Below are 56,275 nucleotides of genomic sequence, written 5' to 3'. Positions count from 1 at the left end.
GGTGAAGTCCTGCTCCGGAAGCGACCGCCAGGAGCCCGTCGAGGACACCCCGCCGGTCTGCGCGACCTTCAGCTCGACGGTGAGCGAGGTGAGCCGCTCGCTGGTCTTCAGGGTCAGGTTGCTCTGTGCCCAGAAATCGTTGCTGTGCGGGTCCACCGAGCCGTCCGACCACAGCGGACCGTCCTGGACGCCGGAGGCGGCCGGCGGGGTGGTCGCGGTCGTGGGGGCCTTCGGGGAGGCCGACGCCGAAGGGCTCTGCCTGCCCGGGGCGTGGGACGCGCCCTTGCCCGGGGTCGGCCCCGCCGGGCCCACCGGTGCGCGGCTCGTCGCGGCCGGGGACGGGGTCGGCGTGGGCGAGACGGCGACCGTCTGCTGGGCGGGGGTGTCGTCCTTCACCGCCGAGGCGACCGCGTAGCCGCCCACCGCGAGGACGCCCGCGACCCCGGCCGTGGCGCCCATGACCCGCACCCAGCCCCACAGCGGCGGACGCGTGGCCCGGCGGCTCGGACGGAACGGCGCGGCCATGCCGCGCTCGACGCGGGCCAGGATGCGCGCGCGGTCGGGCTCATGCGCCTCGGCCGCCGCGTGCAGCCTGGCGCGCAGCTCGTCGTGCACGTCCCGCGGCGTAGTCATCGGTCCCTCCCTCCAGTGCGCACCACCGCGGCGTGAACGCGCCGAGGCGCCTCGACGGTGCCCAGGAGCCGCTGCAATTCGGCCATCCCCTTCGACGTCTGGCTCTTCACCGTACCCACCGAGATGCCGAGCGCGAGCGCCGTGTCCTTCTCGGAGAGGTCGAAGGCGTGCCTCAGCACCACGCACGCCCGTTTGCGGAACGGCAGGCGGCGCAGGGCCTCCTGGACGTCCACGACCGCCGGGACGTCCGGGTTCTCGGTCTTCTCCTCGCGCTGCGACCAGAAGAGGGTGATCCGGCGGCGTTCGCGCACCGCGCTGCGGATCCGGGTGCGGGCCAGGTTGGCGACCACCCCGCGCGCGTACGCCACCGGGTGGTCGGCGGCGCGCACCCGGTCCCAGCGGTGCCACAGCGCGAGCAGCGCGTCGGCCGCCAGATCGTCCGCGGCGTCCGCCTCACCGGTCAGCAGATGGGCGAGCCGGGCGAGTTCGGCGTAGTGCCGCTCGAAGAAGGCGTGGAACTCCACGGAGGCGGCGTCGTCGACGACAGTGCCCACGGGCGACCTCTCCTCGCTGCGGCTCCGGCACCTCTGCGGGCACCTGTGGATGTGATGTAAGTGCCATGTGGACGTCCGGAGTGCGGTCCGGGACGAGATCCGGAAGCGTAGCAGCGTTAGTACGAAGCTTCGAACGTCGTATGGCGGGCCGAATTCTCCGATTTCGTAACACGGTGAAAACCTGAAACGGGTTCACCACGGGAACAATCCAGCCAGCATCCCGCACCGGTTCAACAGGCAACAAGGAGTACTGCCATGCCCGACACACAGAAGGTGGCCGACCGGCCAAGTGCCGCGCCCCCGGCGGCCAACGGCCTCGACCGGTTCTTCCGGATCTCCGAACGGGGCTCCACCTTCGGTCGTGAGATACGCGGCGGCTTCGCCACGTTCTTCACGATGGCCTACATCCTTGTCCTGAATCCGATCATCCTGGGCAGCGCCAAGGACAAGTTCGGTCACCAGCTGGACACCGGCCAACTGGTCACGGCCACCGCGCTGGTGGCCTGTGTGATGACGATCATCATGGGTGTCGGCGGCAACCTGCCGCTCGCCATCGCCGCCGGCCTCGGCCTCAACGCCGTCGTCGCCTTCCAACTCGCTCCCCTGATGAGCTGGGCCGACGCCATGGGCCTCGTCGTCATCGAAGGCGTCCTGATCTGCGTCCTGGTGCTCACCGGACTGCGCGAAGCGATCATGAACGCGATCCCGCAGCAGCTGAAGCAGGCCATCGGCGTCGGCATCGGTCTGTTCATCGCGTTCATCGGCTTCGTCGACGCCGGGTTCGTCAGCCGCATCCCGGACGCCGCGAACACCACCGTGCCGGTGCAACTGGGCGCCGTGGGGCGCCTGACCGGCTGGCCCGTCCTGGTCTTCTGCCTCGGCGTGCTGCTCACCATCGCGCTGCTCGCGCGCAGGGTGAAGGGCGCCATCCTGATCAGCATCGTGACCATGACGGTCGTCGCGATCGCCATCAACGCAAGCGCCGACATCAAGAGCTGGGGCCTGACCACCCCGAAGCTCCCCGAGAAGGTCGTGGCGGCCCCCGACTTCGGGCTCGTCGGTCACTTCAGCCTGTTCGGCGCCTTCGGCGAAACGAGCGCCATCACCGTCGTCCTGCTGATCTTCACGCTGATCCTGTCGGACTTCTTCGACGCCATGGGCACCATCGTCGGCATCAGCGCGGAGGCCGGGCTGCTCGACGAGCAGGGCCAGGTGCCGGGCATCGGCCGGGTGCTGTTCATCGACGGCGCCGCCGCGATCGCCGGCGGCGTGGGCTCCGCCTCCTCCAACACCGCGTACATCGAGTCCGCCGCCGGCGTCGGCGAGGGCGCGCGCACCGGGTTCGCCAACCTGGTCACCGGCGGCCTGTTCGGCCTCGCGCTGTTCCTCACGCCGCTGCTGACCATCGTGCCGCTCCAGGCGGCGGCGCCCGCCCTCATCGCGGTCGGCTTCCTGATGATGACGCACGTCAAGCACATCGACTGGGACCGGTACGAGATCGCCATCCCGGCGTTCCTCACCATCGCCGCGATGCCGTTCACGTACTCGATCACCGACGGCATCGGTGCCGGCTTCCTGTCGTACGTCGTCATCAAGACGGTCCTCGGCAAGGCCAAGGAGGTCAACTGGCTGCTGTGGGGCGTCTCGGCGCTGTTCCTGGTGTACTTCGCGATCGATCCGGTGGAGCAGATCCTCGGCGTGCGGTAGTTCCCGCGGGACGCCGCATTCGACTGCGGCCCGGCCGCGGGCCGGGCCCCCGGCCGGGGTATCACCGGCCGGGGGCCTCCAGTGCTCAACTCTTGAGCGCCGCCTGCATCATGGCCTTGGCCACCGGAGCCGCCAGCCCGTTGCCGCTCACCTCGGAACGCGCCGCGTCCGACTGCTCGACCACCACCGCGACCGCGACCTCCTCGCCCGTCGCGTCGGACTTGCCGTACGCCGTGAACCAGGCGTACGGCACCTGGCTGTTGTTCTCGCCGTGCTGCGCGGTACCGGTCTTGCCGCCCACGGTGACACCCGGGATCTGCGCGTTCGTACCCGTGCCCTTCTCGACGACCGTCTGCATGGCGGACTCCAGCTGGGCCGCGGTCGAGGAGCTGACGATCCGCTTCGGTGACGTGTCGTTGTCGTAGTTCTTCAGCACATCGCCGCCGCTGTCGGTGATCTGCGACACCATGTGCGGGCTGACCAGCTCACCGCCGTTGGCCAGAGCGGCGGACACCATGGCCATCTGGAGCGGGGTCGCGGTCACGTCGAACTGGCCGATACCGGACAGGGCCGTCTGCGCCCGGTCCATCTTCGAGGGGTACACGCTCGCGTACGCCCGCACCGGCACGTCCAGCTGGTCGTCGTTGAAGCCGAACTTCTCGGCCATCGCCTTCACCTTGTCCTGACCGAGGTCGACGGCCATCTTCGCGAAGACGTTGTTGCACGAGTACTCCAGGGCCACCCGGATCGAGGCGTTCTCGCAGGGCGCGGAGGGGTTCTCGTTGGACAGGTCGTCGGTCGACAGCGGCAGCCGGTACGGGTTCGGGCTGACCGTCTTCTGGTCCACCGACGAATAGAGCCCGTCCTCCAGCGCGGCCGCCGCCACCACCAGCTTGAACGTCGATCCCGGTGGCAGGGGCTGGCGCAGCGCGCGGTTGGTGAGCGGTTTGTCCGGATCGGCGTTGAGCTGCCTCCAGGCGGCCCCGGCGGTGTTGGCGTCGGTCAGCGACGACGGGTCGTAGGACGGGGTCGACACGACAGCGAGGATGCGGCCGGTCTTCGGGTCGATCGCGACGGCGGCGCCCTTCTTGTCGCCGAGGGCGTCGTACGCCGCCTTCTGCACGTCCGGGTCGATCGTCGTCACCACGTTGCCCGGTTCGGCCCGCTGGGTGGTGATCGTGTCCATGACGGTCTTCAGACGGGGATCAGTGCCGTCGAGCAGGTCCTGGTAGATGCCTTCGAGTTGGGTGGGCGCATAGCTCTGCGAGGCGTAGCCCGTCACCGCGGCGTACAGCTTGCCGTCGGTGTAGGTGCGCTTGTACGCGAGGTCGCCGCCGGTCGTCCGGGCCGAGCCGGTGACCGACCTTCCGGCCACGATGATGTTCCCCAGCGGCTGCGCGTACGTCTCGATCGCGCCTCGCCGGTTGTCCTTGTCGTCCGCGAGCGCCTTGCCGTCGTAGAACTGCACCCAGGTGGCCCTGACCAGCAGAGCGAACACCAGGGCCAGCACGAAGACGGAGGCGCGTCTGATCGTCTTGTTCATCGCGCCAGGAAGACGAACGGGACGGGCCGGACCGTTCCCGAACGCCCCATTTCTCATCCCGCGCTCATGAACGGCTCAGGCGTCCGGCGTCAGCACGACCTCGACGGTTCACAGCCTCCGGGTGGCGAGCGTCAGACGGTCCCTCGCGTCGAACAGGGCGTCCTTGATCATCTGTTCGTGGGCCGGGGTCAGGCGGGCCACCGGGACCGAGCAGCTGATCGCGTCGCGGGCCGGGGTGCGGTAGGGGATCGCGACCCCGAAGCAGCGCAGCCCCAGCGTGTTCTCCTCCCGGTCCACGGCGAAGCCCTGCTCGCGGACCTGGTGCAGCTCCTCGATCAGCTTCTCACGGTCGGTGATGGTGTGTTCGGTCAGCGCCGGGAGCGTCTCCGGGAGCATCTTGCGGACCTGCTCGTCCGTGTACGTGCTCAGCAGCGCCTTGCCCAGCGACGTCGAGTGCGCGGGCAGCCGGCGCCCCACCCGCGTGAAGGGCCGCAGGTAGTGCTGCGACTGGCGGGTCGCCAGGTACACCACGTTCGTGCCGTCGAGGCGCGCCAGGTGGATCGTCTCCGTCGTGTCGTCCGACAGCCGGTCCAGGGTCGGGCGGGCCGCCGCCACCACCTCGTCGCCGTCGATGTACGACGTGCCGACCAGCAGCGCCCGCACCCCGATGCCGTACCGCGTGCCCGTCGCGTCCGTCTCCACCCAGCCCAGCTCCACGAGCGTGCGCAGCAGCATGTACAGACTGGACTTGGGGTATCCGACGGCCTCCTGCACGGAGGCCAGCGAGTGCATGCCGGGGCGGCCGGCGAAGTACTCGAGCAATTCGACCGTCCGCACCGCGGACTTGACCTGCGCCCCGCCGCCTGTCTCGCCTGCCGACATCGCCCTTGACCCCTTCGTTCGCCGGGAAATAGTCTCCGAGCAGCATATTCATCATCAGAGACAGCGTTCAGTATATCGAACGACTCTGATGGATGGCGTACGAACTGCGGCATGACATCTGGAGGGACCCGCGGTGGCAGCAGCACCAGTCTGGAGTGTCGACCCCCGAACCGGGAAGCAGCGTGAACAGGTTGCGGTGGAGGCCACAGCCGAGGAGGTGGACGCCGCAGTCCGGGCCGCCCACGACGCCCGTGGTTCCCTCGCGGACCGCACGGTCCGCTCGGCGTTCCTGCGTGCCGCCGCCGACGAGCTGGAGGCGGTCAAGGACCACCTCGTCGAGGCGGCGGACGCGGAGACCGCCCTCGGTCCGGTCCGGCTGAGCGGCGAGCTCGCCCGCACCTGCTACCAGTTGCGCGCCTTCGCGGACATCGTCGACGAGGGCGCCTTCCTCGACGTCGTGATCAACCACCCCGACGACACGGCGACCCCGCCGATCCCCGACCTGCGCCGCTACAAGGTTCCGCTGGGCGTCGTCGCCGTGTACTCGGCCTCCAACTTCCCCTTCGCCTTCTCCGTGGCCGGCGGCGACACCGCGAGCGCGCTCGCCGCGGGCTGCCCCGTCGTCGTCAAGGCCCACCCCGACCACCCGGCCCTGTCCGAACTGGTCGCGGCGGCCCTGCGCCGCGCCGCCGAGCGGCACGACATCCCGAAGGGCGTGCTCGGTCTCGTCCACGGTTTCCAGGCGGGCATCGAGCTGATCAAGCACCCGCTGGTCGCCGCCGCCGGGTTCACCGGCTCCGTTCGCGGCGGCCGTGCCCTCTTCGACGCGGCGGCCGCCCGCCCCGTCCCGATCCCGTTCCACGGTGAACTCGGCTCGCTCAACCCGGTGGTCGTCACCGAGGCCGCCGCCGCCGAGCGCGCCGAGACGATCGGCGCGGGTCTCGCGGGCTCCATGACGCTGGGCGTCGGCCAGTTCTGCGTCAAGCCCGGCCTGGTCCTGGCCCCCGCGGGGGCGGCGGGCGACCGTCTGGTGAAGTCCCTGACCGAGGCGGTCAGCGACACCGACGCCGGCGTCCTGCTCGACCACCGCATGCGCGACAACTTCGTCGCCGGGGTCGCCGAGCGCGCGGCCCTCCCCGATGTGGAGTCCCCGGTCACCGCAGGCCCGGGCGGCGAGCACACCGTGAGCGCGGGCTTCCTCACCGTCCCGGCCGAGAAGCTCACCACGGAGGGCGAGTACGACCTGCTTCTCGAGGAGTGCTTCGGCCCGATCACGGTCGTCGCCCGCTACGAGGACGAGGACGAGGCCAAGCGCGTCCTGGGCCGGCTCCCCGGCAACCTCACCGCGACGGTGCACCTGTCGAGCGAGGAGGCGGCGGGGGAGGGCCGTGGCGCGGAGATCCTTCAGGAGCTGACCCCGCTGGCAGGGCGCGTACTTGTCAACGGCTGGCCCACCGGGGTGGCGGTGGCGCCCGCTCAGCACCACGGTGGTCCGTACCCGGCGACCACGTCCACGTCCACATCGGTCGGCGGTACGGCGATCGAGCGGTGGCTGCGGCCCGTGGCGTACCAGAACGCTCCGGAGGCCCTGCTCCCGCCGGAGCTGCGGGACGACAACCCGCTGGGTCTGCCGCGGCGGTTCAACGGCCGTCTGGAGCGGTGACCGTTTCATCGCGGTTCATGCCGTAGGGGTGTTGCGGGGTGCGGCGCCTCCGCGGTCGGTCAGCGCCCGCGCGACCAAGCCGCGCGAGGCGTCACATCCCCGCACCCCCGAAAAACACTGCCCCCTACCTCGGCACCTGGGACACTCTGGCAATGGACCTCGAACTTCCCGAACTCCCTTTCCTCCTTCGTACGTACGGGCCTGAAGGCCACTGGTCGTACGAGGACGGGGTGCTCACCGGCTGGGCCGGGGCCCGGCAGGATCGTTTCGTGCCGCCCACCGGTGAGTCCCTGGACGCCGCCTCCGACGCGCCCCGGCTGCTCGGGGCGCCGGAAGGGGACTTCCAGCTGATCGCCCGCGTCACCGTCGGCTTCGCCGCGGCCTTCGACGCAGGTGTGCTCTACGTCCACGTCGGCGAGCGGGCGTGGGCGAAGCTGTGCCTGGAGTACTCGCCGGACGTGCCCACCGTGTGCACCGTGGTGACGCGGGGGCACTCCGACGACGCCAACTCCTTCACCGTGGAGGGAAGTTCGGTCTGGCTCCGGATCAGCCGGACCGGCCGCGCCTTCGCCTTCCACGCCTCCCGGGACGGGGAGCGGTGGACGTTCGTCCGGCTGTTCACCCTGGCCGACGAGAAGGAGACGGACGCGGCGCTGGTCGGCTTCATGGCCCAGTCCCCGATGGGCGAGGGCTGCGTGGTGACGTACGACGGGATCGAGTTCCGCCCGCACTGGCCGCAGGACCTGCGGGACGGTTCATGACGAATCGGCCGGGCGCCGCAGGCGCAGCGTGGCCACGGCCGTCGTGGTGAACAGCACCGCCGACACCGCGAGCCCCCACCGCATCCCGGCCTCGAAGCCCCCGCCCACCAGCGCACCGAACACGGCGATGGCCAGGCCCCCGGCCACCTGACGGGCCGAGTTCAGTACGCCCGCCGCCAGGCCCGCGCGGTCCGGGGGAACCGCCTCCATCATCGTCGCCGTCAGTGGCGGCACCGTGAGGGCGCATCCCAGGGCCGTCGGGACCAGCAGGACGGCCACCGCGGCGGACGGCGTCGACGTGTCGACACACAGCAGGAGCAGCAGCCCCGCCACCGCCAGCCATTGCCCCAGCAGCATCGGCAGCCGGGCGCCGTACCGCCCCGCCAGCTTGCCCGACGCGATGTTGGTCACCGAGATCAGCCCCGTCATCGGAAGGAACATCAGCCCGGCGGACAGCGCGGAGCGCCCCTGTACCTGCTGGAAGAACAAGGAGAAGAGGAACACCACACCGTAGAACGCCACGCTGCACGCCGCCCCCGCCGCGACGGCCACGCGGACGTACCGGCTGCGGAAGAGCCCGAGTGGTACCACGGGGTGTGCCTGCCGGGTCTCGATCCGTACGAACGCCGCACCCGCGACGACGGCGACCGCGAGCGCCACCAGGCCCGTCGTGCCGCCCTCGATCACCGCGAACGTCAGCGCGGCGAGGGCCACGACCGCCGTGAGCTGACCGGGGACGTCCAAGGGTGCCGGCCGTGGCTGCGAGCGCGGTGTGCGGAGCAGCGACAGCAGCGCCAGTGCGCCCACCGGCAGATTGATGAAGAAGATCCAGCGCCAGTCCCACGCCGTGGTCAGCGCCCCGCCGGCCACTGGGCCCAGGGCGACCGCCACCGAACCGCCCGCCGCCCACACGGCCACGGCGCGCGCCCGCCGCGCCGCGTCCGGGTACGCCTGCCGCACGAGCGCGAGGGAGGCAGGCAGGACCACGGCCGCCGCCGCGCCCTGCGCCACCCGTGCCCCGATCAGCAGCGCCAGGTTCGGTGCTCCTCCGCATGCCGCCGACGCCAGAGTGAACACGGCGATGCCTGCCCCGAAGGCCCGGCTCGCCCCGGCCCGGTCCGCGAAGGCCCCCGTCGACAGCATCAGCGCCGCGAACGCCAGCGTGTAGGCGTCGACGACCCACTGGAGCCCCGACAGACCGGACTTCAGCTCGGTCCCGATCGCCGGGAGCGCCACGTTCACGACGGAGGCATCGAGCGTGATGATCGCGAAGCCGAGAAGGGCGGCGGTCAGGGTGAGCGCGGCCGAGGTTGATCGCAACTGCCGCTCGGTACCGCCTGGGGACTGCGTCTTCGTCATCGGGTGGTTGGTCGACATGTTTTCACTGTGCGGATCTCCGGCGACGTACAGTAGTGGCCCGAATGCCAGACGTCCGGAGGTTTTGGCCATGGCCGAGGAGCGAGGGGTCCGCCGAGTCGCCGTCATCGCGGCGTCCCCGGTCTCGATGTTCAACCTTGCCATCCCCGAGCTGCTGTTCACGAGGACCGAGGTCGACGGACGCCCGGGCTACGAGGTGGTCATCTGCGCCCCGGAGCCCGGTCCCGTCCCCACCACCGGCGGCCTTGACCTGTACGTGCGTCACGGCCTCGAGGCCCTACGAGAGGCTGACACGGTGGTGGTCGCGGGCACCGGGTCGGCTCACGCGCCGGACGCGCGGGTCGTGGCCGCCCTGCGCGAGGCGGCCGCCGCGAACAAGCGCATCGCCTCCATCTGCACCGGTGCCTTCCTGCTGGCCGAGGCGGGCCTGCTCGCGGGCCGCCGCGCCACGACGTACTGGGAGCACGCCGATGAACTGCGCAGGCGGTACCCGGAGGTGGACCTCAAGGGAGACGTTCTGTACGTCCAGGACGGCCAGGTCGTGACGTCGTCCGGATACGCCGCCGGAATCGACCTGTGCCTGCACATCATCCGCACCGACTACGGCGCCGCCGTCGCCAACCGGGTCGCCCGGCTGGCCCTGGTCGCCCCCGTGCGCCCCGGCGGCCAGACCCAGTTCACCCAGACGCCGCTGCCACCCGAACGGGGCAACGCCTGTTCCGACACCCGCGGCTGGGCCATGCGCAACCTCGACAAGCCGCTCACACTCACCGACCTGGCCCGGCACGCGGGCGTCAGCGTGCGCACCCTCACCCGCCGCTTCCACGCCGAGAGCGGGGTCAGCCCACTGCAGTGGCTGCTCCACCAGCGCATCGAGCGGGCCAAGGAACTGCTGGAGACGACCACTCTGCCCATGGACCGGATCGCCCAGGCCTCGGGCCTCGGCACCGCCGACTCGCTGCGCGCTCATCTCGTCCGCCGGACGGGCCTGACGCCGAGCGCCTACCGCGCCCAGTTCAGCCGCCTCGGAACCGCCCCGGCCGCTGCCACGTCCTCCGTTGCATGATCCAAGAGCGTGTGACCGGAAGCCGGGTGATCCGCACCGCCCTGCCCGCCGAGGCGCCGGCCGTGGCCGATCTGCACGTGCGGGCCAGGGCGACGTACTACCCCGAGGGGCTGCCGCAGGACGGCACCGACTGGCTCGCCGCCTGGCGGGCCGCCATCCAACGGCCTGACGGACATGTGCTGTGCGTCGTCGAACACGGGCACCTCGTCGGCGTCGCCTCCTTCCGCACCCCCGAGGGAGCCCCCGCCGACACGGTCAAGCTCTTCCAGTTCCACGTCGACCCCGGTCACTGGCGCCGCGGCATCGGCTCGCAACTCCACGCGGCCTGCGTGGAGGAGTGGCAGGCCGACGGCATGCGGACGGCCGTCCTCGACGTGCACGCGGACAACCGGCGCGCCCAGGTCTTCTACGCCCGCCACGGCTGGGTCCCCGACCTCGAGAACCCGCCCGCCGAGGGCGACCACCACGTCCACCTCCGGTACGCCGTCCCCGGTGTCGCGGGGGAATGAAACGGAGCGCTTGAACGTTCACACAGCCTGCGGAGGGAGGCTCCGTACCCGTACGACCTGGAGAGAAGCCGAAGACATGCGCGTGGAGATCTGGTCCGACATCGCCTGCCCCTGGTGCTATGTCGGAAAAGCCCGCTTCGAGAAGGCGCTCCAGGCCTTCCCGCACCGGGACGAGGTCGAGGTGGTGCACCGCTCCTTCGAGCTGGACCCGCACCGCGCCAAGGACGACGTGCAGCCGGTCCTCACGATGCTCGCCAAGAAGTACGGGATGAGCGAGGCGCAGGCCCAGGCCGGTGAGAACAACCTGGGCGCCCAGGCCGCCGCCGAGGGCCTCGAGTACCGCACCACGGGACGCGACCACGGCAACACCTTCGACATGCACCGCCTGCTGCACTTCGCCAAGGAGCAGGGCAGGCAGGACGAGCTGATCCAGATCCTGTACCGGGCGAACTTCGCCGAGGAACGGTCCCTGTTCACCGAGGGCGACGAGCGGCTGGTGGAGCTGGCCGTGGAGGCCGGACTCGCCGCCGAGGACGTCCGCAAGGTCCTCGCCGACCCCACCGCCTACGCCGACGCCGTGCGCGCCGACGAGCGCGAGGCCGCCGAGCTGGGTGCGAACGGTGTCCCCTTCTTCGTCCTCGACCGGAAGTACGGCGTCTCCGGCGCCCAGCCCGCGGAGGTCTTCACGCAGGCGCTGACCCAGGCCTGGGGCGAACGCTCGCCGCTCAGGCTGATCGACGAGGGCGACGCGGACGCCTGCGGCCCGGATGGCTGCGCGGTGCCGCAGCACTGAGAACCCGCAGGTCAGACGGATGTATAAGGGTTCCTTGATGGAACCACGCACAAACAGGCGATGGACTGAGACTTCCACGGGCCGCACAGTGGTCCCATGGAGACCTTCGAGACCCTCGTCCGCGCCGAGTTCGCCCCGAAGAACACCTACCTGAACACCGCGAGCACCGGGTTGCTGCCGACCCGCACGGTGGAGGCCCTGCGGACCGCCGTGGAGTCGGCCGCCGTCGGGCAGCCCACCGACATGTTCGCCGACGTGGAGGCCGCACGCGCCTCCTTCGCCCGGCTGACCGGGGTTCCCGACCGCCGGGTGGCGGCGGGGGCCTCGGTCGCCGTCTACACCGGGCTGATCGCCGCCTCACTGCCCGAGGGAGCCGAAGTCGTCACCGCCGAGGGCGACTTCAGCTCGGTGGTGAACCCCTTCCACATGCGTCGCGACCTGAGGGTCCGCACCGTGCCGCTGGAGCGGATCGCCGAGTCCGTACGGCCCGGCACCGCGCTCGTCGCGGTCAGCGCGGCGCAGTCCGCCGACGGCCGGATCGCCGACCTGTCCGCCATCGGCGCGGCGGCCCGGGAGCACGGCGCCCGTACGTATGTGGACGCGTCCCAGGCCGTCGGCTGGCTGGACCTCGACGCGGACGCGTACGACTATGTCGCCGCCGTCGCCTTCAAGTGGCTCTTCTGCCCGCGCGGCGTGGCCTTCCTCGTGGTCCCGGAGGACCTGGGCTCCCTCCCCCCGCTCTTCGCCGGCTGGGTCGCGGGGGAGGAGCCCTGGGACAGCTGCTACGGACCGGTCGCCGAACTCGCCCGGTCCGCACGGAGGTTCGACGAGAGCCCGGCACTGTTCTCGTACGCGGGCGCCCGCCGCTCCCTGGAGCTGCTGGAGGAGGTGGGTGTGGCGCGGGTACGGGCCCACGACCTCGCCCTCGCCGACCGGTTCCTCAAGGGCCTCGGCGCACTCGGCCACGAACCGGTCCCCGCACCGGGCTCACCGATCGTGTCCGTGCCCGGACTCGGCCACCGGCAGGGCGAGTTGAGCCGGGCGGGGGTCGAGGTCTCGAACCGCGCGGGCAACCTGCGGGCGGCCTTCCACCTCTACAACACGCCCGCCGACGTCGATCGCCTGCTGGACGTGCTGTCCGACTGACCCCCGGCGCCTGGAGCCCCTCGCACGAAGGGTCCAGGCACCCGGCGGTCACTTCACGGGGGGGCGAAGTCCGGCGCCCCGATGCTGTGATCTCCGGGGGCGCCCCCGCACCCCCGGCCGGGCTCCGGCTCACCTCACCGGGGTGAAGTCCCGCGCCCCGATGCCGTGATCTCCGGAGGCGACCCCCGGACCCCCGGCCGGGCTCCGGCTCACCTCACCGGGGTGAAGTCCCGCGCCCCGATGAACTCGGGACGCCGGACCGGAGCCGCGAAGGGCTCCACCGCCGCGTTCTCCACGCTGTTGAACACGATGAACACGTTGCTGCGCGGGAACGGGGTGATGTTGGCACCGTGCCGTGCACGGCTCACGGTGGAGCCCCCGCGCGCTAAGCCGCAGGTCAGGCGGCTTCGGCCTGGGTTCCCGCTTCCCTTCTGCTGGTCGGCGTCGCCCGCTGGCCCGTGTATAGCCCGCGCTGGCCTCACGGGGGTGAAGTCCCGGGCGCCGATGAACTCCGGTCGGCGTACCGGCGCCGCGAACGGCTCGACCGCGGGGTTGTCGACGCTGTTGAACACGATGAAGACGTTGCTCCGTGGGAATGGCGATATGTTGACGCCGAACCGCGAAAGGGCCGCAGAAACCGTTGCCTGCGGCGACGCAAAGCCGCTGGTAAGGCAGCTTCAACCCCAATTCCCGCCGCCTGGTTTTTGATTGCACGTAAATCGTCGCCCGCGTATAGCCCGCGCCCGTGCATGGCCTGTTCTCGCGCCCGTGTACGGGCCGTCCCGTATGTCCCGCTGTCCCTGCGCGCTCCATACCGAGTGGCCAGGCCGCTCCCTGACTGCCGGCAGGCCCTTTCTCTCAGCGGCTCTGCCGCTGGCTGAAACATCGCGGGCGGGACAGCCGGGACAGCTGGCTTACCGCCCGTCCCGCCTGTTCCCGCAGGTCAACGCACGGTCAGGACAGCAGGACAGGGGAGACACCCCCCATGGCACGAAACTTGTCGTCGGGGATGGCCGGCGCCTTCTTCACCCGGTTCCGTTTGTTCCAGCTCTTGGCGTACTCCTTGATCAGGCCGTTGACCACGGCCGTGCCCGGCTTGGCGTCCTCGGGCTGAATGGAGCGGCCGCGCTCTTGTGGGCCTTGAGGGTGTTCGGGCTGTACTTCCCTCGGGCGATGAGCGCGGCGATGTACTCGATGTACGTCGCGGTCGTGCACGGGACGGCGACCCGGCCCATCTCCGCGCACCAGCGCTCGAACATGCCGCGCTGGGAGCGGTAGTTACTGTCGGTGCTCTCCGGCCTCGACTGCTCGTCGATGGCCCGGGCGGTCTCCTCGGAGACGTAGAAGTCGGCGGCGGTGTAGCCGGCCGCTGTGTGGTGGGCAGCTCCCCCGGGGCTCCCCCGGGCGCAGCACCGTGTGCTGCGTGAGGACCGGCCGGGCGAGCGCGCCTGCCAGGACGCGGCCTGGATCGGCGAGCACGGCCGGCAGGGCGTCCTCGTCGACCAGCTCGGCGTCGACGAACTCCACCTCATCATCCACGGTGTCAGCCTGCGAGCTGTCGACGAATCTCCGCGCGCTTGGCGTTCTCCCAGCGGGGGAGGTAGTCGGGGTGTTCCCTCCACTCCTCGCCGGCGGCCGTCAGGTGGTCCCAGGCGAGCGCGGCCTGCTCGTTGTCGTCGCCTCGCTTGAGGAGGTCGACGATGTACGCGGTGAGGCCCGCGAGCCCGAGCTTGTTGGAGTTTGAGATCCGGTAGAAGCGGGCCGCGGCGTCCGGGTCCAGGGTGTCGTCGCCGTTGATGGCCGCCCACTCCTCGTTGGCGCGCTCCATGATGAAGTCGTAGAGCGCCTGGGCGTCGTCGGCAGTGGGCATGATGATGGCCATCGGGCGTATTCCCCTCACTGGGCCGCTCAGCGAGGCAGCCTCGTATAACGGAAATTATACGGGGCTGACAGAGCAGGCGCCCGGTACGATAGGCGGCTTGACGATCCGTCGGACGGCGGCAACGGCCCGAGCCTTCCCGCTCCCTCTCTTAGCATCAAGAGGTTTCCTTGAGCACCCTCTCTCCTGATGTCCTCACGGCCGAGCGGCGGGCCGAGATCAGCAACTTCCTCACCGTAATTGCCGGGCCTTGGCTTGCGACGGGCGAGTGGCCGCTGTGGGGTAATGTTCAGCACCACTTCGACCGGTACAACGTGGACGTCGACGATCTCCTCCAACTTCTGCCACGCGTCGGGGAGGGTCCAGGCGCCCCGTTCGCCGCCGGGTACGGCTACACCACCGCGATGCGCTCGCCGATCGGCGAGGAGGACGTGGTACGGCTGACCGTCGCCGCCTCCCTCGTGCTGCCCGAGATGCGGATGGTGGTCGGCGATCCGTTCGTCCGCGTCCTGAACCACATGATCAAGCTGCACGCCGACAAGCCGGTCTCACCCAGCGAGGTCACCCGCGCCAAGCTGCGCTCCCGCGAACTGGCGGACGCGATGCCGTACCTCAAGCCCTGTTTCATCCAGGTACTGTCCGGCCTGTTGGCATACGAGCCGGCCATCAGCACCAATCGCATGGTCACTTTCAATGACAGCTCCTGGGAGTTGGACATCACGCGGAGCGTGCTGAAGTTCCGCGGTGTGACGACCGTGGAAGAGTACGTGGACAAGACTTGCGAGATCGTCGAGGCGAATGTCATCCAATTCCTGCCTTCAAACGTCTTGCACGTGAAGGCGCGGAACAGTGACGTCGCTGTACTCACGCACGCCGATGCGCCGGACCAGGCCCAGTCCGTCGCCGAGCGCGGACCGTACATCGACCTCGTCCTCCTAGACGAACTGGAGGAAGCAGGCCAGAAGAGCACGTGGAAGCACCACAAGCTCCTAGCCCTGTGCCGGGAACTGAACGACAACTACACGACCGGCAACCCCTATGCCTGCGCTGCCCTGATCCGGGCCGTCCTGGACCACATCCCGCCGGTCTTCGGACACAAGGACTTCAAGCAGGTGACGGCCCAGCACACGTTCGCCGTGAAACGGACTGACAAGGCGCACGCCCAGAGGCTCGCGGCCTTCAAGGACATCGCCGACGACGTAATGCACCGGCCCATCAGCGCCAACGTGCCGGTCATCGGCATGAACGACCTCCCGGAGCCGGCCCGTCTCAACGCGGTACTTCAGGAACTGTTGTCCATCCTCCGGTGACGGCGGACGGTCAACTCGGGCCGCCCCGCGTCTCGCGGGGCGGCCACAGAGGTCGAAAACGCCGGGCGCGTCGGGTGGTCGGGCCATCACCATGGCTCCATGGACGATGCGCTTGTGGATGATGTGGACGCCGCGGGGGATGACCCGCTTGATTTGACCCGGCTGCCTCCGCGCCGGTCGGAGTGGAACAGCATCGCTGTTCTCGGAGGTGCCCACGAGGACGATCTCGACCTGGCCCTCGGTTACCTGGAGGCGGGTGCCATCCTGGCGAGCCACTGGATCCGGACCGGCACGAACAACGCTCTGCCCGTGCCGATCTACTACCAGTACCGGCACGCCATCGAACTCGCCTTGAAGTGGAACATCCGGTCCGCTGCGGTGTGTCTGCGCCGAGACGGAGTGTCGGTGCCGCCCGACGAGCTCGACAACTTCTTGACGAGGTCCCACGTGATCGCGCACCTGGTGGACCGGCTGAACCAGTACCTCGGTCGGCTGATGCCGGCCCCGAACGACCGGATCGATCCGCCCACTCAAGACACCCTGGACTGGCTGCACCAGCTAGACGAGAACGGGCAGACCTTTCGGTACAGCACCGTGAAGGGCGGCAAGGGGCAGGGGTTGGTGCGGGCGCGGCCGAACCAGCAGAGGGTCGACCCGGCTGGCGGAGGTTGAGGGCGGGCAGCCCAGGCGGGCGACCGAGTGGGGCAAGGCCGCGCTGGCTTGGGCGGATCTTCATGTCTGCTGGGCCGTCACCGAGAGCGGCACGGCGGCCAAGGCTCTGGAGAAGAAGGTGCTGGCGCTGAATGCTACGGGAGTGGTGGAACCGCGCCCGCTGACTGCGGCGGGCTCGCCATGGTAAGCGTTGCGCCAGGGCGGGGCGCGGTACGGGGCGCCATGCAGCGGACCGACAAGGCGCACGCCGTGAGCTCGCGGCCTGCCTCCAAGGACGACTCTACTGACGGTTACGCCGTCACTCCGTTGCCCAGGACCTGACGCAAATCGTCCGCCAAGACAGAGCATCGAAATCCGGTGTCGTCGTCAAGCATCTCCGCGGAGGCGTCGTTGAAGGTCGCGGGCGTCACCCGGGAGAACGGACTTGTCCAGGCCCCCGCCTTGAGTTCGTACCGGCCTGGCTCCGAGAGCGTCGAAGTCCACTCCCATGTATTTCCGCACATGTCGTAGACCCCGTAGGGGCTTACTCCGCTGTGATAACGGGTGACCGGCGTGGTCGATCCGATACCGCTCTCGCGGGTGTTGCATTTCGCCGGAGTCTGCTGACTACCCCAGGGGTAGGTCTCGCCCCTGGGGCCTCGGGCCGCCTTCTCCCACTGCTGCGAGCTCGGCAGTTCCTTGCCGGCCCAGGATGCGTAGGCAGCGGCGTCATGCCAGGTGACGAACACTACGGGGTGGTCGAGAATGCTTTCCGGACACCTACCCTTGGGCCAGTGCTGCGGAGCCGTGTGTCCGGTGGCTGCGACGAATCGCTCATAGTCCGAGTTCGTCACTGGGTAGAGGTCGATGTAGAAGGCTGGGAGCCAGACGGGGTTGTTCCCGGCTCCCGACAAGTACACGCCCGCGTCGACGAGAGCCATCTTCTTGCCGTCATGTGGGTGTCGGACCTGATGTTGCTTGGGAAGGGCCGGGCCTTCCTCCGCCCTCTGGTCGGGCAGCACCGATCCTAAAGAGCTCGTGAGTTTCACGAACCGTGCGTGGACCTCCGGCGAGGATGTCGCCAGGGCTGTGTCCAGGGCCGCTTGATTCACAGGGCGGATCTTGATCGTCTCACCGCGGGCCTCCCACTTGGAGACCATGCGATCACTCACTCCGAGCTTCGCGGCGAACGCCTCAATGCTCATCCGCTGTGCCTCACGCAGCGCCCGGACCTCCAGCCCGGTCCACCTCTCAACTGTGGCCACCCGAGACTCCTTTGAGTGAATCAACGGAGCCCAGCGTAGTCACATGATCGTCAGCGCGTGTCGTTACAGCGGATCTGCTGGGACCTCCATGTACGCCTTGCGAAGAGTGTCGATGATTGGGTGGTCGTCAGTCAGGGCGATGTCGTCGACTCCACTGACCACACGAACCCCGATCGCGGAGTTGGTCGCGAAGACGGCCTCCATACCTGCGATGTCCGCGAGTCGGACTGGCCGCTCGTCGTACTCGTGTGCTGCCTTGAGGAGCTGCATCGTCACGCCTACGAGGATGTCCGCCTCTGGCCAGATCACCCGGTCTCCATCGAAGAAACCGATGTTCCACGTGCCACCCTCCGAGATGAGCGACTGCTCGTCTACGAACAGCGCATCGCCGAAACCGTCGAGCTGAGCGGCTCGCCGATGCAGAAGCTGCCCGAACAAGCCGACACTCTTCACGGTCGGCAGGTCCCGGACGTACGTCCTGGTCTGCACCCGCATCGGTGACAACGGGAGATTCGTTGCCGGCCTCATCGTGACCAGCACTTCAGGATCCGCCTTGGCGGCGGGGTGGCCCATATCGAAGTTCGGGTCGAAGACTGTTACTCGCACGACGCACGTTCCCGCAGTGGAGGCTACGCGTCGCGCCAGCTCCCGCACGCGCTCCGGGTCCAGCTCGGCGTCGAAGAGAGCCTTGCAGTCCCTCACGAGTCGGTCCAGGTGGAGCGACAGCCCACGCACCCGGCCCTCCTCGACACGCATGGACGTGAAGTGTCCATACCCGGTAAGGGCGAGGGTCTTGAGCTGATCCACGCTGATTGGTTCGCCATTCAATTCCGCCATGCCGCCAGCATGGCACCGCCACCGCGCGAGCAGACGACAAAGTCCCTGGTAGAGGCCCCAAGTTCGGTGAAAGTTCGGTGCCAGGGCAGTGGGAGGACGTTCCGATCCCCTCGCTGCTCGGGCGAATCTTGTCCTGTCGCCGCGGACCGCTAGCACCGCGCCGAACAGCCGCTTCTCTTCCCTGCCGGGCTGACCGACGCCTGCGCTGGGCAACCCTGCCGACCCTGAGATGGGAGTTCGCCATGCCCCGAACGAGCATGACCTTCGGCAAGAGCCACTTGGTCATCGAGACCGGTACTCGCGAGCACGATGGGACGACCATCGTCGAGCGCAAGGGACTGGGACATCCCGACACCCTTGCCGACCACCTGGCCGAACGGCTGTCCCGGGCGTACAGCCGCTACACCGTGAAGCACTTCGGCGCCGTGCTCCACCACAACTTCGACAAGCTCGCTCTGTTGGGTGGGGCGAGCGAGGTCCGCTACGGCGGCGGCAAGATGACGGGACCTGTGCGGGTTCTGGTAAACGGGCGAGCCGCGCCCGCCTGCGGTGGCGAGAGCATCCCCGTCCTGGAGATCGTCGAGGCGGAGGTCCGGGAGTTCTTCGCCGAGTGTCTTCCGGAGGTGTCGGATCATCTCGACATCGCTTTCAACATCACGAGCAACTCGAGCCCCGGCGCCGTGCTGACCAGTAATGCGGTCCCGGACAGGACCCGCTGGTTCAACCCGCGGTCCATCGACGACCTTCGGGAGCGTCGGGTGCGGCTCTCGAACGACACGTCACTCGGTACGGGCTGGGCGCCGGAGAACCCCTTCGAGTCGTTTGTGCGCGAGCTGGTGGACCACCTCTCGGGTCAGAGCGACTTCAGGCGAGCCCACACCTGGTGCGGCTCGGACGTGAAGCTCATGGGCTACTGGGACGGAGAGAGCGCCGACATCGTGCTGTGCGTGCCGCAGAAGTCGCGCCACGTCGGCAGCCGCACGGAGTACATCCGCAACACCGAGACCGTCCTCGCCGAGTGCCATCGGCTCGCCGGCATCCGCCTCCCCGAAGCCGAGGTCCGGTTCCGGCTTAACGCTCGCGACATCCCGGAGAAGGACGAGCTCTACCTGACGTACACGGGAAGCTCGATCGAGTCAGGTGACGAAGGGGTCGTTGGCCGAGGTAACCGCATCAACGGCCTCATCACGCCTCTGCGCCCGATGAACCTGGAGGGCGCCAACGGCAAAAACCCCGTCTACCACGTCGGCAAGCTCTACAATATCGCCGCACAGCGTCTCGCACACCGCCTGTACGAAGCGACCGATGGACAGGCCGAAGTCCACCTCGTCAGCACCACGGGGCAGCGGCTCGACCAACCGTGGCGCATCCTGGTCCGTCTGTCCTCGCCGGACGTCGAGGTCGACAAGGTTCAGGCGCTCGTCGCCGAGGCCCTCGATGGGTTCCCGGCTCTGACCGACGAGCTCGTCTCGGACGGGATCGTGCTGAGCTGATGACCCCGAAGACGCTCGGAGAAGTGCCGCCGGGGTGCCGGCGGCGCCTTCTCGACCACTACGGCCCATCGGCGGAAGGGTGGCTTCGGGACGCCCCGAGCCTCCTGGCCGAGGCGGCCGAGCGGTGGAACCTCTCGTGGCAGGGCTACCACGATGCAGGACACACCTCTGCCGTCGCGCTGGTAACCGCCCTCGATGGGACGCCGCTGATCCTCAAGGCGTGGTACGAGCCAATGCGCTACCGCCACGAGATCGCCGCGCTGCAAGCATGGGCCGGCGGCCCGACCGCAGACGTCATCGAAGCGGCGGACGACCTGTCGGTGGCGGCCCTGGAACTGATCGGCGGCCGACCCGGCGGCGCCGCCCCTCTCTCGCGTAAGAGACAGATGGTGGCCGCTGCGATCCAAGGGCTTCACTCCCTCGGCCGCAGCAGAACGACGCCGGATCTTCCCAGCCTTGAGCACTTCCGTCAGGACGTGGTCGTGCCTCGCATCCGCCAACGGGCACAGAGCCTCGATCTCGGCACCATGGAGGCCCTCGTGAAGGAAGCGTGCGAAGGGCTCTCCGACCTGCGGGAAGACCCGACCCGGACCACGATCCTCCACGCCGACCTGTACCAGGAGAACGTGCTCTTCGACGCCGGAGGGCACCCGCGCCTGATCGATCCGCACCCCTTGGTGGGCGACGCCGTGTTCGACTGGGCCTTCTGGACGGTCTACTACGACCTCGAGCGAGGAGTACCCGACCGGCTGGCGACTGCTTCTCGGATCTCCCGCATCCCAGTTCCGGAGATCGCCCCGTGGTGCAGGGTCCTCGCCGTCGACGGCCTCCTCTACTACGCGGAGATCCACGACCCCGCCAAGCCGAAGATCGCCAAGGTGCTGTCCTCCCTGATGGCCTCCAGCCCAGGGGGCGATTGGTGACCACGTACATCCTCCGTCACGGGCAAACCGACTACAGCAAGCAGTACCTCGTCAACGGCGACCCCACGTGCCCCATCCAGCTCAGCGAAGAAGGCGTGAGCTCGTGCAGGCGAGCATGGGCGGTGCTTCCTCTTCACAGCGTGCGTCCGTGGTTGGCGAGCGAGTTTCCGCGAGCCCAGCAGACGGCCGCCCTCCTGATGGGAGTGCCCGAGGCGAAGCTCGAAGTGGACGCTCAGCTCAACGAGCTGGACTACGGGGAGTTCGAAGGCGGCCCGTTCTTGAAATATGCTGCGTGGCTCGACCATCACGGCAGGGCACAGCGCCCGCGCCGTGCCCGAGAGTCCCAGCGAGAAGGCATTCAGAGGATGCTCTCCGGAGTACGCGCGGCCTTGGACTATCCGGGGCCCCGCGTCCTCGTCTGCCACGGCTTGCTCGTGTCGGTCCTGCTCTGGCATCGAGATCGCTCCCCGGGCGAGGCCATGCCGCTGTTCTTCCCGGAGGCCCCATGCGTCGAGCCGCTCGCCGTCTCCGACGAGGCTCTGCATGGGTGGATCGGCACCCTGTTGACCGATCTTGACGGCGAGGAGCCGCAAGACCGAGGTGAACGCGGTGGCGCCGCGATATTGCGGGTCGATGAGGGTTCGGCGGTTGCTACCGTCGACCGCGTAGTTCACCCGCCGGAGGAGAAGGAACCCCCTCATGCATGATGCCCGCGCCCTGATCGAAATGGGTGCCGAAGCGGTACGTCGCCTCGCTCGCCGTGGCTACTCGCTGGACCTGTCCGCGCTGGAGAGCCTCCAGTCGCGGCGCAACCAGAACATCCGCTTGGCGGACGAGCTGCGGGCAGAGTCCAAGAGAGTGGCCGGCGAGGTCCAGCAGACGGCGAAGCAGGGTGGGGACATCTCCAAGCTGAAGGAGCGTGCCCGGGAGATCAAGGACCAGATCCGCGAGATCGAAGCCGACCAGGAGACGGTGCAGCAGGAGCTCCGCAACCTCCTCCTCAGCATCCCGAACCTCCCGGATGACAGGGCCCCGGACGGCGACTCTGAGGAGTTCGCGGTCGAGGTCCGCCGCGTGGGGACTCCGCCGGCCTTCTCCTTCGAGCCGAAGGATCACGTCGATCTGGGCGAGGCCACTGGCATCCTCGACTTCGCTCGCGCGACGAAGCTGTCGGGCCCGCGCTTCGCGGTCACGCGTGGGGCCGGTGCAGCCCTTGAGCGAGGGCTCGCGGCGCTTTTCCTCGACCTTCACACGCGCCGCCACGGCTACGTCGAGCACTCGGTTCCGTTCCTGGTCACGCGCAAGACGATGACCGGCACGGGCCAGCTGCCGAAGTTCGAGGAGGACCTGTTCAAGACCAGCGTCGCAGAGCGCGAGCTGTTCTTGATCCCGACCGCTGAGGTCCCGCTCACCAACCTCTACGCGGACGAGATCATCCCGTCCGCCGAGCTACCGATCGCCCTCACCGCACACACTCCGTGCTTCCGCTCGGAGGCCGGCTCTTACGGCCGCGACACCCGGGGCCTCATCCGTCAGCACCAGTTCGGCAAGGTGGAGATGGTGCGGATCTGCGATACCGAGGACGCCGACGCCGAGCTGGAGAAGATGATCGGCCACGCCGAGGCGTGTCTGAAGGAGCTGGGCCTCGCATATCGCGTGGTCACCCTGGCCGCAGGCGACACGGGCTTCGCTGCCCAGCTCACCTACGACCTAGAGGTGTGGATCCCGAGCCAGAACACCTATCGCGAGATCTCGTCGGTCTCCAACTTCGGCACTTTCCAAGCGCGTCGCGCGAACATCCGCACCCGCGGCGCGGACGGGAAGCCCAAGCTGGCTGCCACGCTCAACGGCTCGGGCCTCCCGATCGGCCGCACGCTGGCCGCGCTGCTCGAACAAGGGCAGCAACAGGACGGCTCCATCGTCCTGCCTGAATCACTCGTCCCGTACCTCGGCTTCCGCCGAATCTCGGCGGACGGAACACCGGAGGCATAGTGCTCGTCGGCGTCTGCGACTTTCCTGGTAGCTACGCTTTCCCCCCTGCCGGATACGGCGGGATCGAACGATGGCTTTGGGCGGTCGCAGTAGGCGCCCGAGCCGCAGGCGCCGACGTACACCTCCTGGGCCCGGGATGGCTCCCGGATCTGGAAGCCACATGGGTCCGGAAGCCGATCCGCCTCGAAGATGTCACCCCGGGCTCGCTGAACGAGCGCGAGCTGAAAGCCGCTGGCTACGACCTGATGGTTGTCGGCCACGAGTACCCGTCCCTGCCTACCTGGGTACGTACCTGGAGCCAACTGGACTGCGACGTAGCCACGTTCCAGCACTCCCCACTGTTCCGACACGCGGAATCCGCCTTCGACGGCAAGCGCTCACGGCTCTACTGCTACTCGCCAGAGATGATCGAGCGCTACGCGGCCCATCAGCCCATCCCGGAACTGGCTGTCCACCTCGGCCTGCACGAGGAGGAACCGCCGGCCACCAAGGGACGAGACCTGGTGTGGCTCGGCCGCATCGACGAGGAGAAGGCTCCCCACCTCGCGGTGCGAGCCGCCCAGATACTCGGTCGCCGCATCCGCATCGTCGGTCCTGTCTTCAGCGAGGACTACGTACGGAGCCAAGAAAAGGTCTTCTCCGCAGAGCACGTGGAGTGGGTCGGCGAACTGGGCGGCTCGGCGAAGACGGCCGCCATCCGTGACGCCTCCGTGTTCGTCTACACCTACGACCGCACCTACGTGGAAGCGGGCGCCGCCATCTTCGGCGAATCGCTGCGGGCGGGAACCCCCATGGCCGCGCTGACCTGGCGGGAGGGAACCTGCGCCCAAGCCGCACTCTGCGACCGTACAGGCGTAACAACAGTGGTCTCACCCGACGCGGACGACGAGACGGCGTCCCGGGCCCTCGCTGAGGCGATCGAGCGTGCTGACGCACTGAGTCACGCCGAGGTACAAACCGTTGGCCAGTACCGCTTCGATCCCGCCCGGCACTTCGAGGCCATGGCAGCCTGCTGATGCTGACAGGGCCTCCCACACGTCAGATAGCATCTGCGCTGCGCCAAGTTTTGGGACAGAGCTGGGAGTTCACGATCGACGGCACAGACCTTGAGGTCTGCCACCGTCATCGAGGCTCGGCGTACGCGCCGCCTCGCCGATCACCATCCTGGGCCGAGCTCCTGTCGACTCTGGAAGACGCCTTCGCCGCCCGCGGTGTTTCCCGCGACGCATGCATTCCGCTGCGCTGGGGCCGCGAGACCGAGCTTGCCATCTCGGCGGTGCAGGCTCTTGATCCCCTACTCAAGGACGACCGCCCTGTGACCTACCGCAGTGGGTTCCTCCCACAGCCGGTGGTCCGGTTCACAGGCGAGCGAGACGACAAGGCGCAGCTCCTCGACGGCTACCTGACCTCCTTCGTCAACGTCTCGCGCGTCCAACCGATCCAAAGCATCGACGAGTACGCCGCCGTCCTGGACGACTGGCTCTACGTCCTCTCACGGCTCGGCTTCCATGCCCGACACGTCAGCCTCTACGGACAGCTCAAGGTCTGGCACCGGCGACAGGTGGCCGGCGTTACCCTCATGTTCCGCCACCTCGATCTCACGCTTGGCGACATCGTGCTCCTCTGGAACAGGGAGAATCCTCAGCGCATGGCCGTCGATCTGGGCACGGGCCTCGAGCGCTTAGCCTGGGCCCGAACCCTTCGGAACTGGCATGAACTGATCTACGGCCCTCTCGCCGGAGCCGCGCCAGCTGCCACCTTGGATGCGCTCCGCACGGCGACGCTCCTACTCGGCAACGGCATCATGCCTGCCGCACGTGGCGCGGGCGGGGTGACCCGCCGGGTGCTTGGTGCCTTGGCTTCCGAGGCTGTGCACCTTGGGGTGAGCGCCGCGGTCCGGGCGTCACACCAGTACTGGACGACGATTGTGGACCTTCCCGTCCCGTGGCCTTCCATTACCGCCAGCATTGAGCAGGAGCTCACCCGTCGAGAATCAGCTTGACGCTCCCACAGCAAGAAGCCGGAGCTGCGTTGGCCGCCAACGGGACGGAGGAGCCCAGTCGTTCGGAGCAGGCACCAGCAGAGTCGGCCGCGCGTCGCTCGACGAGCCGCGACGTCAGCGAGACGGTCCCGTCGGCGAGCACAGACCCGGAGCAAGGGAGCCGGCCGCACACCTCGTGATGGTCGAGCGCGGCCGCCGCGCGCAGGCGTCGGTAGCTCTGCGAGTTGGCAGCGGGCGCTTGCAGCTCGCGGTACTTCGTCGGCGTGCAGGCCCTCCGCGATGATGCCGCGCGTGGTGCCGTCGCCGTTGAACTGCCCGCACCGCCTCCGGTCCGCACCGGACTCAAGACGTCGAGCACCGTGGACAAACGCTGCCTGATCAATTCCGAGCAGGCGGCAGCACTCCTTTGGTGGGTCCACAGCCAGCCCAGGACGGGCCAGATCCTCCACGCCTTCTTCGCGACCATGTACTACGCAGGAACGCGCCCGGAAGAAGCCACCGCGCTACGCGTATGAGGCGTGACCCTGCCCGATGAGAACGCCGAAGACCAGTGCGGTGAACTGGTGCTCTAGGAGGCGACATTGCACGTCGAGAGCCAGTGGGCCGACTCCGGAAAGTCCTTCGACGAGCGACACTTGAAGGGCCGGGCCGAAGGGGACAGCCGTCCCGTCCCCTGCCACCCGGACCTCACCCGCATCCTCCGCGAGGAGATCAAACGACGCGACTCGCAGCCCGGCAACCTGCTCCTGCGCGGCCTGAAGGGCGCGAAGCTGCACAGCGTGGTGATCCGGCGGATGTGGGACAAGGCCCGCAAAGCCGTGCTGACCGAGGATGAGACAAATCGATCCTCGGTAAGCGGGTCTACGACCTGCGGCACACCTGCCTGACGACATGGCCGAACAGTGCCATCCCGCCGACCCAGGTCGCGGAGTGGGCCGGGAACAGCGTGCCCGTGCTCCTGCGCACCTACGCGCACTGCATCCAGGGCCAGTTCGACCACTACAAGAAGCGGCTGGAAGAGACCCACCGCCTCTCGGGCGCCGCCTGAGCGCCCGGAAAACTAGCCCGCGTATAGCCCGTGGACACCCGCAGAACGCCGGTGACAGCCGTAAGCAGTCGGACCCGCACGCCCTCGGGCGAAGGCGGGTCCGACTGCTTTACGGGCGTTGCAACACCGGGCGGTGTGCCGGAGGACGTGTGGTCCTCCGGCACGTCACGAACCCTGTAGGCGGCTGTGTTTTGACTGGTCAGCCAGGGTGTGACTTCACCGCACGGGGGTGAAGTCCCGCGCCCCGATGAACTCGGGACGCCGGACCGGAGCCGCGAAGGGCTCCACCGCCGCGTTCTCCACGCTGTTGAACACGATGAACACGTTGCTGCGCGGGAACGGGGTGATGTTGTCGCCCGAGCCGTGCATGCAGTTGCAGTCGAACCAGGTCGCCGAACCGGCCTTGCCCGTGAACAGCTTGATGCCGTACTCGGAGGCCATCTTCGTCAGCGCCTCGTCGGACGGGGTGCCCGCGTCCTGCATCTGCAGCGACTTCTTGTAGTTGTCCTTCGGCGTGGCGCCGGCGCAGCCGAGGAACGTCTTGTGCGACCCCGGCATGATCATCAGGCCGCCGTTGGTGTCGTAGTTCTCGGTCAGCGCGATCGAGACGGACACCGTCCGCATGTTCGGCAGACCGTCCTCGGCGTGCCAGGTCTCGAAGTCGGAGTGCCAGTAGAAGCCGCTGGCACCGAAGCCCGGCTTGACGTTGATCCGCGACTGGTGGACGTAGACGTCCGAGCCGAGGATCTGCCGCGCCCGCCCGACGACCCGCTCGTCGCGCACGAGTTTCGCGAACACCTCGCTGATCCTGTGCACCTCGAAGACGGACCGGATCTCCCTCGACTTCGGCTCCACGATCGACCGTTCGTCGGCGCGGATGTCCGGATCGGTGACGAGCCGCTCCAGCTCCTGCCGGTAGACGGCGACCTCGTCCTCGGTGATCAGCTCGTCGATGGCCAGGAAGCCGTCGCGCTCGTACGCCTGGAGGTCGGTCAGCGAGATCGGCCCCGGTGTACCCGGAGCGCCCCACACGACCGGGTCCTGGCGCGGGACCGCCACCTCGGTGGCGCCGCGGCTGGGATAGAGATCGGTGACGGCTGTGCTGGTGGTCAGGGTCATCGGTGATTCATACCTCCTCGGTGAGCAGGGGGTAGACGCCGTTCTCGTCGTGGTCCTCACGGCCGGTCACGGGCGGGTTGAAGACGCAGAGGCAGCGGAAGTCCTCCTTCACGCGCAGCGTGTGCCTCTCGTGCCCGTCCAGCAGGTACATGGTCCCGGGCGTGATCGTGTACGTCTTCCCGGTCTCGTGGTCGGTCAGCTCCGCCTCGCCCTCGACGCACACGACCGCCTCGATGTGGTTCGCGTACCACATCGACGTCTCGGTGCCCGCGTACAGGATCGTCTCGTGCAGGGAGAAGCCGACCTTCTCCCGCGCGAGGACGATGCGCTTGCTCTCCCAGGTGCCCGACGCGGCTTTCACATGCCGGTCGGTACCTTCGATGTCCTTGAACGAACGGACGATCACGGTACTGTGTGCCTCCTCTTCAGGGGTTTTCAGGCGGTTTCGCGGATGGCGCGGGCGAGGATGCCCAGACCCTCGTCCAGCTCGTCGGGGGTGATGGTGAGGGCGGGCAGCAGTTTGACGACCTCGCTCTCGGGACCCGAGGTCTCCACGAGCAGCCCGAGCTCGAACGCCCGGCGCGCGATCCGCGAGGCGCGCTCCTTGTCGTGGAACTCCAGGCCCCACACGAGCCCGCGGCCGCGGTACTCCTTCACATCGGCGCGGTTCTCGTCGGTGATCGAGGCCAGCTCGCGCTCGACCAGCTCGCCGCGGGCCCGGGTCTGCTTCTCCATCGCGGACCCGTCGGCCCAGTAGGCCTCCAGAGCGGCGGTGGCCGTGACGAACGCCGGGTTGTTGCCGCGGAAGGTGCCGTTGTGTTCGCCCGGCTCCCAGACGTCCAGCTCGGGCTTGAACAGGCACAGTGACATCGGCAGCCCGTAGCCGCTGATCGACTTGGACACGGTGACGATGTCCGGCACGATCCCGGCCTCCTCGAAGGAGAAGAAGGCGCCAGTGCGGCCGCAGCCCATCTGGATGTCGTCGACGATCAGCAGCATGTCCTGCCGCTCGCACAGCTCGGCGAGGGCGCGCAGCCACTCGGGGCGCGCGACGTTGATGCCGCCCTCGCCCTGCACGGTCTCCACGATCACGGCGGCGGGTTTGTTGAGACCGGAGCCCTGGTCCTCCAGGAGACGCTCGAACCAGAGGAAGTCCGGCACCGTGCCGTCGAAGTAGTTGTCGAAGGGCATGGGCGTGCCGTGCACCAGCGGGATGCCGGCGCCGGCGCGCTTGAAGGCGTTGCCGGTGACGGCCAGCGACCCCAGGGACATCCCGTGGAAGGCGTTGGTGAAGGACACGATGGCCTCGCGTCCCTTCACCTTGCGCGCCAGCTTCAGGGCGGACTCGACGGCGTTGGTGCCGGTCGGCCCCGGGAACATGACCTTGTAGGGCAGGTCGCGCGGGCGCAGCACCACGTCCTGGAAGGTCTGCAGGAAGGAACGCTTGGCGACGGTGGACATGTCGAGCCCGTGGGTGACGCCGTCCCGCTCCAGATAGTCGATCAACGCCCGTTTCAGTACGGGGTTGTTGTGGCCGTAGTTGAGTGATCCGGCGCCGGCGAAGAAGTCGAGGTACTCGTGCCCGTCCTCGTCGTACATGCGGCTGCCCTGCGCGCGGTCGAAGACGGTGGGCCAGCCGCGGCAGTAGCTGCGCACCTCCGACTCGAGGGTCTCGAAGACGCTGAGGTCCGGCTGGGTGATGGTCACGACGAAAACGCTCCTCGGTGTGTGGGGGAGGGGGGAGTCGGACTGGAGGTGGGGGTGAGGGGATCAGGCGGTGTGCTTGAGGGGCCCGATGCGGTACAGGACCTCCGGGTCGTGTGGTCCGTCCGGGAACTGGCGCGTGTCGAAGAGCACTTCACGCTCGACGGTCGCGCCGTGCCGGACGGCGAACGAGGTGAACAGCCGCTCGGAGGCGGTGTTGCCCGGGGTGATGGTGGTCTCGATGCCGGTGACGCCGTGCTCGGCGGCGACCCGTGCCGCGACCGCGTCGAGCAGGCGGGCGGCCAGGCCGCGCCCGCGGTACGCGGTGTCCACGGCGACCTGCCACACGAGGAGGGTGTGGGGGCGTTCGGGCCGGAGGTACGCCGTGAGGAAGCCGACGGGCCGCCCGTCGGGCTCGGCGCGCACCACAGCCGAGGTGCCGGCGAAGTCACGGCACCACAGCAGATAGCTGTAGGAGGAGTTCAGATCGAGGGCTTCGGAGTCCTTGGCGATACGCCAGAGAGCGGCACCGTCCGCCACCTCCGGACGGTCGATCCGTAGTCCCTCCGACACTTCCAGGAATTCCGCTGACAGGTCTGCTTGTGCGGCGGTCATGCGGATTCAATTTACCCGTGGAAATTCGAAAATGCATCGCCGGAGGGGGTTACGGACGGGCGGTGGATGTGATATCGCGCGGGCGCGCCCCTACGCGCGAATCGGCGGCACTTGCTGGAGAAATATGCGGACATTGCAGAACGAAACGCCCGTCCTGTGGGGTCGATCACACCCCGGTAACCCACACGAGATCTGCCCGAATTACCTCGGACGGCGTTCGCAGAATCTTTGCGTTTAGGTCGGAGAAGAGCGGGCAGAAGAATGCGGGGAGTTACTCTCGGGGTGAATTCCAGGATTACTTGTAAGGAGCCGGAGTGCAATGCTGATTTCAGGTGCCGGTCACTCCGTCGATACGTTCCCGAAGGATGTCGGCGTGACCGTTGTGCCGGGCCTGCTCCTCGCTCATGTGCACTCGGTCCGGGTTCAGGTGCTGCCAAGCTCGGCCCCGACGTGACCCCCTGCGCGGACCCGACGGCGGCTCAGCTGCGCAGCCCGTGGAGCATTACTTCCCGGCAGCGTCGTCCGGACCTCATGCCCGGAGACGACGCACGGCGCTCCGCGCTCTTCCAGCCTCACGTGCGACGAGGGCAGGATCCCGCTCCGGCGTCAACGCCCCCTTCCTTCGCAGAGGCTAGCCCCACACCTCCGCCACAACCCCCCGAGCCGCCTCCACGTCCACGTCCGCCCCGGACTCCCTCAGCGCCGCCCCCAGCGCGGCGAGACTCGCCGAAACCGTCTCCGCCGTCGCGTCGGCCCCGTAGTGGTTGACCCGGATCATCTCCTTCGCCAGGGCGCCCCCGCCCGCCGCCAACGGCACTGCCGGGTCGAGCTCCAGCGCCCGTGCGACCAGCTCCGCCGCCACCACACCGGACGGTGCCCGCAACGTCGTGGCCACCGGCGCCGCCTCCGACGCCTCATACACGTACGGCTCCAGACCGCCACCGAGCGCGACCGCTCCCGCGCGCGTCGCCGCCGCCGCGGACCGGTGCCGGCCCATCACCGTCTCCAGCCCGTCCGCCTCGATGCGCTCCAGGCACGCCTCGAGCGCCAGCATCTCCAGCTGCGCCGGAGCGTGCAGCAGCGCCTTCCGCCCGCCGTCGATCCAGCGCTCCTTCCAGTCGAGCAGCGACAGATACGACCGCCGTGGCGCCCCCGGGTTCGCGGCCATCCGCGCCCACGCCCGCTCGCTCACCGACACCGCCGACACCCCCGCCGGCCCGCCCATCGCCTTCTGTGCCCCGATCACGCACAGGTCCACCCCCCACGCGTCCGGCAGCACCGGCTCCGCACCGATCGAGGCCACGGCGTCCAGATAGAAGAGCGCGCCGTGCTCCCGCACCACCGCCCCGATCTCCGCCGCCGGGTTCGTGTTCCCGGTCGCCGCCTCCGCGTGCACCAGCGACACGAAGTCGATCTCCGGGTGCTCGGCGAGCGCCTGACGGACCTGCTCCGCCGTCACCGCCGTGTGGAACGGCACCGCCAGGTCGTACACCGTCGCCCCGCAGTCCCGCAGCCAGTCGCCGAAGGTCTGCCCGTACGGCCCCGTGATCACGTTCAGGGCCGTCGTCCCGGGCCCGGTGGTCCCGCGGATCGCCCCCTCCAGCGGCAGCAGCGCCTCACCCTGCATGATCACGACGTCCTGCTCGGTGGACAGCAGCCGCGCCACCCGGTCCTCGATCAAGGCGAAGCGGGCGGCGCTCAGCGGGGGGAGGTCCAGGAGGGGATGGGTCACGGCGGTGCTCTCTTCGCTCGCGGGGGCCGACAGCCTCGGTGTCGGGTGTCCGGTGTCGGGTGTCGGTGTGGTGTCGATGCCGGTGTGGATGACGGTCTTGAGGGTAGTCGGCGGCCGTCTTCACCCGTTTGCCGATCACTTCTGAGGTGAGAAGGCTCTCCAGCCATCGGTTTGGTTTGAGGAACCCAAACTGCTCCTTATAATCGGAACCCGCTCATCCCCCCACAGGGGAAGTCGAGATTCCCCACAGAGAGGTCCTCCGTGAACACGCTCCTCGGGCGCCGGGCCCGCATCCTGGCCGCCACCACCGCGACGGCCGGTGTGCTGCTCGTGGCCGGCTGCACCTCGAGCGGCAGCGGCGGCAGCGCCGGCAAGTCGGCCGTGGGCGGGGTGGAACTCGTCAAGGCCGGTCAGCTCACCACCTGCACCCACCTGCCCTACCCGCCCTTCCAGTCGGAGATCGACGGCAAGGTGCAGGGCTTCGACGTGTCGATGATCGACCTGGTCGCCAAGGACCTCGGAGTGAAGCAGGCCGTCGTCGACACCCCCTTCGAGAACTTCAAGACCGGCGCGTTCCTCAACTCCGGCCAGTGCGACCTCGCCGCGGCCGGTATGACCATCACCGCCGAGCGCAAGAAGCACGTCGACTTCTCCGACCCCTACTTCGACGCCACCCAGGCCGTGCTGGTCGACAAGAAGAGCGGCATCACCTCGCTGGCCGACGTCAAGGCCAAGGGCAAGAAGCTCGGCACCCAGGCGCAGACCACCGGCGAGGACTACGCGAAGAAGCAGGGCTTCGACCCGATCTCCTTCGAGTCCTCCGACGCCGTCCTCAACGGCCTGCGCACCGGCCAGGTCCAGGCGGTCGTCATCGACTACCCGGTCGTCCAGGGCTGGCTCAAGGACAAGGCCAACGCCGACGCCTTCAAGCTGGCCGGCAACATCAACACCGGTGAGCAGTACGGCTTCACGGTGAAGAAGGGCAACACCAAGCTCCTCGCCGCCATCAACAAGGCGATCAAGGACGCGAAGGCCGACGGCACGTACAAGAAGCTGTACGAACAGTGGATCGGCCCCTACAACCCGTCCGTCGCCTCGCCCTCCGCCTCATGACCGACACGACGGACACGGCCAGGGCCGAGGTGCAGCCCCGTAGGAAGGGGCTGACCCGGACCCAGAAGCGCAGGGTGTCGCGCGGTGTCCAGTACGCCGTCTTCGTCGTCGCCGTGATCGCCTTCGCGGTCACGGCGGACTGGGGACGGCTGCAGAACCAGTTCGCGCAGGTGGACATCGCCCGGCAGATGTTCCCGGACGTCATCACGCTGGCGCTGAAGAACACCGTGCTGTACACCCTGTCCGGCTTCGTCGTCGGCCTGGTGCTCGGCATGCTCCTGGCACTGATGCGGCTGTCGTCCGTCGGACCGTACCGCTGGGTCGCCGGCGTCTACATCGAGATCTTCCGCGGCCTGCCCGCGCTGCTGATCTTCATCTTCGTCGGTGTCGCCGTGCCGCTCGCCTTCCCCGGCACGGAGATCATCGGCGGCACGTACGGCAAGGTCGCCCTCGCGCTCGGCCTGGTGTCGGCCGCGTACATGGCGGAGACGATCCGCGCGGGCATCCAGGCCGTGCCCAAGGGCCAGATGGAGGCGGCGCGTTCGCTGGGCTTCTCGCCCACTCGCGCGATGATCTCCATCATCGTCCCGCAGGCGTTCCGGATCATCCTCCCGCCGCTCACCAACGAACTCGTCCTGCTCTTCAAGGACTCCTCGCTGGTGCTGTTCCTCGGTGTGACCCTGGAGGAGCGCGAACTGTCCAAGTTCGGCCGCGACCTGGCCAGCACGACCGCCAACTCCACGCCGATCCTGGTCGCCGGCCTGTGCTACCTGCTGGTCACGATCCCGCTCGGCTTCGTCGTCCGCCGTATGGAGGCCAAGGCCCAGGGAGCCGCCAAGTGAGCAGCAGCCCCGAGATCGCGATCCGCGACCTGCACAAGTCCTTCGGTGACAACGAGGTGCTGCGCGGCATCGACCTGGAGATCGGCCAGGGCGAGGTGGTCTGCGTCATCGGCCCCTCCGGCTCCGGCAAGTCCACCCTGCTGCGCTGCGTCAACCTCCTGGAGGAACCCACCAAGGGCCAGGTCTTCGTCGGCGGCACCGAGGTCACCGACCCCGATGTGGACATCGACGCCGTACGCCGCCGTATCGGCATGGTGTTCCAGCAGTTCAACCTCTTCCCGCACCTCACGGTGACCGAGAACCTCACGCTGCCGCAGCGACGGGTCCTCAAGCGGGACAAGGCCGAGGCGGCGAAGATCGCCGCCGAGAACCTGGAGCGGGTCGGCCTGTCCGAGAAGGCGGACGCGTACCCGGCCTCCCTCTCCGGCGGCCAGCAGCAGCGCGTCGCCATCGCCCGCGCCCTCGCCATGGGCCCCGAAGTGATGCTGTTCGACGAGCCGACCTCGGCGCTCGACCCGGAGCTGGTCGGCGACGTCCTCGCCGTGATGCGCAGGCTGGCGCAGGAGGGCATGACGATGATGGTCGTCACCCACGAGATGACCTTCGCGCGCGAGGTCGCCGACCGCGTCGTCTTCATGGACGGCGGCGTGATCGTCGAGGACGGCACCCCCGAGCAGGTCATCGGCGACCCGGGCCACGAGCGCACCCGGCACTTCCTCTCCCGGCTCCTGGACCCGGCCAGGGCCGAGGTGGAGGAGGAGACCTCCGACCAGGTCGGCCGGAAGCAGTGGCAGGCGGACGCCAACTAAGGTGCAGTGCATGAGCGATCACGCGGTGCTGCACGTGAGGGGACGGGTGCTCGTCGGGCCCGAGGACGTCCGCGACGAGCTGTGGGTGGTCGACGGCCGGATCTCGTACGACCGCCCCGCCGGGGCCCGCGACGTCCGTACCGTCGAGGGCTGGGCGCTGCCCGGCCTGGTCGACGCGCACTGCCACGTCGGCCTCGACGCGCACGGCCCGGTCCCCGAGGACGTCTCGGAGAAGCAGGCGCTGACGGACAGGGACGCGGGCACGCTGCTGATCCGGGACGCGGGCTCCCCTGCGGACACCCGCTGGATCGACGACCGGGACGATCTTCCCAAGATCATCCGGGCCGGGCGGCACATCGCGCGCACGCGCCGCTACATCCGCAACTTCGCCTGGGAGATCGAACCGGACGACCTGGTCGCCTACGTCGCCCAGGAGGCACGGCGCGGCGACGGCTGGGTGAAGCTGGTGGGCGACTGGATCGACCGTGAGGTGGGGGACCTGTCGGCCTGCTGGCCGCGTCAGGCGGTGGAGGCGGCGATCGCGGAGGCCCACCGCCTGGGCGCGCGGGTCACGGCGCACTGCTTCGCCGAGGACTCGCTGCGGGACCTGGTCGAGGCGGGCATCGACTGCATCGAGCACGCGACGGGGCTGACGGAGGAGACGATCCCGCTGTTCGCGGAGCGGGGGGTCGCGATCGTGCCGACGCTGGTGAACATTGCGACGTTCCCGGGACTGGCGGACGGTGGCGAGTCGAAGTTCCCCCGCTGGTCGGCCCATATGCGCCGGCTCTACGAACGGCGCTACGACACGGTGCGGGCGGCGTACGACGCCGGGATCCCGGTGTACGTGGGCACCGATGCCGGGGGCTCGCTGGCCCACGGCCTGGTCGCGGGCGAGGTGGCCGAGTTGGTGACCGCCGGGATCCCGCCCGTCGAGGCCCTTTCGGCAGCCACCTGGGCCGCCCGGACCTGGCTCGGGCGTCCCGCGCTGGACGAGGGAGCCCCCGCCGACCTCGTGGTGTACGAGACGGACCCGCGCACGGACGTAAGGGTCCTGGCGGCACCGCGGCGTGTCGTGCTCAACGGACGGGTGGTCGGCTAGGGCCCGGCATCTGCCTTCCGGATCAGCCGGCCTACATCGGACTGCGGATCAGTCCGGGGGCCAGGCCCGGGACCCAGACGACGGCGATGGCCAGCACGAGGGAGACCACCCCCACGATCCGGGCCACCACCGGACCCGCCGGGAGGAGCTTCTCGGCGCTCAGTACGGCCGCCAGGCCCACCATGGCCCACAGGTTCATCACGCCGAACGCCGCCAGCAGCGCCATGAGCGACCAGCAGCAGCCCAGGCAGAAGGCGCCATGGTGGACTCCCGCGCGCACATCGCGGGACCGCCCCGGGTACGACGCGTAGCGCAGCATCAGCCCGATCGGCGAGCGGCACCGGGCGAGGCAGCGGTCCTTGAGGGGCGTGAGCTGGTAGACGCCGTTGGCCGCGAAGACGGCGGAGGCGACCGCGGTGGCGGTGGCCGCATGCGTGCCCGCCGCCCGGCCGGCGACGGCCGCCAGGGCATAGGCGGGCAGCCCGGCGGCGGCCCACACCAGCAGGTAGCCGAAGGTGAAGGCGACCACGCGCCGGAACCGGTGGCTGCGGATCGTGCGCGCGTACAAGGACGCGACGGGCGCCGTGGCGGGCAGCATCATCGCCGCCGTCATCACCGTCCACACGGGCAGGAAGGCCGGCAGATCCAGACCCATCGTCCCGGGCATGCCCCCCGTACCGCGCCCGCGCCCCACCACCCAGGCCCAGGCGGCCGCCGCCGCGAGCAGCAGCAGCCCGGTGGAGCCGAGCCTGCCGCGCCCGGGGAGCGGACCGGCCGTCACGCGGACCATGCGAACGGCGCCGAGTGCCCGTTGCCGCCGGTGAAGTCCCATGACCGGCCGTACACTCCGGTGCCGGTCGCCCGGGTGGAGCGGGCGATGGTCAGCGTGCTGCTCGCCGGGTGGAAGACGCCGGTCAGCCCCATCACCGGGCCGTCCGCGCCGAACTGCGGGGCGACCTGGTCCTCGATCTCGATGTCGATGGCATCGGCCACTCGCACCGCGTGACGGCGACCGTCGTCCCGGTAGTCGATGGGGACGCGCTCGACGCCGAGGAGCTCACCGACGAGGGGGACGAGCGCCGCCATCGGCCCGCCGGCCTGCCCGGAGAACACCCTGCCCAACGCCTCCGCCTGGCCGTCGTCGGCCGCCGCGTCCACATACAGCGCCACCTGCCAGCCGCCGTCGGCCATCACCCGGGGCGCGTCGATGAAGACGGCGACGCTGCGGCCCGACACGTCCACGCCGTCGACCTCACCGCCGTCGACGTGGAAGGCGAAGGTCACCTGGCAGCGTTCATGGTCGGCGGGCGCGGTCAGACCCGAGGTCGTGCACGGGCACACCGCGTCGCAGTTGCAGCTCTCCAGATAGGTCCCGCTCAGATTCCAGGGCATGATCGGCCTCACTGGTGCGGGCACCGGGACCGCGAGGCGCCCATCGGCACAGACCGCTGGTTCCGGTGCTGTTGCTCGGGGCTCTTCCAGCCTAGCCCCGGGGCGGGCGACGGGCCTGGCGCCCGCCGCCCCGCTCAGCCCTGTGCCAGGGCCATCGAGCGGTCCAGCGCCTGCAGGAAGCGGTTGACCGTCACCCGGTCCCGTACCGCCAGCCGCAGCCACTCCTCGTCCAGCCCCGGAAACGTGTCCCCGCGGCGCACCGCGAAGCCGAGGTCCCGCAGATGCCGCCGCACGGCAGCCGCCCGGACCAGGCGGACCAGCACGAACGGCCCCTCCGCCGGCTCCGCCACATGCAGCCCGTCCGGCCCGAACTCCCGCAGCCCCGCCACCAGATGTGCCCGGTCCGCCGCCACCCGGTGCGCCGCGTGCGCCGCCTCCGCCAGCGCTCGCGGCGACACGCAGGCCTGAGCCGCCGCGAGCGCCGGCGTCGACACCGGCCACAGCGGCTGCGCCCGTTCCAATTGCGCGATCGTCCCGGGGTCGGCCAGGACGTAGCCGATGCGCAGCCCCGCCAGACCCCAGGTCTTGGTCAGGCTGCGCAGGACCACCAGGCCCGGCACGTCCGTCCGGTCCGCCAGCGCCTCGCGTTCCCCGGGGACCGCGTCCATGAACGCCTCGTCGACCACCAGCACCCGCCCCGGGCGGGCCAGTTCCTCGATCACCGACGCCGGGTGCAGGACGGACGTGGGGTTCGTGGGATTCCCGATCACCACCAGGTCCGCGCCCTGCGGCACCAGCGCCGGATCCAGCCGGAAACCGTCCGCCTGCCGCAGCAGCACCCGATCCACCACGTGCCCCGCGGCCCGCAACGCCGCCTCCGGCTCCGTGAACTGCGGGTGCACCACGACCGGCCGCCGCACCTTCAGGGCGCGGGCGAGCAGCACGAACGCCTCCGCCGCCCCCGCCGTCAGCAGCACCCGCTCGGCCGGCACCCCGTGCCGCTCCGCGATCGCCGCCCGCGCCGCCCGTCCGTCGGGGTAGGCCGCGAGGCCGCCCAGCGACTCGGCGATCACCTCCCGCAGCCACGCCGGAGGCGTGTCCGCGCGCACGTTCACCGCGAGGTCGGTCAGCCCCGCCCCACCGTCACGGACCTCGGCGTCTCCGTGGTGCCGCAGGTCGTGCTGTGCTCCGTCCCGTTCAGTGCGCATGGGAGTGCGCGTGCCCCCCGTGGTGGTGTCCATGACCGTGATGGTGATGCCCGTCGTCGTCCGGGTGGAAGTGCGGCTGCTGCGGCAGCCCCACCTTGTCCTCGAAGCCGGGCAGGGCGATCCGGTACACGCACGAGTCGCAGTTCATCCGCAGATCCCCCTTCAGCGCCTCCTGGTACCGCTCCATCACCAGGTCCAGCAGCTCCGGCTCCGGCCCGATGACGTCCGCCGACCGCACCTCGACCTGCGGATGCGTCGCCGCCCAGTCCTCCGCCTGCCGCCGGACCCGGTCCGGCAGGATCCCCGTGAACAGGAAGTACGGCAGGACGACGATCCGCTTCGCACCCAGCTTCGCGCACCGGTCGAGGCCGCTCGGCACGTCCGGCGCCGCCAGCGACACGAACGCCGTCTCCACGCCCGCGTACCCGCGCCCCTCCCACAGCAGCCGCGCCGCCTTGTACACCTCGGCGTTGGCGTCGGGGTCGGTGGAGCCACGGCCCACCAGCAGCACCGTCACCTCGGCGCGCTCCTCGGGCGTGCACGCCGTCCCGCCCAGCGCCTCGTCCAGACGCCGCTCCAGCACCGACAGCAGCGCCGGGTGCGGGCCGAGCGGGCGCCCGTAGGTGTACGAGATGCCCGGGTGCCGCTCCTTCTCCCGGGCCAGCGCCGCAGGGATGTCCCCCTTGGCGTGCCCGGCGGACACCAGCATCAGCGGCACGGCCGCGAACCGGCGCACCCCCCGCTCCACGAGCTCGGTCACCGCCTCGCCCAGCGGCGGCGGCGACAGCTCGATGAAGCCGCCCGCGACGGGCAGGTCGGGGTGGCGGCGTCCCAGCTCCCGTACGAAGTCGCGGAACGCCTCGGCCCCGGCCTCGTCCCGGGTGCCGTGGCCGGCGATGAGCAGGGCGGGCGGCGGGGTGGTCACGATGTCTCCTCGAACTTCGAAACGGGGTGGTACAACAGGGCGTTGAGCGCGGCGGCGGCGACCGCCGAACCGCCCTTCTCGGACACGTTGCTCACGGCCGGCAGCCCGCTCTCGCGCAACGCGGCCTTGGACTCGGCCGCGCCGACGAAACCGACGGGCAGACCGATGACGAGCGCGGGGGAGGCGTCCAACGTCAGCAGCTCCTCCAGGGCGGTCGGCGCGCAGCCGATCACCCACAGGGCGCCCGGGCCGACGTCCTCGTACGCCAGCCGGATCGCGTGCGCCGAGCGGGTCATGCCCGGGCCCGACCTGGCGTCCTTGAGGCGGCAGACCGTCTCGCGGCGTGTGATCCCGGCCGCGACCATCTCCACGTCCACCACCACCGGCGCCCCGGCGTGCAGCGCCGTGTGCGCCTTCTCCAACTCGCTCTCGTCCATGACGAGGTCGGTGGCGTAGTCGAGGTCGGCGGCGGAGTGGATGACCCGCTCCACCACCGCCCGGGTCAGCGGCGGGAAGTGTGAGGTGTCGAGGCGGGCGCGCAGCCGCCGGAAGGACTCCTGCTCGATCGGGTGCACCACACGGTTCACTTCGCCTCCTCCTGCCGGTCGTCCTGCCAGCGGTATCCGCGCGGCGTGACCATGCGGCCCGCGATCTCACGGGTCGCCGTGTTGCCCACGGTCACGACCGTCATCATGTCGACCGTCGCCGGGTCCAGTTCGGCCAGGGTCGTGAGGCGACTGGACTCGTCGGGCCGTGACGCGTTGCGTACGACACCGACCGGTGTCGTCGGCTCCCGGTGCCCGGCGAGGATCGCGAGGGCCTTCGGCAGCTGCCAGTCGCGGCCCCGGGAGCGGGGGTTGTAGAAGGTGACGACGAGATCCGCCTCGGCCGCGGCCCGTACCCGCCGCTCGATGACCTCCCACGGCGTGTGCAGGTCGGAGAGGCTGATCGACACATGGTCGTGGCCGAGCGGCGCGCCCAGGATCGCCCCGGCCGCGAGCGCCGCGGTGACGCCGGGCACCCCGACCACGTCGATGTCGTCGGACGCCTCGGCGAGCGCGGGGGAGGCCATCGCGTACACCCCGGCGTCCCCGCTGCCGATCAGCGCGACGGCGTGCCCCCTGCGCGCCTCCGCGACCGCCGTGCGCGCCCGCTCCTCCTCGGCGCCGAGTCCCGACTCCAGGATCCGGGTGCCGGGCCGCAGCAGGTCACGGATCTGGTCGACGTACTGGTCGAGGCCGACGAGCACGGAGGCACGCCGCAGCTCCTGCTGCGCGCGCGGCGTGAGCAGGTCCCGGGCGCCCGGCCCCAGCCCGACGACCGCGAGCCGTCCGCGCCCCGGCCGGCGTCCGACCGCGCAGGTGGCCATGGCCGACTTCCGCTTGGGTACGAGGAGTTCGCCCCCGCCCACCAGCGCGGCGGCCTCCGCGACGGACGGCGTGCCGACGGCGGCGAGCGGCGCCTCGGACGGGTTGGGCACGTCGACCCTCGCCAACTCCTCGGCGGCGTACGTCACGAGCGGAACGCCGAGCCGCCGTGCCGCCTCGACGATGCCGGGCTCCTCCGCCTTGGCGTCGACGGTGGCGAGCTCGGCGAGCGACGCCACGGAGAGCCCCGCGTCCCGCAGAGCACCCTCGACGAGCCCCAGCACCTCCTCCACCGGGGCACCCCTGGACGCGCCGACGCCCGCGACCAGGGTGGGCGGCCGCAGCACGACCTCCCGTTCGGCGGGTTCGACGGCCCGGTCGGTGACCCGGATCGTGTACGCCCCCTCGGCGGCGACCCGCAGCGGCGGCAGCGGCCAGGTCACGTCCGCCTCCAGCGCCACCGGCTCCCCGTCGAGCAACGCCCGTGAGACGGCGGCGACATCGCCCTCCACCGGGAACCCGAGCGTGTCTAGCCCGGGCAGCCCCACGGCGTCCGTGGCGGTCGTGACGACCGGTTCCGCGCCCAGCACCCCGCCCACCGCGCGGGCCAGCTCATTGGCGCCGCCCGCGTGCCCGCCCACAAGGGACACCGCGAACCGCCCGCCCTCGTCGACGCACACCACGCCCGGGTCGGAGGCCTTCTCACCCAGCAGCGGTGCGATCAGCCGTACGACCGCCCCCGTCGCCAGGAAGCACACGAGCTGCTCGCACTCCGCGAAGGCGGCCCGTACGGCGTCCTTCACGGGCCCGTCGTACACCCGCGTACGGTCCGGCCACGCCGCGGCCAGCCGGTCCCGCGCAGCCGCCCCCGACGCGGTGGCGGAAATGAGGCCGATCACTGAGCTTCTCCTTCGTGCAGTGCCGGGGCCCGCGTGCCCCACAGCAGGAAAACAGGGTTCGTCGCCGCGAGCCGGGTCACGTCGCCCGGCAGCGGCGCGAGGCGCGACGCCTGCAGCAGGACGCCGTCGCAGGAGAACCCGGCGGCGACGAGCGCCTCGCGCGCCGCAGGTACGCGGTCCAGTGCCGCCATGGCGACCACCACCGCCCGCCGGGCGCGCCGTGCGCACGCGCTGACGATGGCGGGCAGTCCGCGTCCGCCGCCGCCGACGAACACCGCGTCGGGGTCGTCGAGTCCCTCCAGCGCGTCCGGTGCGGTCCCGTGCACGACCCGCACGTCCACGCCGTGCGCGGACGCGTTGGCGCGGATCCGCTCGACCCCGTCGGGCGTCTTCTCGACGGCGGTGACGGCGGCGCCCAGCCGTGCGCACTCGACGGCGACCGAGCCGGAGCCCGCGCCGACGTCCCAGACCAGATCGCCGAGCCGCGGCCCGAGCCGGGCCAGGGCCAGGGCGCGCACCTCGAACTTGGTGATCATCGAGTCCCGGTGCGCGAAGGCGCTCTCGTCCAGGGCCCATGCGGAGGGGCCCGAGGACGCCCCCGCGACCGTGCGCACCGGTCCCTGTGCCCGCGCCTCGTCCAGGCACAGCACCACGCTCACCGCCGTCCCCCAGTCGCGTTCCGCCGCCTCGGCGGGCGTCACCCGCTCCACGCGCTCCCGCTCCGGGTCGCCGAGCGCGGTCGCCACGACGAGGACCCGGTCGGCACAGCCGTCGGCGAGTGCCGCCCCCAGCTCTGCGGGACCGGCTCCGGGCCCGGTCAGCACGGCGACCTTGGGACGCGCCCGGCACACGTTCACCGCGGTGCGCATCTCGCGCCCGTGCGCGCTGACCACCACCGCGTCGTCCCAGGTCAGCCCGAGCCGCGCGAAGGCGGCGGCCACCGACGACACGCCGGGCCGCACATCCAGCCGGTCCGGCCCGAACCGCTCGCCCAGTGCGCGCACGATGCCGAAGAACCCGGGATCCCCGGAGGCGAGCACGACGACCCGCCGCTCCTCGTCCCCCTTCTCCAGGGCCCGCTCGATGGCGTCCAGTGCGGGCGCCAGCGGGCCGAGCACGACCCGTTCGGCGCCCTCGGGCAGCCGGGCGGCGTCCAGATGCCGCCGCCCGCCCACGACGAGGTCCGCCGCCGTGAGGACCTCCTCGGGAAGGGGCGCCCCCGTGCCCGTGCCGACGACCGTGATCACGTGCTCGCACCCCGTGCGCGCAGGGCCTTGCGGGCCTCGGGGTCGGCCTTGCGGTAGCCGTGGAAGTGGCCGGGGTGGTACAGGTGCGAGCGCGTGCCGTGCGCGTCGAGCGCCGGTCCGACCAGGAAGAGGGTGTGCTTCCAGAGCTTGTGCTCCTTGACGGTCTCCTCCAGCGTGCCGATCGTGCACTTCACGACCAGCTCCTCGGGCCAGGTCGCCTGGTGGGCGATCACGACCGGGGTGGTCGTCGGATAGCCGCCCTCCAGTAGCTCCCGCACCAGTTGCCCGCTGCGCGCCGCCGACAGGAAGATCGCCATGGTGGTGCCGTGCCGGGCGAACTCGCGCACCTCCTCGCCGGGCGGCATCGGCGTCTTGCCGCCGCCGAGCCGGGTGAGGACCACGGACTGCGCGACCTCGGGGATCGTCAGCTCCCGCTGGGCGAGCGCGGCGACGGCGGAGAAGGAGGAGACGCCCGGGACGACCTCGGTCGCGATGCCGATCTCCGCGCACCGGTCGAGCTGCTCCTGCGTGCCGCCCCACAGGGCCGGGTCGCCGGAGTGGATGCGGGCGACCTTCAGCCCCTCCGAGTGCGCCCGCCGGTAGACGGCGACGACGTCCTCCAGCGACATGGTCGCCGAGTCCAGGACCTCCGCGTCCGCACGCGCGTGCTCCAGGACCTCCGCCTGGACCAGGCTGGCCGCCCAGATCACGACGTCGGCCTCGGCGATGGCGCGCGCGGCACGGAACGTCAGCAGGTCGGCGGCGCCGGGGCCGGCACCGACGAAGGTCACCTTGCCGGTGGGGGCTTCGGCCATGGGTTCAGGTCCTCTCGTACGGAATGTCACGATGTGTGCGGGCGGAATCGGGGCCGGATGTGCGCGACCGGGGCCTGATCGGATAGCAAGGGCACATGGCGGTCTTCGTCGCGCTCGGCGCGTTCCTGATGACGCTGGCCGGCGGCTGGACGGCACAGCGCGTGACCGACCGTCGCCATCTGGTCCTGGGCCTGGCCGGCGGACTGATGCTCGGTGTGGTGGGCCTGGACCTGCTGCCGGAGGCACTGCACGCGGCGGGCACCGAGGTGTTCGGCGTGCCGGCGGCCCTGTTGCTGTTCGTGGGCGGCTTCCTGCTGGCCCACCTGGTGGAGCGGCTGCTCGCCGCCCGCCGGGCGGCGCACGGCGCAGCGGAGCACGATCACCATCGCGCGCCCGAGGTGGGCCTCACGGCGGCGGCCGCCATGGTGGGTCACAGCGCCATGGACGGCGTGGCGATCGGTGCTGCCTTCCAGGTGGGCGGCGGCATGGGCCTCGCGGTGGCGCTCGCCGTCATCGCCCACGACTTCGCGGACGGCTTCAACACGTTCACCCTCACCAGCCTGTACGGCAACGCGCGCCGCAAGGCGGTCGCGATGCTGTTCGCGGACGCGCTGGCGCCCGTGCTGGGCGCGGCCTCGACCGCGTTCCTCGCCATCCCGGAGTGGTTTCTCGGCGGCTACCTCGGTCTCTTCGGCGGTGTCCTGCTCTACCTCGCCGCGGCCGAGATCCTGCCGGAGGCCCACCACGAGCACCCCGCCCACACGACCCTGCTGTGCACGGTCGCGGGCACGGCGTTCATCTGGCTGGTGGTGGGCCTCGCGGGCTGATCCGCCGCCGGTCACAGCTTGCCGCCGCGGGTGCCGTCGCGCCGGGCGGGCGCGATGAGGGTGGAGAGGTAGGGCAGCGAACCGCCGTCGAGGTCGGCCGCCGGGCGGATGGACTCCTCCGGGAGCCCGAGCGCGGATCCCCACACGGCGTCCTCGATCCGCCCGGACTCCCGCAGCGCCTCGGCGACCTCCCGCGCCTGCCGTCCGAACTTGTACGCGACGACGGTCCCGGGACCGGCGAGCGCTTCCTTGAGCACGGCGGAACCGGCCGTGACGGGCACCAGCGTGAGCGGCTCGGTGCCCTCCGTCAGCACGGCACCCGACCGCGCGGCCAGGTCCTGCATGGCGGTGATGCCGGGCACCGTCTCGACGACGGTCCCGGGCACGAGCTCCTGCACGGTCTGCGCGAGGTACGTGAACGTCGAGTACACGTTGGGGTCGCCGATGGTGGCGAACGCGACGGCCGCGTGCCGCTGAAGCAGCCGGGCGACACGCTCCCCGGCGGCGTCCCAGGCGGCCTCGCGCCGCGCCCGGTCGGTCCGCTCGTTCAGCGCGAAGACGACGCGGACGACCTTCTCCTCGGGCACGTAGTGCAGCACGGTCGCCTCGGCGCGCCCCCGCTCACCCACATCTGTTCCATCAGACGCAGCCATGACGGGGACGACGACGACATCGGCGGCGCGCAGAGCGTTGACGCCCTTGACGGTCACCAGCTCGGGGTCGCCGGGGCCCACCCCGACTCCGATCAGCCTGCTGCTCATGACGTCCGGCACCTCTCCACGAACCGACGGGCCACACCGGGCGCGGCGGCCCAGTGCGTGTGCAGATAACTCGCGTGCACGCCTTGCTGCACGAAACCTTCCACGCGCGGCCGAGGAGCGCGCACCCCCCAGGCGGGGGCCGCCCCCGCGCCGGGCTCGACGACGGTGCGGTGGAACTCGTGCCCCCGCATACGGGTCCCCGCGGCGGCGAGCACGCTGTCACCGACGGCCCAGGCGTCGCGATAGCCGAGGGTCAGCCGCTCGGTCATCCGGGCGGCTGCGTCGAGCACACCGCACATGGGCTGCCCGTCCAACTCCCGGCACAGGTACAGCAGCCCGGCGCACTCGGCGGCGACGGGCGCGCCGCCGAGCGCCAGCTCGACGACGGCCTTGCGCAACGGCTCGTTGGCGGACAGCTCGGCGGCGTACACCTCCGGGAAGCCGCCCCCGATGACCAGGCCACGGGTCCCTTCGGGCAGTTGCTCGTCGCGAAGGGGGTCGAAGGGGACGACCTCGGCGCCGGCGGCGGCGAGCAGTTCGGTGGTCTCGGCGTAGGAGAAGGTGAAGGCCGCGCCTCCGGCGACGGCGACCACCGGTGCCTCGGAGCCCCGCGGGCCAGATGGGGGTCCCCCCTGCTCGAGCGAAGCCGAGAGCTTGGGGGAGGGAAGGGGCGGTGGGGGCGAAACACCAAGGGCCTGGGCCGCATCCCAAGCCGCACCCGGCAACGCGCCCGCACTCCGCGCCAGCCCCAGCAAAGCCTCCAGGTCGCACCCTTCACGCACCTGCGCGGCCATCGCGGCCACCGCCGCCACGGCCTCTGCCCGCCGCTCGGCAACCGGTACCAGCCCGAGGTGCCGCGACGGCGTGTCGACCTGCGGAACTCGCCGCAAGATGCCGAGCACCGGCACCCCGGCCGACTCCAACGCCTCCCGCAGCAACGCCTCGTGCCGGTCGGACGCCACCTTGTTGAGGATCACGCCCCCGACCCGCACCTCCGGATCCCACGAGGCGAACCCGTGCACCAGAGCCGCCACCGACCGGGACTGCGACGACGCGTCCACGACCAGCACGACCGGCGCCCGCAGCAGCTTGGCGACATGGGCCGTGGAGGCCAGCTCACCTTCCCCCGCGGCCCCGTCGTACATCCCCATCACGCCCTCGACGACAGCGATGTCGCACCCGCGCGCACCGTGCGCGAACAGCGGACCGATCAACTCGGGTCCGCACAGGTACGCGTCGAGGTTCCGTCCCACCCGCCCGGTGGCGAGCGAGTGATAGCCCGGGTCGATGTAGTCCGGCCCGACCTTGTGCGGGGACACGGCAAGCCCCCGCGCGGCGAACGCGGCCATCAGCCCCGTGGCAACGGTGGTCTTGCCACTGCCGGACGACGGCGCGGCGATGACCAACCGTGGGACGGAACGTGTCACCACTCGATGCCCCTCTGGCCCTTCTGTCCCACGTCCATCGGGTGCTTGACCTTGGACATGTCGGTGACGAGGTCCGCGAAGCCGACCAGCTTCTCCGGCGCGTTCCGCCCGGTGATCACGACATGCTGGGTGCCGGGCCGGTTGCGGAGCACGTCGACGACCTCGTCGGTGTCGACCCAGCCCCAGTGCATCGGGTACGCGAACTCGTCGAGCACGTAGAGCTTGTACGTCTCGGCGGCCAGGTCCCGCTTGACCTGCTCCCAACCCTCCCGGGCCTTCTCCTCATTGGTCGAGTTGTCACCCTGGATGTCCCGCTGGACCCAGGACCAGCCCTCGCCCATCTTGTGCCAGGCCACGGTCCCGCCCTGCCCGGACGCCCCCAGCACCTTGAGCGCGTTCTCCTCGCCGACCTTCCACTTCGCCGACTTGACGAACTGGAACACCCCGATCGGCCACCCCTGGTTCCAGGCCCGCAGCGCCAGCCCGAAGGCCGCGGTCGACTTGCCCTTCCCGATGCCCGTGTGCACGACGACGAGCGGCCGGTTACGGCGCTGACGGGTCGTCAGTCCGTCGTCCGGTACGACACTCGGCTGTCCCTGCGGCATTACGCGGCCCTCCTCTTCCCGGCACCCTGCACATCCCGCACCAACCCGGCGATGCTGTCCGCGCGCAGCTCGTCCAGCGTCACAGCGGTTCCGCCCAGCTCACCGGCGAGCCGCCCCGCCAGCCCCAGCCGCACCGGCCCCGACTCGCAGTCCACGACCACGGACGCGACCCCCTCGGCCGCGAACAGCCGTGCCGCCCGGTCGGCCAGCGCGACCGGCTCAGGGCCACCCGTGGCCCGCCCGTCCGTCACCACGACCACGAGCGCCCGTCGCGCCGGATCCCGCAGCCGCTCCACCCGCAGCACGTCGTGTGCCTTCAGCAGCCCGGCAGCCAGCGGCGTGCGGCCCCCCGTGGGCAGCGACTCCAGCCGGGCCGCCGCGGCGTCCACCGACGAGGTCGGAGGCAGCGCCACCTCGGCCGCCGAGCCCCGGAAGGTCACGAGCCCCACCTTGTCCCGCCGCTGGTAGGCGTCCAGGAGCAGTGACAGCACGGCGCCCTTCACCGCGCTCATCCGCTGCCGGGCCGCCATCGAGCCGGATGCGTCGACCACGAACAGCACGAGGTTGCCCTCGCGCCCCTCCCGCGTCGCCTGCCGCAGATCGTCCCGGCGCACCACGAGCCCGGGCCCCGACCGCCCGCGCGCCCGCTGATGAGGCGCCGCCGCCTGCACGGTCGCCGCCAGGTGCAGCTTGGTGAGCGCCCCCTGGGGCCGTCGGGCCCCGGTGGTCCGCCCGGCTTGCGTCCGCGCCCGCGACCGCCGCCCGGCGGCGCCGTCACCGAGCCCGGGCACGGTCAGCACCTTCGTACGGAAGGGCTCGGAGGCGCGCGCAGGTGCCTGCTCGCCGGCTCCGGAGGTCTGCGACGGGCCGCCCTCGCCGGGCTCGGCCTGCGCCGGCGTGTCGCCGTCACCCGTGGGACCGTCCTGCGGCGGCCGGCCGCCACCACCGCCGGGCCCGTCCGGATCAGGATCGTCGTCCTCGCCGGACTCCCCGGAATCCCCGAACTGCTCCAGCGTCTCGTCCAGCTTGTCCTCGTCGAGCCCCGGCGCGTCGAAGGGGTTCCGCCGCCTGCGGTGCGGAAGCGCGAGCAGCGCGGCCTGCCGTACGTCCTCGGCGAGCACGTCGGTCCGCCCCGCCCAGGCGGCCAGCGCGGTCGCCGTACGCGCCATCACGATGTCGGCGCGCATACCGTCGACCTCGAACGCGGCACAGGTCGCCGCGATCTGCCGCAGCGCCCCGTCCCCGAGCCGTACGGACGGCAGCAGCTCGCGCGCGGCCACGATGCGGGCGCGTACGGCGGCCTCCTCCTCGGCCCAGCGCGCCGCGAAACCGGCGGGGTCGTCGTCGTAGGCGAGCCGCCGCCGGACGACCTCCACGCGCTGGTCGGGTTCGCGGGAGGCGGCGACCTCGACGGTCAGCCCGAACCGGTCGAGCAACTGCGGCCGCAGCTCGCCCTCTTCGGGGTTCATGGTGCCGACGAGCAGGAAACGCGCGGCGTGCCGCACGGAGACGCCCTCTCGCTCGACGTACGAGGCGCCCATCGCGGCGGCGTCCAGAAGCAGGTCGACCAGGTGGTCGTGGAGGAGGTTGACCTCGTCCACGTACAGGATGCCGCGGTGCGCGTCGGCGAGCAGGCCCGGCTCGAAGGCCTTCACGCCCTCCGCCAGCGCCCGCTCGATGTCCAGGGCGCCCACCAGCCGGTCCTCGGAGGCCCCGACGGGCAGCTCGACCATGCGGGCCGGACGGGACACCCCCGCCCCGGCCTCGTGCGGCCCGTCCGGGCAGGACGGATCCGGTGCCGCGGGGTCGCACGAGAATCGGCACCCGGGGACGACCGCCACCTGAGGCAGCAGCGCGGACAGGGCGCGCACGGCCGTCGACTTGGCGGTGCCCTTCTCGCCGCGCACCAGCACACCGCCGACCGCCGGCGAGACCGCGTTCAGCAGCAGCGCGAGCCGCAGGTCGTCCTGGCCGACGACGGCCGTGAACGGAAACGGGGTACTCACTTCTCGTCGCCCTCCAGGTCGCCTTCCAGCTCCAGATAGGTTGCGCGCAGCCGCTCCAGCGTGTCCGCGTCCGGCTCGGCCCACAGGCCCCGGTCGGCGGCCTCCAGGAGCCGTTCCGTGATGCCGCGCAGCGCCCACGGGTTGGACTTCTTCATGAAGTCCCGGTTCTCGGCGTCGAAGACGTACTCCGCGCTGAGCTTCTCGTACATCCAGTCGTCGACGACCCCGGCCGTGGCGTCGTACCCGAACAGGTAGTCGACGGTCGCCGCCATCTCGAAGGCGCCCTTGTAGCCGTGGCGCCGCATGGCCGCCATCCAGCGCGGGTTGACCACGCGGGCGCGGAAGACGCGGTGGGTCTCCTCGCCGAGGGTGCGGGTCTTGACCTGGTCGGGTACGGCCGAGTCGCCCACGTACGCCTCGGGACTCGCCCCCGTCAGGTGCCGCACCATGGCGACCATGCCGCCGTGGTACTGGAAGTAGTCGTCCGCGTCGACGAGGTCGTGCTCGCGGGTGTCGACGTTCTTCGCGGCGACGGCGATGCGCTTGAACGCCGTCTCCATGTCCCCGCGCGCCGCCCGCCCGTCGAGCCCGCGCCCGTACGCGTAGCCGCCCCACACCGCGTACACCTCGGCGAGGTCGGCGTCGGAGCGCCAGTTGCGGGCGTCGATCAGCGGCAGCAGACCGGCGCCGTACGCACCCGGCTTGGAGCCGAAGACACGGGCCGTGGCGCGCCGCCGGTCGCCGTGCTCGGCGGTGTCCTCGTCGGCGTGCGCCTTCACGAAGTTCTTCCCGGCGGGCTCGTCCAGCTCGGCCACCGCGCGCACCGCGTCGTCGATCAGAGCGACGACGTGCGGGAACGCGTCCCGGAAGAAGCCGGAGATGCGGACCGTGACGTCGATACGGGGGCGGCCCAGCTCCTCCAGCGGGATCACCTCGAACCCGGTCACGCGGCGCGAGGCGTCGTCCCAGACGGGGCGGCAGCCCAGCAGGGCCAGGATCTCGGCGATGTCGTCGCCCTGGGTGCGCATCGCGGACGTGCCCCAGACCGTCAGGCCGACGGACTTCGGGTACTCGCCGGTGTCCTGGAGGTAGCGGGCGACCAGGGAGTCGGCGAGTGACTGACCGACCTCCCAGCTCAGGCGGGACGGAATCGCCTTGGGATCGACCGAGTAGAAGTTGCGGCCGGTCGGCAGGACGTTGACCAGGCCGCGGGTCGGGGAGCCGGACGGGCCCGCCGGGACGTAACCGCCGTCCAGCGCCTTGAGGATGTGGCCGATCTCGTCGGTGGTGCGGGCGAGGCGGGGCACGACCTCCGTGCACGCGAACTCCAGCACCGCGACGGCGTCGCGGTGTTCGGTGCCCAGTACCTCCCGTACCAGAGCACCGCTCTCGGAGGCCGCCCAGCCGCGCGCCTCCATCCCCTCCGCGATCCGCCGGCACAGCTGCTCCAGCAGGTCGATCGCGTCCGCCGCCGTACGGGACGGACCTTCCACCAGGTCCGTCAGCTCCACCGGCACCTTCACCGGAGCGCCGGGCTCCGCCAGCAGTTCCTTCTCCACCAGGCCGAAGTGCTCCGCCAGCGAGGCACGCAGACCGGGCAGCGCGTTCGCCTGCCCGCCCCACACCTGCGAGGCGCGCAGCACCGCGAGCACCAGGTTGACGCGCGGCTCGCCGACCGGGCCGCCTCCCAGGATGTGCAGGCCGTCGCGGATCTGCACGTCCTTGATCTCGCACAGATAGCCGTCGATGTGCATGACGAACTCGTCGAACTCGTCGTCGTCCGGCTGCTCGTCCACATGCAGGTCGTGGTGGAGTTCGGCCGCCTTGACCAGCGTCCAGATCTGGGCGCGCACGGCCGGCGCCTTGGTCGGGTCCAGGTCGGAGACCAGCGCGTACTCGTCGAGGAGCTGCTCCAGCTTGGCCAGGTCGCCGTAGGTGTCGGCTCGCGCCATCGGCGGTACGAGGTGGTCGACCACGGTGGCGTGGCCGCGCCGCTTGGCCTGGGTGCCCTCGCCGGGGTCGTTGACGATGAAGGGGTAGATCAGGGGCAGGTCGCCGAGGACGGCGTCCGGCGCGCATCCCCTGCTGAGACCGAGGCCCTTGCCGGGCAGCCACTCCATCGTCCCGTGCTTGCCCATGTGGACGATGGCGTCGGCGCCGAAACTGTTCTCCAGCCAGCGGTAGGCCGCCATGTAGTGGTGCGACGGCGGCATGTCGGGGTCGTGGTAGATCGCGATCGGGTTCTCGCCGAAGCCGCGCGGCGGCTGGATCATGACCACGACGTTCCCGAACCGGAGCGAGGCGAGCACGATGTCGTCGCCGTCGACGTACAACGAGCCCGGCGGCTCACCCCACGCCTCGGTCATCGCGTCCCTCAGCTCCGGGTCGAGCTTCTCGAACCACGCCCGGTAGTCGGCCAGCGGCACGCGCGCGGGAGCGGCGGCCAACTGCTCCTCGGTCAGCCACTCCACGTCGTGACCGCCGGCCTCGATGAGGCGGTGGATCAGCTCGTCACCGCCCGCCGGGTACTCGGTGAGGCCGTACCCCGCCTCCCGCAGCGCGTCCAGCACCCGTACCGCCGAAGCGGGCGTGTCCAGGCCGACCGCGTTGCCGACCCGTGAGTGCTTGGTCGGGTACGCGGTGAAGACGAGCGCGATCCTCTTCTCCGCGTTCGGCTTGTGCTTGAGCCGCGCGTGCCGAACGGCGATCCCGGCGACCCGCGCGGCCCGCTCGGGGTCGGCGACGTACACCGGGACGTCGTCCGGGCCCTGCTCCTTGAAGGAGAACGGGACCGTGATCAGCCGGCCGTCGAACTCCGGGATGGCGACCTGCATCGCCGCGTCCATGGGGGACAGGGCGGCGTCGGACGCCTCCCACGCGGCGCGCGAGGAGGTCAGGCACAGCCCTTGCAGCACCGGGACGTTCATCTCGGCCAGCGCGCCGATGTCCCAGGACTCCTCGTCACCGCCGGCCGAGGCCTGCGAGGCGTGCGTGCCGCCTGCTGCGAGGACCGTGGCCACCAGGGAATCGGCCTTGGCGAGGACCTCGTACAGCCCGGCGTCGGCGTCGCGCAGCGAACCGCAGTACACCGGGAGGGCGTTGGCGCCGTGCGCCTCGATCGCGTCGCACAGGGTGTCCACGAAGGCGGTGTTGCCGCTGAGTTCGTGGGCCCGGTAGAAGAGCACGCCGACGGTCGGACGGTCCTCGGTGAACGGGCGCGCGCCGTGGACGCCGTACTCCGGCATCTTCCGCGGCTCGTCGAAGCCCTCGCCGGTCAGCAGCACCGTGTCGGACAGGAACCGGGCGAGTTCGGTGAGGTTGGCGGGGCCGCCCTCGACCAGGTACTTCAGCGCCTCCGCCACGACACCGGCCGGTACGGACGACTCGGCCATCAGCTCGGCGTCGGGGACGCTCTCCCCGCCGAGCAGCACGGTCGGGATGCCGGCCGCCTTCAGCCGGGCCAGCCCGTCCTCCCAGGCGCGCTTGCCGCCCAGCAGGCGTACGACGGCGATGTCCGCGCCCGCGATCAGCCCCGGAAGCTCCTCGGCGACGTCCACCCGGGTCGGGTTGCCGATCCGGTAGGGCGCGCCGGAGGCACGGGCCGCCAGCAGATCGGTGTCGGCGGTCGACAACAACAACACTGTGCTCATGCGGGCGCTCCCGGGGGGATGAAAGGCAGTCCTTGCGGCGCGCCCGACTCGATGAGCCGCCACAGCGCGTCCGTGTCCGCGTGCTGTTCGATCAGGTCGCCGAGCCGGTCGAGCTGCTCCTCGCGCAGCGCGGCGAACGAGGTGTCGGGGGACGGCACGAAGCGGCGGCCCGCGGCGGCGGCCACCTCGCGCAGGAAGGCCCGCCGGAAGCCGTCCGACTCCAGGGACCCGTGCCAGTGGGTGCCCCAGGTCTGCCCGACCCGGCAGCCGTCCAGGCTGTGTCCTTCGTCATCGGAGATGAACGTGTCGCCGCCGGTGATGTCGGCGACCCCGTGATGGATCTCGTACCCCTCGACGGGCTCGCCGAGGGCTTCCCCCGTCGGCCGGGTGAGGGTCTTCTCGCGGGCGAACCGCACCCGCACGGGCAGCACTCCGAGCCCGTCCACGTGCCCCCTGCGGCTCTCCACCTCGTCCTCGATGTGCTCGCCGAGGATCTGGAAGCCGCCGCAGACGCCGAGGATCGGCCGCCCTTCCGCGGCCCTTCGGACGAGGGCGTCCGCGAGGCCGCGCTCGCGCAGCCACTCCAGGGCGCGGACGGTTCCCCGGGTCCCCGGGATCACCACGAGGTCGGCGTCCGCCAGCTCCTCCGGCCGGTCCACGAACCGGACGACCACACCCGGCTCGGCGGCCAGCGCGTCCACGTCCGTGAAGTTGGACATGAGAGGAATGGCACAGACGGCGACGCGCAGCACGTGCTCACCGACGGGGGCGGTCACTTCGGACTCGCGGACCGCGCCCCGCAGGGACACCCTGAGCCCGTCTTCTTCGTCGATCCCGAGCCCGTGCCGGAACGGCAGGACTCCGTAGGCGCGCCGCCCGGTGAGGTCCCGCAGCATGTCGAGGCCCGGTTCCAGCAGGCTGACGTCCCCGCGGAACTTGTTGACCAGGAATCCGGCGACGAGCTCCTGGTCCTCGGGCGAGAGCAGCGCCACCGTCCCGAAGAAGGACGCGAAGACGCCGCCGCGGTCGATGTCGCCGACGACCAGCACGGGCAGCCGGGCGTTGCGGGCGATCCCCATGTTCACGATGTCGGTGCGCCGCAGGTTGATCTCCGCCGGGCTGCCGGCCCCCTCACAGATCACCGCGTCATACGTGCCCCGCAACTCGGCGAGGCAGTCCAGCACGGTGCCGAGGAGCCGCTGCTGCCGCCCCCCGTGGTACCCGCGCGCACTCAGCTCGCCGACCGGCTTGCCCAGCAGCACGACCTGGCTGCTCTGCTCGCCGCCCGGCTTGAGCAGCACCGGGTTCATCAGCGCGGTCGGCTCGATACGGCACGCCTGGGCCTGCATGGCCTGCGCCCGCCCGATCTCGGCGCCCTCGCGGGTGACGAAGGAGTTCAGGGACATGTTCTGCGCCTTGAACGGCGCGACCTTGACCCCCTGCCGTACGAGCCAGCGGCAGATCCCGGCGGTGACGACGCTCTTGCCGGCGTCGGAGGTGGTACCGGCGACGAGGAGTCCCCCGCTCATGACGTCCGTCCCTTCGCGAGAAGCCTTCGGGCCGCCAGGCGCCCGGCGACCGTGATGCCGAGCGCGAGCCCGCTCACGCGCCGGGAGAGCCGTACGGCCCGCTCGATGTCGTCCGTACAGACGGCGCGCCCGGCCGCGTTGAGCACGGGCCGGTGCTCCACGCGCCCCCCGTACGACAGCGTCCCGCCCAGCCGCACACCCAGGGCGCCCGCGAACGACGCCTCCACGGGCCCGGCGTTGGGGCTCGGGTGCTTCGCGGCGTCGGTACGCCAGGCGCGCACCGCGCCCCGCGGATCGGGGCCCGCCGCTGCCGCGAGAACGGCGGTGAGCCGTGCTCCCGGCCATCCCACGACGTCGTCGAGGCGTGCCGAGGCCCATCCGTAACGCCGGTAGCGGGGCGACTTGTGCCCGACCATGGCGTCGAGCGTGTTGACGGCGCGGAACCCCGCGAGACCGGGCACTCCGGCGACGGCTCCCCAGGTGAGCGCGCCCACCACGGCGTCGGAGGTGTTCTCGGCGACGGACTCGACGACCGCCCGGGCGATCCCGTCCGCGTCCAGCGCCTGCGGGTCCCGCCCGCACAGATGCGGCAGCCGGGCGCGCGCGGCCTCGACGTCCCCCGCCTCCAGGGCGCGCCCGATGGCGCGTGCCTCCCGGGCGAGCGACGTGCCCCCGACCACGGCCCAGGTGGCGGCGGCGGTCAGGGCCGTGGCGGCGGTACGGGAGGGACGTACGGCGGATGCGGCGAGCGCCGCCGCTGTCACGGCACCCCCGGCGCAGACGGCTGTGTGCAGTGCGCCCCACCCGCGGTGGTCCCGCCACAGCACCCGTTCCACGGCCGCCGCGGCCCGCCCGAACGCGGCGACCGGATGCCCGCGGCGTGGATCGCCCAGCAGGAGGTCGCCGAGGAGGCCGGCGGCGGCGCCGTACGCGAAGACGCGATCGGCACCCATCGGCTCAGCCGACCGTGCGGTCGGACGGTGCTCGGTGACAGAACCTCAATCGGCAGCCGCGCATGGCGATATGTCCTCACTCAGGGTGTCCACGCCCTGGTTCGACGAGACCGGCGGTGAGAGTTCCTGGCTCCCGGGGAGTTCTTCCCCGGTGACAGTGGCGGGACCGCGCCGGACTTGCACCGGCTTCCTCTCCTGCCGCCGTACTGGCTCCGGCAGTCCACCACGCGCCCAGAACAGCCGTCAACTTGCTCTTGACCTGCGACGCTGCGGTGTGCCGAGTTCCACACCGCTGAAATCGCGTCAGTTGCCCGAATCGCGCTTTTCGTTGTGAAGTGGCGGTCGAAGTAGGCGGTCCGGGGGCGCGCGTTCCGGCGCGTGACTCGAAACGGCGCACCGCTCCGGTGGTCGTCTTTCGCCGTACGGCGGGGTGTGCTTTGCTGGCCGAACTCGAGAAACCCGGCAGTGGACGGTGTCCGAGCGAACCGTCCAGAGGACGGGAGGGACCCACATGGGGGACAGGGCCAAGGAATTCTCGGCAGGCGCGGGAGGTCCCCACGCGCCGCACCCCTCGCTGGCGGCAGCGGCTCCGCTGGCACTCTTCTCCCTGACGACGGGGATGTTCGCGGTCGGCATCGGTGCGCTGGCGGCGCTGCTGGTGCCCGGAACCCCGGCGCGGGCCCTCGTGTGGCTGGTGGTCACCATCGTGGCCGCCGCCTGCGCAGGACTGTGGTGGGGCCTCACCCCGGTCACGGAGCGTCTCCGTGTCCTGGGCCGGGCGACGGCGGCCGTCCGGCAACGCGACTCGCGGACCCCTCGACCTCGGTAACGCGAGAAACCCCCGCAGCGACACCGCTGCGGGGGTGACGCGCAGCGACAGCGCTGCGCTGCGGTTCCGAAGTGCCCCGGCCGTCAGGCGACGATCAGATGGATCCCGTACGCGACCGCCGCCGCGCACGCCGCGAAACAGGCGTAGGCGCCGGTCGCCGCCAGGGCGGCCGCGCCGCCCCGGGCCGAGTCCTTCTTGGTGAGGCCCACGACGCCCAGGGTGAACAGGGCCACCAGGGCCACGGTGACCCCGAGGCTGACGCCGAAGACGGAGCCGAGAGCTGCCCAGTCGATCTTCATGAGTGGTGATTCCTTAAACCGTGGCGGCGGGGGCCGGCTCGGGGGAGGGGCCGGCGTCAGGGGCCGGGATCGTGGCCTGCAGGTCGCTGGTGGCGTCCGTGTCCGCCGGGGCGGCGCCGGGCGCCGTGCTGTCGGCCGCGACGACGGGGCCCGCCGGGGGCGGGATGACCGCCGCGATCGCCGCGGTGACGACGCCCGCGGGCTCCGTCTCGACGTCGTTGACGTTGTCCACCGTGACCGGCTTGCGGCGCGACAGGGTCCAGATGACCCCGGCGCCGGCGACCAGCAGTACGCCGGTGGCGACCGTGCCCCAGGTGCCCTGCTTGGTGAGGAGTTCGGCGCCCGCGCCGACCAGGCCGGCCGCCGGGAGCGTCAGAACCCACGCGGTCAGCATCCGGGTCGCGGTGGACCAGCGGACCACGCCGCCCTTGCGGCCGAGTCCCGCGCCCATGACGGCGCCGGAGCA

Annotated in this window: 55 protein-coding genes, 3 pseudogenes and 1 riboswitch (2 of these 59 cut by a window edge); of the genes and pseudogenes, 24 read left to right on the top strand and 34 right to left on the bottom strand. The window is 70.7% G+C overall.

Annotation, left to right across the window (positions count from 1 at the left end):
- Both SY2F82_RS35605 and SY2F82_RS35600 read right to left on the bottom strand, forming a co-directional pair.
- Window positions 1–633, bottom strand: the 5' portion of a protein-coding gene (locus SY2F82_RS35605; RefSeq protein WP_200423237.1) for a hypothetical protein. It extends 228 nt beyond the left edge of the window; the window shows 633 of its 861 coding nt (coding positions 1–633); the start codon lies at window positions 631–633; the stop codon falls past the left edge of the window.
- Window positions 630–1,187, bottom strand: coding sequence for a SigE family RNA polymerase sigma factor (locus SY2F82_RS35600; RefSeq protein WP_200423236.1), 558 nt, complete (start codon window positions 1,185–1,187; stop codon window positions 630–632). The genes SY2F82_RS35605 and SY2F82_RS35600 overlap by 4 nt, the downstream gene beginning before the upstream one ends.
- 255 nt (window positions 1,188–1,442) lie before the next feature.
- Between SY2F82_RS35600 and SY2F82_RS35595 the strand changes: the two genes are divergently transcribed.
- On the top strand, window positions 1,443–2,894 hold the full coding sequence (locus SY2F82_RS35595; RefSeq protein WP_200423235.1) for an NCS2 family permease: 1,452 nt from the start codon (window positions 1,443–1,445) through the stop codon (window positions 2,892–2,894).
- Between the two features lie 85 nt (window positions 2,895–2,979).
- Here the strand turns inward: SY2F82_RS35595 and SY2F82_RS35590 are convergent, their stop codons facing one another.
- Together SY2F82_RS35590 and SY2F82_RS35585 are read right to left on the bottom strand one after the other, a co-directional pair.
- Window positions 2,980–4,437 (bottom strand): penicillin-binding protein 2, encoded by a 1,458-nt coding sequence (locus tag SY2F82_RS35590; protein ID WP_200423234.1) that lies wholly within the window; start codon window positions 4,435–4,437, stop codon window positions 2,980–2,982.
- 108 nt (window positions 4,438–4,545) lie between these two features.
- Window positions 4,546–5,319 (bottom strand): IclR family transcriptional regulator, encoded by a 774-nt coding sequence (locus SY2F82_RS35585; protein WP_200423233.1) that lies wholly within the window; start codon window positions 5,317–5,319, stop codon window positions 4,546–4,548.
- Between the two features lie 133 nt (window positions 5,320–5,452).
- Between SY2F82_RS35585 and SY2F82_RS35580 the strand changes: the two genes are divergently transcribed.
- Both SY2F82_RS35580 and SY2F82_RS35575 read left to right on the top strand, forming a co-directional pair.
- Window positions 5,453–6,982, top strand: coding sequence for an aldehyde dehydrogenase (NADP(+)) (locus tag SY2F82_RS35580; protein ID WP_200423232.1), 1,530 nt, complete (start codon window positions 5,453–5,455; stop codon window positions 6,980–6,982).
- A gap of 152 nt (window positions 6,983–7,134) precedes the next feature.
- Window positions 7,135–7,743: a DUF1349 domain-containing protein gene (locus SY2F82_RS35575; RefSeq protein WP_200423231.1), complete on the top strand. Its 609-nt coding sequence runs from the start codon at window positions 7,135–7,137 to the stop codon at window positions 7,741–7,743.
- Here the strand turns inward: SY2F82_RS35575 and SY2F82_RS35570 are convergent.
- Window positions 7,738–9,120 (bottom strand): MFS transporter, encoded by a 1,383-nt coding sequence (locus tag SY2F82_RS35570; RefSeq protein WP_200423230.1) that lies wholly within the window; start codon window positions 9,118–9,120, stop codon window positions 7,738–7,740. The two genes, SY2F82_RS35575 and SY2F82_RS35570, sit on opposite strands and share 6 nt — an antisense overlap.
- A gap of 70 nt (window positions 9,121–9,190) precedes the next feature.
- Here SY2F82_RS35570 and SY2F82_RS35565 point away from each other — a divergent pair, with 70 nt between their 5' ends.
- The 4 genes from SY2F82_RS35565 to SY2F82_RS35550 all read left to right on the top strand — a co-directional run bounded on the left by SY2F82_RS35565 (window position 9,191) and on the right by SY2F82_RS35550 (window position 12,634).
- The gene (locus SY2F82_RS35565; protein ID WP_200423229.1) at window positions 9,191–10,186 is read left to right on the top strand and encodes a GlxA family transcriptional regulator; all 996 of its coding nucleotides are present in this window, start codon (window positions 9,191–9,193) and stop codon (window positions 10,184–10,186) included.
- The gene (locus tag SY2F82_RS35560; protein WP_200423228.1) at window positions 10,183–10,695 is read left to right on the top strand and encodes a GNAT family N-acetyltransferase; all 513 of its coding nucleotides are present in this window, start codon (window positions 10,183–10,185) and stop codon (window positions 10,693–10,695) included. The genes SY2F82_RS35565 and SY2F82_RS35560 overlap by 4 nt, the downstream gene beginning before the upstream one ends.
- A gap of 76 nt (window positions 10,696–10,771) precedes the next feature.
- Entirely contained in the window at window positions 10,772–11,488 is a 717-nt protein-coding gene (locus SY2F82_RS35555; protein WP_200423227.1) for a DsbA family oxidoreductase, read from the top strand.
- Window positions 11,489–11,584: 96 nt separating this feature from the next.
- Window positions 11,585–12,634 carry an aminotransferase class V-fold PLP-dependent enzyme gene (locus SY2F82_RS35550; protein WP_200423226.1) on the top strand — a complete coding sequence of 350 codons (1,050 nt, stop codon included), beginning with the start codon at window positions 11,585–11,587 and terminating at the stop codon, window positions 12,632–12,634.
- 209 nt (window positions 12,635–12,843) lie between these two features.
- Here SY2F82_RS35550 and SY2F82_RS35545 read toward each other — a convergent pair.
- The 4 genes and pseudogenes from SY2F82_RS35545 to SY2F82_RS35535 form a co-directional block, all read right to left on the bottom strand.
- Window positions 12,844–12,993 (bottom strand): annotated as a pseudogene (locus SY2F82_RS35545) (ectoine hydroxylase); the annotation flags it as partial.
- A 117-nt stretch (window positions 12,994–13,110) separates the two neighbouring features.
- Window positions 13,111–13,248 (bottom strand): annotated as a pseudogene (locus tag SY2F82_RS35540) (ectoine hydroxylase); the annotation flags it as partial.
- A gap of 340 nt (window positions 13,249–13,588) precedes the next feature.
- Window positions 13,589–13,717: a hypothetical protein gene (locus SY2F82_RS39605; protein ID WP_268980421.1), complete on the bottom strand. Its 129-nt coding sequence runs from the start codon at window positions 13,715–13,717 to the stop codon at window positions 13,589–13,591.
- A gap of 460 nt (window positions 13,718–14,177) precedes the next feature.
- Entirely contained in the window at window positions 14,178–14,516 is a 339-nt protein-coding gene (locus tag SY2F82_RS35535; RefSeq protein ID WP_200423225.1) for a hypothetical protein, read from the bottom strand.
- A 167-nt stretch (window positions 14,517–14,683) separates the two neighbouring features.
- Between SY2F82_RS35535 and SY2F82_RS35530 the strand changes: the two genes are divergently transcribed.
- Both SY2F82_RS35530 and SY2F82_RS35525 read left to right on the top strand, forming a co-directional pair.
- Window positions 14,684–15,823 (top strand): hypothetical protein, encoded by a 1,140-nt coding sequence (locus tag SY2F82_RS35530; RefSeq protein WP_200423224.1) that lies wholly within the window; start codon window positions 14,684–14,686, stop codon window positions 15,821–15,823.
- 99 nt (window positions 15,824–15,922) lie between these two features.
- Window positions 15,923–16,495: a hypothetical protein gene (locus tag SY2F82_RS35525; RefSeq protein ID WP_200423223.1), complete on the top strand. Its 573-nt coding sequence runs from the start codon at window positions 15,923–15,925 to the stop codon at window positions 16,493–16,495.
- Between the two features lie 290 nt (window positions 16,496–16,785).
- Here SY2F82_RS35525 and SY2F82_RS35520 read toward each other — a convergent pair whose 3' ends face one another.
- Together SY2F82_RS35520 and SY2F82_RS35515 are read right to left on the bottom strand one after the other, a co-directional pair.
- Window positions 16,786–17,739: an SUMF1/EgtB/PvdO family nonheme iron enzyme gene (locus SY2F82_RS35520; protein ID WP_200423222.1), complete on the bottom strand. Its 954-nt coding sequence runs from the start codon at window positions 17,737–17,739 to the stop codon at window positions 16,786–16,788.
- Window positions 17,740–17,802: 63 nt separating this feature from the next.
- On the bottom strand, window positions 17,803–18,576 hold the full coding sequence (locus SY2F82_RS35515; RefSeq protein ID WP_200423221.1) for an aminotransferase class IV family protein: 774 nt from the start codon (window positions 18,574–18,576) through the stop codon (window positions 17,803–17,805).
- A gap of 242 nt (window positions 18,577–18,818) precedes the next feature.
- Here SY2F82_RS35515 and SY2F82_RS35510 point away from each other — a divergent pair, with 242 nt between their 5' ends.
- From SY2F82_RS35510 to SY2F82_RS35470, 9 genes are all read left to right on the top strand, one after another.
- On the top strand, window positions 18,819–20,069 hold the full coding sequence (locus SY2F82_RS35510; RefSeq protein WP_200423220.1) for a methionine adenosyltransferase: 1,251 nt from the start codon (window positions 18,819–18,821) through the stop codon (window positions 20,067–20,069).
- Window positions 20,069–20,992, top strand: a complete 924-nt coding sequence (locus SY2F82_RS35505; protein WP_200423219.1) for an aminoglycoside phosphotransferase family protein — start codon at window positions 20,069–20,071, stop codon at window positions 20,990–20,992. Before SY2F82_RS35510 ends, SY2F82_RS35505 begins: the two co-directional genes overlap by 1 nt.
- Complete coding sequence (locus SY2F82_RS35500) at window positions 20,989–21,699, top strand: histidine phosphatase family protein (protein WP_200423218.1); 711 nt, start codon at window positions 20,989–20,991, stop codon at window positions 21,697–21,699. Before SY2F82_RS35505 ends, SY2F82_RS35500 begins: the two co-directional genes overlap by 4 nt.
- On the top strand, window positions 21,692–22,984 hold the full coding sequence (serS, locus tag SY2F82_RS35495) for a serine--tRNA ligase (protein ID WP_200423217.1): 1,293 nt from the start codon (window positions 21,692–21,694) through the stop codon (window positions 22,982–22,984). Before SY2F82_RS35500 ends, serS begins: the two co-directional genes overlap by 8 nt.
- Entirely contained in the window at window positions 22,984–24,000 is a 1,017-nt protein-coding gene (locus tag SY2F82_RS35490; RefSeq protein ID WP_200423216.1) for a glycosyltransferase, read from the top strand. The genes serS and SY2F82_RS35490 overlap by 1 nt, the downstream gene beginning before the upstream one ends.
- Window positions 24,001–24,050: 50 nt before the next feature.
- A complete protein-coding gene (locus tag SY2F82_RS35485) occupies window positions 24,051–24,986 on the top strand; it encodes a hypothetical protein (RefSeq protein ID WP_236041986.1) in 936 nt (311 codons plus the stop codon).
- A gap of 263 nt (window positions 24,987–25,249) precedes the next feature.
- Window positions 25,250–25,501 carry a hypothetical protein gene (locus tag SY2F82_RS35480; protein ID WP_200423215.1) on the top strand — a complete coding sequence of 84 codons (252 nt, stop codon included), beginning with the start codon at window positions 25,250–25,252 and terminating at the stop codon, window positions 25,499–25,501.
- A 66-nt stretch (window positions 25,502–25,567) separates the two neighbouring features.
- Entirely contained in the window at window positions 25,568–25,873 is a 306-nt protein-coding gene (locus tag SY2F82_RS35475; protein WP_200423214.1) for a hypothetical protein, read from the top strand.
- A 59-nt stretch (window positions 25,874–25,932) separates the two neighbouring features.
- A complete protein-coding gene (locus SY2F82_RS35470) occupies window positions 25,933–26,034 on the top strand; it encodes an integrase (protein WP_200423213.1) in 102 nt (33 codons plus the stop codon).
- A 216-nt stretch (window positions 26,035–26,250) separates the two neighbouring features.
- Here the strand turns inward: SY2F82_RS35470 and thpD are convergent, their stop codons facing one another.
- The 6 genes and pseudogenes from thpD to SY2F82_RS35440 all read right to left on the bottom strand — a co-directional run bounded on the left by thpD (window position 26,251) and on the right by SY2F82_RS35440 (window position 31,204).
- Complete coding sequence (gene thpD, locus SY2F82_RS35465) at window positions 26,251–27,153, bottom strand: ectoine hydroxylase (protein ID WP_200423212.1); 903 nt, start codon at window positions 27,151–27,153, stop codon at window positions 26,251–26,253.
- A 7-nt stretch (window positions 27,154–27,160) separates the two neighbouring features.
- Complete coding sequence (locus SY2F82_RS35460; RefSeq protein WP_103844648.1) at window positions 27,161–27,559, bottom strand: ectoine synthase; 399 nt, start codon at window positions 27,557–27,559, stop codon at window positions 27,161–27,163.
- A gap of 29 nt (window positions 27,560–27,588) precedes the next feature.
- On the bottom strand, window positions 27,589–28,860 hold the full coding sequence (ectB, locus tag SY2F82_RS35455; protein ID WP_200423211.1) for a diaminobutyrate--2-oxoglutarate transaminase: 1,272 nt from the start codon (window positions 28,858–28,860) through the stop codon (window positions 27,589–27,591).
- Window positions 28,861–28,923: 63 nt separating this feature from the next.
- Window positions 28,924–29,472, bottom strand: coding sequence for a diaminobutyrate acetyltransferase (gene ectA / locus SY2F82_RS35450; protein ID WP_200423210.1), 549 nt, complete (start codon window positions 29,470–29,472; stop codon window positions 28,924–28,926).
- A 328-nt stretch (window positions 29,473–29,800) separates the two neighbouring features.
- Window positions 29,801–29,884 (bottom strand): annotated as a pseudogene (locus SY2F82_RS35445) (DUF664 domain-containing protein); the annotation flags it as partial.
- A gap of 219 nt (window positions 29,885–30,103) precedes the next feature.
- Window positions 30,104–31,204 carry an alanine--glyoxylate aminotransferase family protein gene (locus tag SY2F82_RS35440; protein ID WP_200423209.1) on the bottom strand — a complete coding sequence of 367 codons (1,101 nt, stop codon included), beginning with the start codon at window positions 31,202–31,204 and terminating at the stop codon, window positions 30,104–30,106.
- A gap of 261 nt (window positions 31,205–31,465) precedes the next feature.
- On the opposite strand from SY2F82_RS35440, the gene SY2F82_RS35435 reads away from it, so the two are divergent.
- The 4 genes from SY2F82_RS35435 to SY2F82_RS35420 are packed head-to-tail and all read left to right on the top strand — an operon-like array spanning window position 31,466 to window position 35,070.
- A complete protein-coding gene (locus SY2F82_RS35435) occupies window positions 31,466–32,317 on the top strand; it encodes a transporter substrate-binding domain-containing protein (protein ID WP_200423208.1) in 852 nt (283 codons plus the stop codon).
- Window positions 32,314–33,159, top strand: a complete 846-nt coding sequence (locus SY2F82_RS35430; protein WP_200423207.1) for an amino acid ABC transporter permease — start codon at window positions 32,314–32,316, stop codon at window positions 33,157–33,159. Before SY2F82_RS35435 ends, SY2F82_RS35430 begins: the two co-directional genes overlap by 4 nt.
- A complete protein-coding gene (locus SY2F82_RS35425; RefSeq protein WP_308437810.1) occupies window positions 33,156–33,968 on the top strand; it encodes an amino acid ABC transporter ATP-binding protein in 813 nt (270 codons plus the stop codon). Before SY2F82_RS35430 ends, SY2F82_RS35425 begins: the two co-directional genes overlap by 4 nt.
- A 10-nt stretch (window positions 33,969–33,978) precedes the next feature.
- Window positions 33,979–35,070: an amidohydrolase family protein gene (locus SY2F82_RS35420; RefSeq protein WP_200423206.1), complete on the top strand. Its 1,092-nt coding sequence runs from the start codon at window positions 33,979–33,981 to the stop codon at window positions 35,068–35,070.
- A 31-nt stretch (window positions 35,071–35,101) separates the two neighbouring features.
- On the opposite strand, the gene SY2F82_RS35415 is transcribed toward SY2F82_RS35420, so the two are convergent.
- From SY2F82_RS35415 to cobM, 8 genes are all read right to left on the bottom strand, one after another.
- A complete protein-coding gene (locus SY2F82_RS35415) occupies window positions 35,102–35,851 on the bottom strand; it encodes a DUF2182 domain-containing protein (RefSeq protein ID WP_200423205.1) in 750 nt (249 codons plus the stop codon).
- Window positions 35,848–36,462 (bottom strand): DUF1326 domain-containing protein, encoded by a 615-nt coding sequence (locus SY2F82_RS35410; protein WP_200423204.1) that lies wholly within the window; start codon window positions 36,460–36,462, stop codon window positions 35,848–35,850. Before SY2F82_RS35410 ends, SY2F82_RS35415 begins: the two co-directional genes overlap by 4 nt.
- Before the next feature lie 134 nt (window positions 36,463–36,596).
- Complete coding sequence (gene cobC / locus SY2F82_RS35405) at window positions 36,597–37,670, bottom strand: Rv2231c family pyridoxal phosphate-dependent protein CobC (protein ID WP_236041996.1); 1,074 nt, start codon at window positions 37,668–37,670, stop codon at window positions 36,597–36,599.
- Complete coding sequence (locus SY2F82_RS35400; protein ID WP_200423202.1) at window positions 37,660–38,595, bottom strand: sirohydrochlorin chelatase; 936 nt, start codon at window positions 38,593–38,595, stop codon at window positions 37,660–37,662. The genes cobC and SY2F82_RS35400 overlap by 11 nt, the downstream gene beginning before the upstream one ends.
- Entirely contained in the window at window positions 38,592–39,182 is a 591-nt protein-coding gene (locus SY2F82_RS35395; RefSeq protein WP_200423201.1) for a precorrin-8X methylmutase, read from the bottom strand. Before SY2F82_RS35395 ends, SY2F82_RS35400 begins: the two co-directional genes overlap by 4 nt.
- Window positions 39,179–40,861: a precorrin-3B C(17)-methyltransferase gene (gene cobJ / locus SY2F82_RS35390; protein ID WP_200423200.1), complete on the bottom strand. Its 1,683-nt coding sequence runs from the start codon at window positions 40,859–40,861 to the stop codon at window positions 39,179–39,181. The genes SY2F82_RS35395 and cobJ overlap by 4 nt, the downstream gene beginning before the upstream one ends.
- Complete coding sequence (cbiE, locus tag SY2F82_RS35385) at window positions 40,858–42,108, bottom strand: precorrin-6y C5,15-methyltransferase (decarboxylating) subunit CbiE (RefSeq protein ID WP_200423199.1); 1,251 nt, start codon at window positions 42,106–42,108, stop codon at window positions 40,858–40,860. Before cbiE ends, cobJ begins: the two co-directional genes overlap by 4 nt.
- Window positions 42,105–42,923, bottom strand: a complete 819-nt coding sequence (cobM, locus tag SY2F82_RS35380) for a precorrin-4 C(11)-methyltransferase (protein WP_200423198.1) — start codon at window positions 42,921–42,923, stop codon at window positions 42,105–42,107. Before cobM ends, cbiE begins: the two co-directional genes overlap by 4 nt.
- 95 nt (window positions 42,924–43,018) lie before the next feature.
- On the opposite strand from cobM, the gene SY2F82_RS35375 reads away from it, so the two are divergent.
- Entirely contained in the window at window positions 43,019–43,750 is a 732-nt protein-coding gene (locus tag SY2F82_RS35375; RefSeq protein WP_200423197.1) for a ZIP family metal transporter, read from the top strand.
- 11 nt (window positions 43,751–43,761) lie between these two features.
- Here SY2F82_RS35375 and cobI read toward each other — a convergent pair whose 3' ends face one another.
- From cobI to SY2F82_RS35340, 7 genes are read right to left on the bottom strand one after another with little or no spacing between them, the layout of a single operon-like run.
- Window positions 43,762–44,511 (bottom strand): precorrin-2 C(20)-methyltransferase, encoded by a 750-nt coding sequence (gene cobI / locus SY2F82_RS35370; protein WP_200423196.1) that lies wholly within the window; start codon window positions 44,509–44,511, stop codon window positions 43,762–43,764.
- Complete coding sequence (locus SY2F82_RS35365; RefSeq protein ID WP_374707233.1) at window positions 44,508–45,938, bottom strand: cobyrinate a,c-diamide synthase; 1,431 nt, start codon at window positions 45,936–45,938, stop codon at window positions 44,508–44,510. Before SY2F82_RS35365 ends, cobI begins: the two co-directional genes overlap by 4 nt.
- Window positions 45,935–46,543 carry a cob(I)yrinic acid a,c-diamide adenosyltransferase gene (cobO, locus tag SY2F82_RS35360; protein WP_200423194.1) on the bottom strand — a complete coding sequence of 203 codons (609 nt, stop codon included), beginning with the start codon at window positions 46,541–46,543 and terminating at the stop codon, window positions 45,935–45,937. The genes SY2F82_RS35365 and cobO overlap by 4 nt, the downstream gene beginning before the upstream one ends.
- Complete coding sequence (locus SY2F82_RS35355) at window positions 46,543–48,549, bottom strand: putative cobaltochelatase (protein WP_200423193.1); 2,007 nt, start codon at window positions 48,547–48,549, stop codon at window positions 46,543–46,545. The genes cobO and SY2F82_RS35355 overlap by 1 nt, the downstream gene beginning before the upstream one ends.
- Window positions 48,546–52,199 (bottom strand): cobaltochelatase subunit CobN, encoded by a 3,654-nt coding sequence (gene cobN / locus SY2F82_RS35350; RefSeq protein WP_200423192.1) that lies wholly within the window; start codon window positions 52,197–52,199, stop codon window positions 48,546–48,548. The genes SY2F82_RS35355 and cobN overlap by 4 nt, the downstream gene beginning before the upstream one ends.
- Window positions 52,196–53,728, bottom strand: a complete 1,533-nt coding sequence (locus SY2F82_RS35345) for a cobyric acid synthase (protein WP_200423191.1) — start codon at window positions 53,726–53,728, stop codon at window positions 52,196–52,198. Before SY2F82_RS35345 ends, cobN begins: the two co-directional genes overlap by 4 nt.
- Entirely contained in the window at window positions 53,725–54,681 is a 957-nt protein-coding gene (locus tag SY2F82_RS35340) for a cobalamin biosynthesis protein (RefSeq protein ID WP_200423190.1), read from the bottom strand. The genes SY2F82_RS35345 and SY2F82_RS35340 overlap by 4 nt, the downstream gene beginning before the upstream one ends.
- A gap of 99 nt (window positions 54,682–54,780) precedes the next feature.
- Window positions 54,781–54,922, bottom strand: a riboswitch (cobalamin riboswitch).
- Window positions 54,923–55,192: 270 nt separating this feature from the next.
- On the opposite strand from SY2F82_RS35340, the gene SY2F82_RS35330 reads away from it, so the two are divergent.
- Window positions 55,193–55,510, top strand: coding sequence for a hypothetical protein (locus SY2F82_RS35330; RefSeq protein ID WP_236041985.1), 318 nt, complete (start codon window positions 55,193–55,195; stop codon window positions 55,508–55,510).
- A gap of 83 nt (window positions 55,511–55,593) precedes the next feature.
- Here the strand turns inward: SY2F82_RS35330 and SY2F82_RS35325 are convergent, their stop codons facing one another.
- Window positions 55,594–55,809 (bottom strand): hypothetical protein, encoded by a 216-nt coding sequence (locus tag SY2F82_RS35325; protein ID WP_103844529.1) that lies wholly within the window; start codon window positions 55,807–55,809, stop codon window positions 55,594–55,596.
- A gap of 13 nt (window positions 55,810–55,822) precedes the next feature.
- Window positions 55,823–56,275, bottom strand: partial view of an inorganic phosphate transporter gene (locus SY2F82_RS35320; protein WP_200423188.1) — the 3' end only. Its footprint extends 843 nt past the window's final position; only the last 453 of its 1,296 coding nucleotides appear in the window; its start codon lies beyond the right edge, outside the window; the stop codon is at window positions 55,823–55,825.

The organism is Streptomyces sp. Y2F8-2, assembly GCF_014905555.1.
GTDB lineage: Bacteria > Actinomycetota > Actinomycetes > Streptomycetales > Streptomycetaceae > Streptomyces > Streptomyces cynarae.
This window is presented reverse-complemented; position numbering and strand designations above follow the sequence as displayed.

Coding starts and splice junctions, on each gene's coding strand:
- SY2F82_RS35595 (WP_200423235.1), top strand. CDS start 1,443: ATGCCCGACACACAGAAGGTGGCCGACCGGCCAAGTGCCGCGCCCCCG.
- SY2F82_RS35590 (WP_200423234.1), bottom strand. CDS start 4,437: ATGAACAAGACGATCAGACGCGCCTCCGTCTTCGTGCTGGCCCTGGTG.
- SY2F82_RS35585 (WP_200423233.1), bottom strand. CDS start 5,319: ATGTCGGCAGGCGAGACAGGCGGCGGGGCGCAGGTCAAGTCCGCGGTG.
- SY2F82_RS35575 (WP_200423231.1), top strand. CDS start 7,135: ATGGACCTCGAACTTCCCGAACTCCCTTTCCTCCTTCGTACGTACGGG.
- SY2F82_RS35570 (WP_200423230.1), bottom strand. CDS start 9,120: ATGTCGACCAACCACCCGATGACGAAGACGCAGTCCCCAGGCGGTACC.
- SY2F82_RS35565 (WP_200423229.1), top strand. CDS start 9,191: ATGGCCGAGGAGCGAGGGGTCCGCCGAGTCGCCGTCATCGCGGCGTCC.
- SY2F82_RS35560 (WP_200423228.1), top strand. CDS start 10,183: ATGATCCAAGAGCGTGTGACCGGAAGCCGGGTGATCCGCACCGCCCTG.
- SY2F82_RS35555 (WP_200423227.1), top strand. CDS start 10,772: ATGCGCGTGGAGATCTGGTCCGACATCGCCTGCCCCTGGTGCTATGTC.
- SY2F82_RS35550 (WP_200423226.1), top strand. CDS start 11,585: ATGGAGACCTTCGAGACCCTCGTCCGCGCCGAGTTCGCCCCGAAGAAC.
- SY2F82_RS35535 (WP_200423225.1), bottom strand. CDS start 14,516: ATGGCCATCATCATGCCCACTGCCGACGACGCCCAGGCGCTCTACGAC.
- SY2F82_RS35525 (WP_200423223.1), top strand. CDS start 15,923: ATGGACGATGCGCTTGTGGATGATGTGGACGCCGCGGGGGATGACCCG.
- SY2F82_RS35515 (WP_200423221.1), bottom strand. CDS start 18,576: ATGGCGGAATTGAATGGCGAACCAATCAGCGTGGATCAGCTCAAGACC.
- SY2F82_RS35510 (WP_200423220.1), top strand. CDS start 18,819: ATGCCCCGAACGAGCATGACCTTCGGCAAGAGCCACTTGGTCATCGAG.
- SY2F82_RS35505 (WP_200423219.1), top strand. CDS start 20,069: ATGACCCCGAAGACGCTCGGAGAAGTGCCGCCGGGGTGCCGGCGGCGC.
- serS (WP_200423217.1), top strand. CDS start 21,692: ATGCATGATGCCCGCGCCCTGATCGAAATGGGTGCCGAAGCGGTACGT.
- thpD (WP_200423212.1), bottom strand. CDS start 27,153: ATGACCCTGACCACCAGCACAGCCGTCACCGATCTCTATCCCAGCCGC.
- ectA (WP_200423210.1), bottom strand. CDS start 29,472: ATGACCGCCGCACAAGCAGACCTGTCAGCGGAATTCCTGGAAGTGTCG.
- SY2F82_RS35430 (WP_200423207.1), top strand. CDS start 32,314: ATGACCGACACGACGGACACGGCCAGGGCCGAGGTGCAGCCCCGTAGG.
- SY2F82_RS35420 (WP_200423206.1), top strand. CDS start 33,979: ATGAGCGATCACGCGGTGCTGCACGTGAGGGGACGGGTGCTCGTCGGG.
- SY2F82_RS35410 (WP_200423204.1), bottom strand. CDS start 36,462: ATGCCCTGGAATCTGAGCGGGACCTATCTGGAGAGCTGCAACTGCGAC.
- cobC (WP_236041996.1), bottom strand. CDS start 37,670: ATGCGCACTGAACGGGACGGAGCACAGCACGACCTGCGGCACCACGGA.
- cobM (WP_200423198.1), bottom strand. CDS start 42,923: ATGGCCGAAGCCCCCACCGGCAAGGTGACCTTCGTCGGTGCCGGCCCC.
- SY2F82_RS35375 (WP_200423197.1), top strand. CDS start 43,019: ATGGCGGTCTTCGTCGCGCTCGGCGCGTTCCTGATGACGCTGGCCGGC.
- cobI (WP_200423196.1), bottom strand. CDS start 44,511: ATGAGCAGCAGGCTGATCGGAGTCGGGGTGGGCCCCGGCGACCCCGAG.
- cobO (WP_200423194.1), bottom strand. CDS start 46,543: ATGCCGCAGGGACAGCCGAGTGTCGTACCGGACGACGGACTGACGACC.
- cobN (WP_200423192.1), bottom strand. CDS start 52,199: ATGAGCACAGTGTTGTTGTTGTCGACCGCCGACACCGATCTGCTGGCG.
- SY2F82_RS35345 (WP_200423191.1), bottom strand. CDS start 53,728: ATGAGCGGGGGACTCCTCGTCGCCGGTACCACCTCCGACGCCGGCAAG.
- SY2F82_RS35340 (WP_200423190.1), bottom strand. CDS start 54,681: ATGGGTGCCGATCGCGTCTTCGCGTACGGCGCCGCCGCCGGCCTCCTC.
- SY2F82_RS35330 (WP_236041985.1), top strand. CDS start 55,193: ATGGGGGACAGGGCCAAGGAATTCTCGGCAGGCGCGGGAGGTCCCCAC.
- SY2F82_RS35325 (WP_103844529.1), bottom strand. CDS start 55,809: ATGAAGATCGACTGGGCAGCTCTCGGCTCCGTCTTCGGCGTCAGCCTC.